We start from the raw sequence: 56,180 nt of genomic DNA, 5'->3' as shown, positions 1-56,180 counted from the left end.
TGCCCTGTGGCCCGCCGCTTTCATCGCCATCAACTCGCGCAAATGCTTGGCACCACGGGCGGTGACCGCATCGGGGAAGTAGCCCATGCCAGCCTCCTCCCGCTCGTCGAGCAGGGTGACCGATTTTACCTCGATGTAACAATTGCCCTTCTCGTCATCTTCCAGCAACAGATCGATGCGACTGTTCTCTTCGCCATACTTCACCTCGGTGCGCAACCGGCTGTAACCCGCCAGCGGAGCAATGGCCTCCTGCTCGATCAGCTCCCGGGCAATCTGGTTGGCGCGCGCCGTGTTGACGCAGATAAAGTGGCCCGCCGGGCTCTCGGCGATCTCCCAGCTGTTGGGCAGCTTGCGCTTGGGGTTATCGGAGGTGGAGTACCAGACCCGGGTGCCCGGATCGGCACAACCGGTCATGGCACCGGTATTGGCGCAGTGGATAGTGATGACCTCGCCGTTATCGAGTTGCACATCGGTCAGAAAGCGCTTGTAGCGGGCCACCAGCTGGCCCGATTGCAGGGGGGGATCAAAGATCACGGGTTAGCCCTCCGCGCATCTTCTTTTACCCGGGCACGCAGCGGCCAGCAGGCAAGCGGCTCATAGCGCACCCCGTCCGGAGTCGAGATGGATTGATAGAGGCAGAACTCATCTGCCTGCAGCAGAAAATTTGGGGCAGGCAGGATGGCAGGCGCCTCACCCGCCTTGCGCGACAGGGTGACATGGGGGCGATAACCCTGCTCGCCATTGCCAAGACGCAACTTCTCACCGTGGCGTCGCAGCGCCTTTGCCAGCACGGTCAGCTCGTTGGGCCACTCCTTCGGGCCAATCCAGGCAGCCTTGGCCCGGCTGAACCAGCCGGTCTCATCCAGCCTGATGGAGAGCGGCGGACAGTGCTGACGCTCCACGGCGGCGATCAGGCGGCGGGTGGTCAACTCGTCCGCCTCCCCCAGAAAGGCGAGGGTCAGGTGGAGGTTGGCTTGCGGCACCGGCTGACCGGGCCAGGGCAGCTGATCGCGCCAGGCGATGAGCTCGGGGGCGAGCTCCTTGACGGGCAGGGCAAAGAAGAGTTTGGCCATGTGGTGATAATGCCTTTTTCACGCTCATTGGATGAGCCCATTCTATGGCAGCCATCCGGCCATGTCTCGCCAGCCTCCCGCCCGAGTGGCCATCTCCTCACATCCACTCACGGTGGCGCGGGTGGCTGTGGCAGAATAGGCGCCGTTTTACCGGTTGCTACAGAAGGTGCTCATCGCTTTGTCCCAGCTCCCCATCGTTTCGGTATTGCCCGAACTCTTTGCCGCCCTCGACAGCCACACCAGCGTGATCCTGCAGGCGCCACCCGGCGCGGGCAAATCGACCCTGCTGCCGCTGGAGCTGGTGCGTCAGAACCGGCTGCCCGGCCGCATCATCATGCTGGAACCAAGGCGCCTGGCTGCGCGCAATATCGCCACGTTTCTGGCCCGTCAGCTGGGGGAGAAGGTGGGCGAGCGCATCGGCCTGCGGGTGCGTGGCGAGAGCCGCACCAGCGCAGCGACCCGGCTCGAGATCGTCACCGAAGGGGTGCTGACCCGGATGTTACAGCAAGACCCGGAGCTGACTGGCGTCTCGCTGGTGATCTTCGATGAGTTCCACGAACGCAGTCTGCACGCCGATACCGCGCTGGCCTTCGCCATCGAGAGCCAGCAGGGATTGCGCGATGACCTCAAGCTCCTGGTGATGTCCGCAACCCTGGATGGCATGGCACTCGAGACCTTGCTGCCGGATGCCCCAGTGGTTCGCTCCGAGGGGCGTGGTTTTCCCATCGACTATCACTACCGCCCCGCCAATCGCCAGCAGTGGCTGGAGCCGCAGGTCGGTGCCGTGGTGCTCGAAGCGCTGGCCGCCCACCGCGGCAGCCTGCTGGTCTTTCTGCCGGGACAGGGTGAGATCGAGCGACTGGCGCAATGGTTGGCAGACAAACTGCCGGACGACATGACCCTCGCCCCCCTCTACGGCCGCCTCGACATGGCGGCGCAGCAGGCAGCCATCGAACCGGCACCTGCGGGCCACCGTAAGCTGGTGCTCACCACCAATGTGGCGGAGACCTCCCTCACCATCGAGGGGATCTCGGTGGTGATCGACAGTGGGCTGGAACGACGGGCCTCCTATGATCTGAAAAGCGGTGTCACCCGACTGGAAACACGCCAGATAGCCAAATCCTCCGCCACCCAGCGGGCAGGCCGTGCTGGCCGTCTCGGCCCCGGCGTCTGCTACCGGCTCTGGAGCAGCGAGGTGCAGGAGCGGCTCGCCGAGCAGAGCCCGCCAGATATTCTCACTCAGGAGCTGACCGGCCTGCTGCTGGATGCCGCCCAGTGGGGGGCAAAAGTGGAAGATCTGCCGCTGCTCGACATGCCGCCGCCGGCGGCCGTCGCCAGCTCCCAGCGGCTGCTGGTGGCCCTCGGCGCCATGAAGCCGGAGGGTGAGCAACAACTTACCCCGGCTGGTCGTGCCATGGCGGCCTTCGGTACCCATCCCCGTCTCGCCCGCATGCTGCTGCGCGCCCGCGAGCTGGAAGCTGAAGGTCTGACAGGGATTGTCGCCGATGCCGCATATCTGGTGGCGTTGCAGGAAGAAGATCTGCGAGGATCGGAGCGCCTCTCTGTGCTGTTCCACCGCCGTCAAAACGCCCTGCGCCAGGGCGCGGCCCGCTGGTTTGAACGGCTTGGCGTACGCCCTGCCACTGCGCAGGGTCAGTGGCTGGGGCTACTCTGCGCCCTCGCCTGGCCGGATCGCATCGGCAAACTGCGCAGCGGCAGTCGCTATCAACTCAGTGGTGGGGTGAGCTGCGATCTGGTAGAAGGTCATCCCTGTCAGGGACAAGGGGCCCTTATCGCCATCGAGATGGGGCAGAACGATCGCGGTAGCCGCATCTTTATCGTCGAACCGGTCGATCTTGACGAGCTGGTACGCCTGCTGCCGGAACTGGTAAGCGAACGACAGTGGTTCGACTGGGATGAACGGGAAGAGCGGGTGCGCGCCGAACGCCAGCAGGTGATCGGCGAGCTGGTGTTGAGCCAGCGACCGCTGACCGAACTCTCTGACGAGCAGAAAGGGCGCTGCCTGCTGCAAGGCATTCGCCGCAAGGGGCTGCATGTGCTGCCGTGGGACGAGAGCAGCGAAGGGCTGCTGGCCCGTCTGCGCTGCGCCCGCGACTGGCTGCCCGATGAGGGGTGGCCAGCCATGGATGACGAGAGCCTGCTGGCCACGCTGGAACAGTGGCTGCTGCCAGCGGTGAGCGGCATGACCCGGCTGGAGCAGTTGAAAAAGCTCAACCTCGGCGACATCCTGCGCCAATCCCTGCCCTGGCCGTTGCCCAAACGGCTGGACGAGGCGCTGCCGAGCCACTTTGCAGCGCCCACCGGCAGCCGAGTGCGGATCCGCTATCAACCGGGGCAGGCACCGGTGATCCCGGTGCGCATTCAGGAGATGTTCGGGCAAGGTTCGACCCCCTGCGTGGCCGATGGCCGGGTACCGCTGGTGGTGGAGCTGCTCTCCCCCGCCCAGCGACCACTGCAGATCACCGCCGATCTGGCCGCCTTCTGGGCTGGATCCTACGAACAGGTGAAGAAAGAGATGAAGGGGCGCTATCCCCGCCACTACTGGCCGGATAATCCGCTGGAGGCGATGCCGACCAAAGTCACCAAAAAGAAGATGGGCATCTAGGTTCGGCGGGTTAATCCCGCTCGAACGTTCGCGAATGCGACATAACAAGTAGAAAGGAAAGCAAAGAGGATTTATGGCAACCCAACGACGCAAGCGTGCCCCCAAGAAGGCAGCGCCCAAACGCACCATCTGGCGCAAGCTGTTCTGGCTTGGCTTCAAGCTCTCCCTGGTGGTGGCGGCCTTTATGGTGGTGTTTGGCATCTACCTCGATACCAAGGTGCGCGAGCGCTTCGATGGCGAGAAGTGGCAGCTGCCGGTGATGGTCTACAGCCGCCCGCTGGAGCTCTATCCCAGCCAGCGCCTGTCGCGGGACCAGATGCTGCGCGAGCTCAATATGCTGAGCTACAAGCAGGTGCGCCAGCCTCACACGCCGGGTGAATACACCATCAACGGCAACCGCATCGAGCTGATTCGCCGTCCGTTCGAGTTCTATGATGGCGCCGACGGTGCCCGTGGCCTGCGCCTCACCTTCAACGGCCCGCGCCTTGAGGGGATCCAGTCGCTGGAGAACCAGCGCCAGCTCGGTTACGCCCAGATGGACCCGGTGCTGCTCGATCGCCTCAATACCGAAGATCGGGAAGATCGCCTGCTGGTACGTATCGCCGAAGTGCCCGACAGCCTGCTGGTGACCCTGCTCACCACCGAAGATCGCGACTTCTACCAGCATGGCGGCGTCTCGCCAGTGGCCATCATGCGCGCCATGTTCGCCAACCTGATCGCGGGTCGCACCGTGCAGGGGGGCAGTACCCTGACCCAGCAGCTGGCCAAAAACTTCTTCCTGACCCGTGAGCGCAGCCTGTGGCGAAAACTGCAGGAAGCCTATATGGCGGTGCTGATCGACTATCGCTACAGCAAGGACGAGATCCTCGAGTCCTACCTCAACGAGGTCTATCTGGGGCAAAACTTCTCGCAAGGGGTCTATGGTTTCGGCCTCGCCTCCTACTTCTACTTCGGCATTCCGGTCAACGAGCTGGATATCGATCAGGTCGCCCTGCTGGTCGGTCTGGTGAAAGGCCCCTCCTATTACGATCCCTGGCGCTTCCCGGAGCGGGCCAAGACCCGCCGTGATCTGGTGTTGAAGCTGCTGATGGATCACGGCAGCCTGACCCAGGCCGAATATGAGCTGGCCAGCCGCCAGCCCCTCGGCATCATCGCTCGCGGCCAGATGAGCTATGGTCGCACCCCGGCCTTCATGGGACTACTCAAGCGAGAGATCCAGAGCCGCTTCGGTGCCGATCTGCTCAAGCAGTCCGGCCTCAAGATCTTCACCAGCCTCGACCCCATCGCCCAGCACGCGGCCGAGCGGGCGGTCGAATCGGGCCTCGCCGATATCGAGAAACTGCGCGGCAAGAAAAAGCTGGAGGCGGCCATGGTGGTCTCCGACTGGCATAAGGGCGAAGTCGTCGCGCTGGTGGGTGGCCGCGATCCCCGCTACGCCGGGTTCAACCGGGCGCTGGATGCCCGCCGCCAGATCGGCTCGCTGGTGAAACCGGCGGTCTACCTGACCGGTCTATCCAACGGCCTGACCCTGGCGACCCCGCTCAAAGATCAGCCGATCCGCATTCGCGGTCAGGATGGTCAGGTCTGGACACCGCAAAACTACGATCGCAAGTTCCGCCAGAGCGTGCCGCTGATGGATGCATTGGCCAGCTCCCTCAACGTACCGACCGTCAATCTGGGTCTGCAAGTCGGGCTGGAAAAAGTGGTCGATACCCTGCACAAGCTGGGAGTCCAGCAGGAGATCCAGCCCTACCCGTCGCTGGTGCTGGGGGCGGTGGCCCTCTCCCCGCTGGAGGTGAACCAGATGTATCTGCCCATCGCCAATCAGGGGCTGACCCAGCCGCTGTCGGCCATTCGCGCCGTGGTGAACGGAGATGGCAGCCTGCTCTATCAGCATGATCAGACCGCCAAGCGGGTCACCGACCAACAGGCGAGCTGGCTGACCCTGTTCGCCATGACCAAGACGGTGAGTCAGGGCACGGCCCGCGCGCTCAGTGCAAAGTTCCCGGGCGCCACCATGGCGGCCAAGACAGGCACCACCAACGAGCTGCGCGACTCCTGGTTTGCCGGGATGGACAACAACGAGCTGGTCAGTATCTGGGTCGGTCGCGACGACAACACCCCGGCGGGCTTGACCGGAGCCAGCGGAGCCCTGCAGCTCTTTAGCGGCTACATGAGCCAGCGCGGCGTCAACAGTCTGGGGCTGAAGATGCCGGAAGGGGTCACCTGGGCCAACTTCTCCCGCGCCAGCGGCACCCGCGTCGCCAGCGACTGCCCGGGCAGCCTGCAGGTGCCGGCCAAGGCATCCACCATGGGCTCCCCGGCCGGCTGCGCCAGCAGTGCGTCGCCGCGCAGTGCGCTGGATGACTGGTTCGGTGGTTTCTTCAACTAGATCAACGACACGGGCAGCGCAGGCTGCCCGTTCACTATGCTGCTGACAAGGAAACACCATGACCTTTCCGCTGTTTGACGCCATCCACCATGTGGCCATCATCGCCAGCGATTACCCACGCTCGCGCCACTTCTACCACGAGGTGCTGGGGCTGCCCATCATCGCCGAAACCCTGCGCGAGGCACGTCAATCGTGGAAACTGGATCTGGCCCTGCCGGACGGCAGCCAGCTGGAGCTGTTCAGCTTCCCCTCGCCTCCCGAGCGCCCCTCCAGGCCCGAGGCGTGCGGCCTGCGCCATCTCGCCTTTCGGGTCAGCGATCTTGACCGGGTCATCGCCCATCTGCAGGCCCATCGGGTCGAGGTAGAGCCGGTACGGGTGGACGAGCTGACCGGCAAGCGCTTTACCTTCTTCGCCGACCCCGACGGCCTGCCGCTGGAGCTCTACGAAGCGCCGCGCTGAGCCTGAGTCGGTCAAACAGTCGGCCAAACAAAAAGCCGCCCGGCGAAACCGGGCGGCTTTTCTTATTGCTTCAGGTTATCAGGCGGTAGTCAGCATAACGACAGCCAGCGCCATCACCATCATGCCAGCCCAGCCGATGGGCTTGAGCCGCTCACCGAAGAAGAGCAAACCGCCCAGCGCCGTACCGACGATGCCGATAGCCCCCCAGGTGGCGTAGGCAACAGCCAGGTCAATCTGGCCGCCACTTACCGCTTCCGAGAGCAGGGTAAAGGCGCCGAGTACCAGCATGATCCCCAGGAATCCCCACCCCTTGTAACGAAAACCCTTGGAGCGGTTGATGGCCATGTTGGCGCCGATATCGATCAGTGCGGCACCCAATACAATCACAAACGGACTCATGCTGTGGCCTCCGCGTCTACTGACTTGTCTGCAGGCTCATCATGGGTCTCCCCCATGGTCACCATAACAATCCCCACTATCGCGAGAGCCAGGCCAATCAGCTCCTGAACGGTCACATCGTAACCAAGGAACATGACCGACACTATGGTGATCAGGGTGATCCCGAGCCCCTCCCAGAGCGCAAACGCAATACCAATGGAGATTGTTTTGGCGGCTTTCGCCAGCAACCAGTACGAGAAGCCGATCAACAGCCACATCGGGATGTAATTCATCCAGCCAGCTCCCTGCTCGGGGATCATGGCCATGCTGGAGGTACCGGCGACCTCGGTCACGATGGCGCCGGTCAAAAACAGCCGGGCCAGAAACATACGACTTAATAACATATAAGATGCCTTTGTTGCTTCGACGGGAGAGATGGTAAACGGGGAGAAGCAACTCGCGACAATCGCTCAGCGTCGATTATTCCGACGCCACAGGTTTGCCTTGCATTGGTTCGGCACGCTAAGGTGATGGTGAAAAACTCCGCAACAGCCTGTAAAACATGAAGCTATATCAGATAGAACTCTTTGTAGAGTCAGCCAATAGCGGCTCTATTGCCAACACCGCCCGTCGCCTCGGCAAAAGCCGCAGCGCCGTCAGCACTGCCATCGCGGCGCTGGAAGTTGAGCTTGGCGTCGAACTTTTTGAACGAGGTGCCAATCAGAGTCGTCTGACCGAGATCGGCGAGCTGGTGCTTGATGATTGCACTCGCCTGCTGCAGGCAGCCAACAGCCTGCAGCAGAAGTGCAAACATTACGCCTCGGGGGCCGAAGTGGCGCTGCGGGTTGCCCGCGATGACGCCATTCCCGAGCCGGTGTGGCGCGAGATGCTGGCCAGCCTGCACAATCAGTTTCCCGGTACCAGTATCTCTCTGGTGCTCGCCTCCCCACCCGAACTGCCGGCGCTGGTGGAAGAGGGGTTCGTCGATGCCGCCTTTGGCCTTATTACCGAAGATCAGGAGCGCAGCGGCCTCAATATCGACGTGCTCAACCCGATCCGCACCCTGATGGTGGTGGCGCCCAGCCATCCGCTGGCCGGACTGAAGCGGGTCAAACAGCAGGATCTGACCGATCACACCCAGGTCACCCTCTCGTATGTAGATGAATTTTCGGTAAAAAGCCTGCTACCTGTGGGAGGCCAGCATATCGGCCTCTCCAGCTTCGAGTTGATGCGCAATGCGGTGCTGGACGGACTGGGCTGGGCGGTGCTCCCCTCGCCACTGATCCAGAGCCAGCTGCGGCAAGGCACCCTGCTGACCTTGAAACACAAGTTCAGCCTGCAGTGGCGGGATTACGGGGTCTATCTGGCGGAAAACGCCTATCACGGCAAGGTGTTGGCCTGGTTGAAGAAGTCGATCCAGGGGTATCTGGAACCTTTCGAGTAGCGATAAAGAGGCGGAGCCAGCTCACGATATCTACTTATCCTGATGATCCGAGAGGATGTGATCGTGCATACTGTTCACATACTCATTGAGCGCCGGAGGCGTAACCGATATGAGCAGTGCCCAAGACAAGGACGATATCTTGCTGGACGACGACATCATCGAACTCGATGATGAGGAGGTCGTGGTCCCCAAGGCACTCAACCCATGGCAAGTGCTGATCGTGGATGATGAGCCGGATATCCATCATGCCACCCGCCTGGCCCTCTCCAACATTCACTACAAATCCCGTCCGCTGGAGCTGCTCAATGCCTACAGCGGCGCCGAAGCTGGCCGCATGCTGGAGGCCAATCCCAGGATTGCGCTGATCCTGCTCGATGTGGTGATGGAGACCGAAGATGCAGGTCTGCGGCTGGTGCACCGGATCCGCAACGAAATGCACAACTCGCTGGTACGGATCGTGCTGCGTACCGGCCAACCCGGCCAAGCCCCCGAGCAGCGGGTGATCCTCGATTACGACATCAATGACTACAAGACCAAGACCGAACTGACGGTACAAAAGCTCTACACCACCGTCATCGCATCCCTGCGCTCATACGAAACCCTCAGTGCCATCGACAAGAGCCGTCAGGGGCTCGGCAAAATTCTGGAAGGGGCGGGCGATCTCTACCATCTTCATTCACTCAAGGAGTTTGCCTCCGGCGTGCTGAAACAGATCAGCGCCATTCTCGATGTGGGCACCGAAGGGGCTATCTGTGCCGAGCGCCGTCCCGGTGAACAGGGGCTGGAGATCCTCGCCGCCACCGGCGACTACGAGACTCTGCTGGATGATGGCAAGATCACCGACTTCCCCACCCTCAATGACTCGGTTCTGAAGGCACTGGCGGCGCGCAGCAACCGCTTTGAACACCCGCAGGACTCCCTCTATATCGCCGCCCAGAATGGTCGCGAGTTCGTGCTGAGTTTTACCCCGACCCAGCCCCTCGATCCCCTCGAGTGCGACCTGCTGGATGTCTTCTGTCAGCGCATCTCGGCGGCCTACGACAACCTCTATCTCTACAACCAGTTGCTACGCGCCCAGGAGGCCACCGTGGTGGCGCTGGCGGCGCTGGCGGAGTTTCGCGACTCCGATACCGGCGAGCATGTCTTGCGGGTGCAGAAGCTCTCGGATGCCATCGTGGCCGAATTGAAGCAGATGGCGGCCTATCCCGAGCAGTTGACCCCGGAGTTTGTCGAGATGATCGGCATGGCCTCCATCCTGCACGATGTGGGCAAGGTGGGCACCCCGGACCATATCCTGCACAAGCCCGGCCGTTTCGACCCGGAAGAGCGGGCCATCATGGAGCAGCACGCCGGTATCGGCGCCAATATCCTGCACAAGGCGGGCGAAATGGTGGAGGGAACCAGCTACCTCTCGCTGGGGGCAGAGATCGCCCGGGGCCACCACGAGCACTTCGATGGCAAGGGCTACCCGCAGCAGCTGACTGGCCAGCAGATCCCGCTGTCGGCGCGGATTGTGGCGGTGGTCGATGTGTTCGATGCCCTGCTCAGCAAGCGCCCCTACAAGGAGCCCTGGACGCTGGCGCAGACCATGGAGTATATCCAGTCCCGCTCCGGCACCCAGTTTGACCCTCATGTAGTGACAGCCCTATCGCGACTGGTCAACGAGTCGAGACTCCCCTACTCGCTCTGACCCCCTTTGCTCGCAATTCCACATGCCCTGCCGGTGACCAAGGTCAGCGGCAGGGCATCAAAACAGCCGTTTTGTTGCATCCCGCACACATCAAAGTGCCGCAAAGCGGAAACATCCCCCTTCTTTGTTAGCGATATCCGCTGAAATATGGTCATTTAACATCACATCGCTATAATATCGGCCTGCAAACCTGATACTAACAACGAAGGAATTATCATGAGCCTGAACCTGGTACCGGCCGGCAAGAGCCTGCCCGACGATATCTATGTCATCATCGAAATCCCGCAGAATGCCGACCCGATCAAATACGAAGTCGACAAGGACAGCGGTGCTATTTTCGTCGATCGCTTCATGTCTACCCCGATGTTCTATCCGTGTAACTACGGCTACGTGAACGCGACCCTCTCTCTGGATGGTGACCCCGTCGACGTACTGGTTCCGACCCCCTACCCGCTGCTGGCCGGTTCCGTCATTCGCTGCCGCCCGGTTGGCGTGCTGAAGATGACCGACGAATCTGGCGAAGATGCCAAGATCGTTGCCGTACCGCACTCCAAGCTGACCAAGCAGTACGACCACATCCAGGATGTGAACGATCTGCCGGAACTGCTGAAAGCCCAGATCCAGCACTTCTTCGAGCGCTACAAAGAGCTGGAAGCGGGCAAATGGGTCAAGGTGGAAGGTTGGGGCGACAAGGCCGCTGCCGAAGCCGAGATCAAAACCTCTGCCGAGCGTTACGCTGCCAAGTAAGCATCACTCGGTTTGTAAAAAAGGCGCCTTATGGCGCCTTTTTTGTCGGTGTTTGCGGCAGCTGACCGGCAGGATTGCCCTGAATGTATATTTCACGACCATCTTTCTGGTAGGGACGATAGTAATCACCGCCACAGCGATAGCCACCGCCCGGCTGGCTCATCAGCTCGCAGTTGACCGGTAACACCTCCAGCCACTTGATGGCCTGCTGGTAGCGCAGCCACTCCTGCCATTCGTGTTCGCGCGCCAGCTGGTCACGCAGAGCAAAGGTATCCGCAATGGACATCCCCTTGTTGACGATCACCTGACCCGCCATGGCTGGCAGGCTGAGCAGCCCAAACAGCACTATGATCCAAGGCTTCATAACCCCTCCAGAGTGACTTAATTTCACAATTAAATTAAAAGTCACATCAATCTGTTATCCAGATCACAAAACGAAACATCACCAAAGTGGTGCCGGCTCACCTAGTTGTTAATTATCGTCCACGGCAGGAAGCACCACCATGAAGCTGACCCCCGCGCTGTTGCTCAGCCTCACTCTCTGCACCACTCTTGGTGCTACAAGCAACGCCAGCGAAATCAACATGAGCTGGCAGTGGCAATCCACCGATGGCCAGCGCAAGCACTTCCAGCTGACCACCGACGATCAGGTGATGGCCGCCAGTCGCCACGAGATGAGCCTGCTGAAGGCCTCTCTCACCAATCCGCTGGAGACCCTCTACGCCTACATCAGCCCGCGGCTCTACAACAGCATCAACCTGATCAACCAGAGCAGCCCCGAGACCGCTACCAAATTTCGCAATCTGGAGCAGGCCTTCACCCTGCGGGACGACAGCATGGAGTCGCTGCTGTTCTGGCAAGCCTACCAGCAGTATCAGGAGGATGCCTTCTACCAGATGAGGGTGATACCCTGCGTCCATCCGGCCAATCGCAAACTGCCTTGCGTGCGACCCGATTACTCCCAGCTCTTCTACCACTTCAAGGGGCATCTCAAGCCGCTGGCGCAGCAGTTTGCCGCCAAGGATCTCGCCACCAGCGTCAGCCTGCTGCAGGAGTGGCTGAACGCCATCCCCACCCAGCCGGAGCAGCTGGATCACTTCGCGCCGCCGCTGCAGGCGTTGCAGGATAACAAGGCCGATAGCGACGAGAAGGCGCTGCTGATGGCCAGTCTGCTGGCGGAGCTGGCCCCGCAATATGTGCTCAGCATCATCTATCCGGATATCAGCATCGGCAGCGTCTCCCCTGCCTGGCTGGCCATTACGGCAGACAGTGGCGTACCCGGTGATGTGGTGGTGATCAACAATCAGCGCCATGTGCTGCTGACCGGCTCGTCCCTGCTGGCCCAGCAGATGACCATGGCCAAGATCCCCCTCATCAGCGAGTCGCTCTACTGACGCAGACAGCTCAGACCAGCAGCCAATTCATTGATTTTTATTGATGTCATGCCATCCTAGCCGCCCTTGCCAGCCAACCACCTGACTGGCGGGGCGCCGACGCTTCTGAATTGCGATCTTATTTAACACTTTTTAAACAGATCCGATCAGTTTAGGATGAAGCTCGCCCATTCCCTCAATCCGAAACTCGTTATAACATAACAAATGGAGTGTCATCAGGATGAAACATCTCGTACTTACTTTGGCGCTGCTGCCATCTCTGGTCTTTGCTCACAACTTCAAGGATGGCAACCCGGTGCCGCTGGTCAATGTCAGTGACAAGGGTGAGCTGGTACTGAACGGCAAGGATATCGGCTACCAGCCGTGGCAGAGCACCTCGCTCACCGGCAAGGTGTTCCTGATCCAGCATATTGCCGGTCGCTCCAGTGCCAAGGAGCTGAACGCCCCGATGATCGAGGCGATCAAGGCCGCCAAACTGCCGCAAGACAAGTACCAGACCGTTACCGTCATCAACAGCAATGACGCCATCTGGGGCACATCCGGCTTCGTGAAGAGCAGTGCCGAGGACAGCAAGAAAGAGTTCCCCTGGTCCGCCATGGTGCTGGATGCCAAGGGCATGGCGCGCAACGCCTGGGATCTGACGCCGGAAAGCTCGGCGATCATCCTGCTGGATAAAGAGGGCAAGGTGCTGTTTGCCAAAGATGGCCAGCTCGATGCCAACAACATTGCTACCGTGATGGGGCTCATCAAGTCCCATCTCTAAGTCAGAGAGAAAGGGCGCTGATGGCGCCCTTTCCATAAGGGTCTATGGGTCGTATCAAGCTGAAAATCTGGATCTTGCTGCTGGGCTGGTTATGGCTGCAGCCTGCCCTTGCCCGGCACCAGTTTGAATCTGCCCTGCCCGGCCACGACGACCATCACTGCCTGGTCTGCGCCCTCCATCTGGATGGCAAACAGGTCATCACCGCCACCCCCTATTGTTTCCCCGGTTCAACCTCTGTTCTGCCCGCAGTTGCAATCATGCAACGCTCGGCAGATACCGCCACGCTTCACAGCTATGCCATCCGTGCGCCGCCCGCCTCTGCTTTTCTCTATCCCTTTGTTTAATTTCGCTATTTGTTTTGAAAAAGGATTAAAGATGAAAGCAGTTACTCTGTTGCTGGCGGTAGCCACCTTTGGCGCACACGCAAATCACGACGAACACGAGAGCCACAGCCACGGCGCCCACGAGCATGGCCACGGCCACCTCAATCTGGTGGTCGATGGCGACCAATTGATGATCGAGCTGCAGGCACCCGCAGCCGATCTGGTGGGCTTCGAGCACGCCGCCAAGAGCGATGAAGAGAAGGCGCAGTATGCCAAGGCGGTCGCCCGCCTCCAGCAGCCTGACGCCCTGTTCCGCTTCGACCCGGCGGCGGGCTGCAAACTGACCCAGCAGGAGCTGCAAGCCGCCAAAGAAGAGCATGATCACGACCATGACCATGACCATGACAAGGCTGCCAGCGACAAACATGAAGATCACCATGATCATGACGAAGCGGGTCACGCCGATATGGGCGCCATGTACACCTACACCTGCGCCACACCGGCCAAACTGACCGGCCTTGAGGCGACCCTGTTCAGCGTCTATCCGAGCCTTGAGAAGCTGAGCGTGCAGGGGATCCTGCCCACCGGCCAGACCGCAGGCGAGCTGACCCCATCCGCCAACAAGCTGAGTTGGTAACGCCATGAAAAAAGCCGTGGTTGAGATCCGCGATCTGGCCTTTGCCTGGCCAGGTGGCGACGCTGTACTCGATCTGCCCGCCCTCACCATCCGCGAGGGTGAGCGGGTCTTTATCAAGGGCCCGTCGGGCTCCGGCAAATCGACCCTGCTCGGGTTGCTGGCCGGGATCCAGACCGCCAACCACGGCACCCTGGAGGTGCTGGGCCAACCATTGGCTCAGCTCTCTGGCCGTGCCCGTGACCACTTCCGGGCGGCCAATCTGGGTTATATCTTCCAGCAGTTCAATCTGCTGCCCTTTCTCTCGGTGCAGGACAACGTGACCGCAGCCCTCACCTTCTCGCCCGCCAAACGGGCCCGCCTGCAAGGGAGTCCGGAGCAGGAGGCGCGCCGTCTGCTGGCGGAGCTGCAACTGCCGGATGACGCAATGCATCGCCCCGTCCATGCCCTCAGCATCGGCCAGCAGCAGCGAGTTGCTGCCGCACGGGCGCTGATCGGCTCACCGCCACTGGTGATCGCCGACGAGCCCACCTCGGCCCTCGACACCGACAACCGGGCCGCCTTTATCAAGCTGTTGTTCGAGGAGTGCGACAAGCAGGGCTCGACCCTGATCTTCGTCAGTCACGACCCTTATCTCGAACCCCTGTTCCCGCGGGTCGAAAACCTGCAACAGCTCAACCGGAGGGCATCATGCTAAAGCTCGCCCTGCAAAGTCTCTGGGCCCGCCGCCTCACCGCCGGGCTCACCCTGCTGGCCGTCGCCATCAGCGTCACCCTGCTGCTCGGGGTGGAGCGGGTGCGCACCCAGGCCCGTGAAAGCTTCTCCAACACCGTCTCGGGAACCGATCTCATCGTCGGCGCCCGCTCCGGTCAGGTGAACCTGCTGCTCTACTCGGTGTTTCGCATCGGCAACCCCACCAACAACGTGGGGTGGGACTCCTATCAGGCCATCAAACAGAAACCGGGCGTCGCCTGGACCATCCCGCTTTCCCTTGGTGACTCCCACAAGGGATTTCGAGTGCTCGGCACCAATGGCGACTACTTCACTCACCTGAAGTACGGTCAGCAACAGTCGCTGCAACTGCGCGAAGGTCGGCCTTTCGACACGCCGTTTGAAGCGGTACTCGGCGCCCAGGTGGCCGAGAAGCTCGGCTATCACCTCGACCAATCCATCGTCATCGCCCACGGCGCTGGCAACACCTCGTTCAGCCAGCACGACAACCTGCCGTTCAAGGTGGTGGGTATTCTGGCGCCGACCGGCACGCCCATCGATCGCACAATCCATGTGCCGCTGGCGGGGATAGAGGCGATCCATCTTGGTTGGGACACCGGCCGTCACAGCAAAAACGTGACGCCGGAGCAGGCGCTGGCGCAGGATCTCACCCCGAAAACCATCACCGCCTTTATGGTGGGCTTGAGCAACCGGATCCTGGCGTTCCAGCTGCAACGCAGCGTCAACACCTATCCCAAAGAGCCGCTGATGGCGATCCTGCCGGGAGCCGCCCTGCAGGAGCTGTGGAGCCTGATGAGCGTGGCGGAAACCGCGCTGTCGGTGATCGCCGGTTTCGTGGTAGTCGCGGGCCTTATCGGTATGCTGACTACCCTGCTGGCAGGGCTTAACGAGCGGCGCCGGGAGCTCGCCATCTTGCGCTCCCTCGGTGCGGGCCCTGCCCACCTGTTCCTGCTGCTGGCGCTGGAGGCCATGGCGCTGACCACGGTCGGCATCGCCCTCGGGGTCGCCGTGCTCTATCTGGGGCAGGGGCTTGCCTCGCCCTGGCTGCTCAGCCACTATGGCCTGCAACTGAGTCTGGGGCTGCCGAGCGCCTACGAGTGGCAGTTGCTGGGGGTAGTGTGGCTGGCAGGCATGGTGATTGGCCTGCTCCCTGCTGCCCGCGCTTACCGCTACAGCCTGAGCGATGGCATGAGCATTCGCGTCTAGCGAGACGCCCAAAAATCGAAACAGAAGGACAGATGATGAAGTGGAAAATTGTGGCGCTGCTCGCCAGCCTGCTGGTGCTGCCCGCCCTGGCCGCCGATTACAAAACTATCGACTGGGATGTGCTCATCCCGGAAGGGGAAAAACTGCTGCCACCACCCCAGGTCAATCACGAAGATCCCATGTCGGTGCCGCAACCGGTGGGCGGAGTGAACAAGAAGCTGGACAACCAGGATGTGCGCATTCCGGGCTTCGTGGTGCCACTGGAGGGGGATGCCAAGAAGATCACCGCCTTCCTGCTGGTGCCCTACTTCGGCGCCTGCATCCATGTGCCGCCGCCCCCCACCAATCAGGTGATCTATGTGAGCTACCCCAAGGGTGCGCCGGTGGATGATCTGTGGGATGCCATCTGGGTGAAGGGCAAGATGCGCACGGTCAGCTCCAGTCACGAGATGGCCACCGCCTCCTATTCGATGGAAGCGGTCGAGGTGAGTGTCTACGAGGAGTAATCCTCCCGTTGCAAAAAAAGCGGCCTCCACGGAGGCCGCTTTGTTATCTTGGCATCCCGGTTGGAGTAACATTCAGCTCCAGAACCTGTGCGAATGGAGTCAGCATGGCAGACCTCCCCCCCCCGAAAAAAGAGAGTTCGATCCTGAGCAGCCAGGAGCAGACCCTGCGTCTGGCACGCAGTCGCGGTATCGACGGCATGCTCACCCGCAACAGCGACAGCACCTTTGAACAGCGCGCCACCTTTCGCCATCTGGCGGATCAGGCCGCTCGCCAGCGCAATCTGGAAGCCATCATGGTGATGGCCTCCCGCCACTGCGAAGAGACCGCGGCTGGCGGCGAGATGGACAGCGACTGGCTGACCCGCTTCCTGCAACTGGCGGAAGATATCAGCATGGTGCCGATGCAGCAGCTGTGGGGGCGGATCTTCGCGCTGGAAGTCGCCACGCCGGGCCGCTTCTCCATACGCGCGCTCGCCACCCTCAAAGAGATGACCCAGCGCGAGGCCCAGCTGTTTCAGCGCATCTGTTCACTGACTTGCCACTACACCGGCAGCGACGAGCAGCGACTGCTGCTGGGGCTGCACAAGGGGGCCACCCTGCTGAGTCGCGCCAAAGCAACGCGCCTTGGCCTTGGCAAATACCGACTGCCCTACAACGCCCTGCTGCAACTGTTTGAGCTGGGGCTGCTGCATCGCGCGGAGCTGGAGTCAGGCCCGTTGCCCGCCGATGGGGTCGAGCTGGAGTTCGGCAACCAGCGCTGGCGGCTGCAGTGCAAGCAGAACAACATCACCCTGCTCTACTACCGGCTCACCCCGGTGGGCAACGAGCTCGCCCAGCTGCTGCAAGAGTCGCCGCTGGAGGAGTACCTGCAGGATCTGAAAACCGTGCTGGTGCAGGGTATCCAGATTGAAGTGATGCAGCTCGTCAGCCCCCCCTCCTCACCCGCTCCCGACCCTCTCCCCTGATCTCTGGCGGGGCAGCGGATGCCCCGTCGGTTCATGGCTCCTTCGCATCAAGCTGCTGGCTCCAAGCTTATGGGCTTGTCCAGAATAGGTTGCAAATTGCAGATGCCACAGAGGCACACCCCGTCTGTTCCGTTGCATATTGCAAACAGCAACGGTCTTTTCCTGCCAAAACGACACTAATAACACATCAATCATTAGCTTTTGCCAGCTGGCCCGCCCTTTGCACATGTCTTGATGCAGATCAAAATTCAACCACCACAGCTCGGGAACAAGGCCATGAGAATCAATCAACCGGTTACCCAAAGAGAACGTCTCTATCCAGACCACCAGAGCCTCATCTCCACCACGGATCTGGAGAGCCGCATAACCTACGCCAACGAGGAGTTCTGCGATATTGCAGGCTTCTCGCTCGACGAGCTGAAGGGGGAACACCACAATCTGGTGCGCCATCCTGACATGCCGAAACAGGCCTTTGCCGATCTGTGGGGTCACATCAGGGATGGCAAGAGCTGGATGGGGCCGGTGAAAAATCGCTGCAAGAATGGCGATCACTACTGGGTCAGCGCCTTTGTCACCCCCATCAAGGATGCCAGCGGCCGGGTGGTGGAGTATCAGTCGGTGCGCACCGCCCCGAGCGAGGAGATCAAACAGCGGGCCGAGAAGGTCTATGCCGACCTTCGCAACAACAAGCTGCCGCTGGCGCTCAAGTTGCCCACCTTCTCCCATACCCTGGCCATCAACCTCTGTCTGCTGCTGAGCCTGCTCGCCATGTTTGCCCTGGGCTACAGCCACGATATGAACTGGCAACTGGCGCTGGCCGCCCTGCCGCTGGCAATAGCGGCCATCACCCTGAATGCCCTCTCCCGTCGCCTCGGCAAGCTCAACAAGATGGCCCGCAGCCGCTTTGACAACCCGCTGATGCAGCTGCTCTACACCAACAAGGTGGACAACATCGCCGCCATCGAACTCTCGATGGTGATGAATCAGGCCGAGTTCAACGCCGTGCTGGCCCGTACCCAGCAGACTTGCAGCAAGATCCTGCAGGCCGCCGAGGGGGATCTGCGCAACGCCGAATCCATCACCGACAACCTGCAACAGCAGCAGGCCGAAACCAATCAGGTAGCCACTGCCGTGACCGAGATGTCGGAATCCATTCGCGAGGTGTCACAAAGCTCGACTGACTCCTCCAGCCTGCTGGATGAAACGGCCGTGCTGTTCAAGAGCGGCAACAGTAGCGTGGCCGAAACCGTAGCGGCCGTGGCGGGTATGAACAGCGAACTTATCACCTCCAAGAGCGTGATCAGTGCGCTGGTCGGCCACTGCCGCGATATCGACGGCATCCTCGATGTGATCAACAACATCGCCAACCAGACCAACCTGCTGGCCCTCAACGCCGCCATCGAAGCGGCCCGGGCTGGCGAAGCGGGTCGCGGCTTCTCGGTAGTGGCCGACGAGATCCGCACCCTCGCCATCAAGACCCAATCCTCGACCAGCGAGATCCAGAAGATGATCACCGAGCTGCAAACCAGCTCGGGCGAGGCTGAACAGGCGATGGAGAAGGGCTGCCAACTTGCCGACAGTTGCCAGCAGAAGGCCACCGCGACCGGCAATATACTCCAGCAGATCAACAACATGTTGCAGCAGGTGGCTTCCGGCAGTAGCCAGATTGCCCAGGCGGTGCAGGAGCAGTCCCACGTTACCGCCGAGATCAACCGCAACGTGCTCAGCATCAAGACCCTGGCCGATGACTCCAGCGTCGGCAGCCAGCATGCCGTGCACGGCATCACCCAGCTGGTAAACCAGTTAAGCGATCTCGACCGGCTGGTACGCCAGTTCCAGAAAGGGGCTCCGGCAAGCCAGAGCCGCTACGAAGTGGCCACCACCCGCGCCGTACCGGTACGCCAAGCCAGATAAAGACAAGCAATCACCGCAGAAAAACCACATGGGCCCTTGGGCCCATGTGGTTTTTTAATGTCTGCCGACAAGAGGGCGGCACTCTCGCTTTCACCTTCCAATCTCACTCTGCGCGGATAGGCTGCTGCAGTGGTGCGGTGGTGCGGTGGTGTAGTTATATCACCGTCCGTTATTTATTAATTTATTGATCTTGCTCAGAAAAATTCCCGCTTGCGCTTTTCACCCCAGCCCCGTTCGGTAACATAGCCGCTTGGCAACCTCTCGCAGGAGTCAGCCATGAACCAAGTCAGTGCCAAATCGCAGGTAAAAGCAGCAAGCTGGAGGCTGAAATTCAGGGGCGGTAGCGTTGCTTGATGAAACGGATAAGCTCGTGATGGAGTCATATATCTCCTCGATATTTCAACATTCATGTTCTGATTGTTAATTAATAAGGAAGGATACAATAATGGCTATTAATAATGAAAAAGATTTAGGAAAAGCTCTTAACGAAGATCAAGATACCATTGAGATAGAAGGCAGCTTAAGAGATAAAGTAATAAAAATTAAAGCAACTGGTAAGGTTGCATGGGTTATTGCAATCGGAGCCATAGGAGTTGCTGTGGTTGCGATTCTTTACCCCGTACCAGAACCGGCAACTCAAGCAAGCGCAAAAGGTATCGCCGCATTAACAGGAGGAGCTGCCGTCGGGATCTTAGGTGCTGGAACAGCTATGAGCGCGATAGCTATCTCTGTTGCATCTGGAGGTGTCGCAGCGCTTAACAAACTCAGGAGTTATAAAATAATTAGCAATTCAGGTGACAAGCTCGTTCTAAAGAAAAGCTAAAAATAGTATCACTAGGCAGTAAATCACCATAGCTTTGCTTTGGAGTTATGCAACTAGTTTAATTACTCATCATCAGCAAGAATCATTTAATGCCAAAAAATAAAATTTCCAGCGATCCTGGATTTCACTATGACATATGGAAAGGGCCATCATTAGAATATGAAAAAAGCCATAAATCAATCTTTTATGTTGAAAACCATAATACTTCATGTGGGTATTCTGAACTTGCTATCGACTTTGGTATGGCCGCTGATGAATTAATTGAACAATACCGTATTTCAGGGATTGTAAATTGGATCGCACCAGTTGCTCACATATCGAGACAAGTAATTGAGCTACATTTAAAAGCATTAATGCATTCAATAAATACTTTTGACAAAAACTTTGATGCTGCACCTCTTAATAGCCATGATCTTGAAAAAATATGGTTAGCTTGCAGAGATTGGCTCATCAGTTATGGTTACAAAATTAATAATGATGCTCGCCTTGAAATGACAAACAATATTATTACTGCATATCATGAAATTGACCCTTCCGGAGACCTATTTCGTTTTGGCATATCTAGAAAAATCGCGTTCAATAAGCAGAAGAGCTATGACCGTGTAGGTATATTTTTAGAAAATTTTGAAAAGGAGTTCAAATCGGCACAATGCCTTCTTCGTCACTGGGAGGCAGTAGTATTTAGAGAGTGTGTCAAAATTGAAATGGGCTGGGAGAATGACCCATATTTTGATCCAGACAACTTCCCAAGAAACTCGTAATTCCCACATTGTTGCATCTAAAATTTTAATACTAAGGGGCGGTCACGTGGTTGTGGTAGGTTGGCTCAGAGCGTAGCGAAGCCCAACAGACGAGCATGAGCACCGCAACCAGAGTGGAATAAACACGGGTTGGAGCATTCGGTAAACAGATGTGCAGATACGTTTTGCGGTAAATGTTGGGCTTTACTTCGTTCAGCACCAACCTACGATTTTTAGCAAAATATACGAGATAATGGTTAAATTAAAATATGAGTCTGGATAGAAAGCTTATTGAGTTTCGGAAAAAGATAAAATCCCATCAAAGTATGGTGATAAACTCTATTACTGAAGAGCATTCAGTAAATATCTGTATATTTTGTGGCGAAATGCATAACTTGACTAAAGAGCATGTCATTCCACAATGGGTTTATGAACGCTGTACAAAAAGAACTTTTATCACAACAACCAATAGAAATGCGCAGACATATAATAAAACTACCGTTCCCGCATGCCCAGATTGCAACAATAGTATTCTTGGCGAATTAGAAAGATACCTTACTCATAAATTTAGTGAAATTGATCTGCGCTATGAATACTTCACGAATGATGAGTTAGATAAAATAATTCTATGGCTAGAAATTATTGAATACAAATTTCACATACTTGATCTTCGTAGAAATTTAAATAAAGTTCAAGGTGCGGACTATATTCCTTATATTGGTAAAATGCCTATCGCCATGTTTCAAGGCCCAATAAATCAGAGTCCATCAAAAGTATTTTCTAACCTCCGAAATGCTCTAAAAACACTTACAATTAAATCGAAATTACAAAAACATAACTCACTGTGTGTTTTGCGTACAAAAAATCCAGATTTTTATTTCTTCCATTCAACTAACAATTACATTTTTATAGAGTTAGCTCAGTACAACATCGCCTTTTTTTATTTCTATAAACAAAAGTTCGCAACTGCTGCAGAGGCGACTGCGCTAGCACAAGAGATCGTAAAAAAAGAGTATTCAGCAACAAACATAATAAATAATTAGTTTGGTAGCGCACACCGCTCCACAATTAAAAGTTAAAGCAATAAAAAGGAGAGAGCATGGGTTTATTTGGCTTAAGTGGTCCCGAAGAAAGTTCGGCCCTTATAGAAGGGTGCTATACGCTTCAAGAAATACCAGGTAGGAAAATTACAAAGTCACTTGGTTTGATTGAATATACAAAAAAAGGAATCGCCGGAGATATCCCAAAAATAAGTGATGAAATATTTCGCAGCTTATTCTCTGCCGCTAAAGAGAAGGGAGCCAATGCTGTAGTAAATGTACGTCTTGTTTCCGGCTCTTATCACGCGCAAGGCTCGCAGTGGGAAGTCACATATGTGGTAGCTTATGGTGATGCTGTGATTGCAGAATGAAAAATGCTCTAACAATGCGCTTTTGTATGACGATTCACCACGATGCGGCTTGCGCCACACTGCTTAAACGTTAGCCCGTAGGTTCGAATAGCGCAGCGTATTCGGACAATCGCGAATAACCCCGCCGAAATATAAGCAGGGATCGGAAGATCCCTTTGTGGGGTTGCTATCGACCGCCTTGGGGTGGCTCAAGACTCGCCGGTGCCACTATAAGCTGGATTAATGGGTTTTCCGACAATCCCCCAACTTTTGCTTATAGTGGCTGCTGCCAGCCCAGCAGCGCCTGTGGTAGCCAAGTGGCAGACCACTGGGCGCTTGTTATAGGTTCTTCCGATCCAATTACAGATAGTTCCCCTGCCGCAGGGCGGTCAGCAACTCATCCACTAACACTTCCACCGGTTTACCGGCATTAAGCAGATGAATTTCCGGCTGCTCCGGCGCCTCGTAAGCGGAGTCGATTCCGGTAAAGTTACGAATCTCCCCTGCCCTAGCCTTCTTGTAGAGCCCCTTGGGATCGCGCTCTTCACAGATGGCGAGCGGCGCATCGACAAAGACTTCGACAAACTCCCCTTTGCCCAAGAGGCTGCGCACCAGCGCCCGCTCGGCACGAAACGGCGAGATAAAGGCGGTAAGCACGATCAGACCCGCATCCACCATCAGTTTCGCCACTTCGCCGACCCGACGGATATTCTCCTGCCGCGCAGCATCATCGAAACCGAGATCGCCGCACAGGCCGTGCCGCACATTGTCCCCATCCAGCAGATAGGTGTGCTTGCCTTGTGCCGCCAGCGCCTGCTCCAGCGCCCCCGCCAGGGTCGATTTGCCCGCCCCGGAGAGCCCGGTAAACCAGATCACCAGTGGCTTTTGCCCTTTAAGCTCGGCCCGGCTCTGTTTGTCCACGGCATGCTTGTGCCACACGATATTGCTCATCCAACACTCCTTGATTGGCGCTCACGCCTCAAAACTTAAACTGTCCGGCACCACGGGGAGCCGCTTCGGACTATCAGCCGCCAACGTGCTGATGCCATGGTATTGCTCACCCAACACGCCTTGATTGGCGCTCACGCCTTAAAACGGAAACAGCAGGGGCACCATCACAATCACCCCGAGGCTATAGGCCAGCGAGACCGGCAGGGCCAGCTTGAGGTAGTCCGGCATCTTGTAGTTGCCCGCGGCATAGACCATCAGGTTGGTCTGGTAGCCGTAGGGCAGGATAAAGCTGGAGCTCGCCCCGAACAGCACCGCCAGAATAAACGGCATGGTCGAGACATCCATGCTGAGCGCCAGCTGGTAACCCATGGGGAAGGCCAGCGCGGCGGCGGCGTTATTGCTCATCAGCTCGGTCAGCACCAACGTAAACACATAGATACCGATAAAGGCGATGATGGGGCTGGCACCGTTGAACTCCCCCATCAGCCAGTCGGCGATAAGCTTGGCCAGCCCGCTTTTTTCCAGCTGATCGGCAATGGCGAGCGCCCCACCCACCACCAGCCAGATATCCAGCGGAAAGCGGCGGCGGATCTCGTCCAGGGTCAGAATGCGGGTGAGCAGCAGCGCCACCAGCATCAGCAGCAAACCCTTGAACAGCGGCACCAGATCGAATACCGAGAGCGCCAACACCCCGAGAAACCCCAGCACCACGGCGGCGCTGCGCTTGCCATCGAGGCGGGTGGAGGCTTCCAGCCCGCTCACCACCACAAACTCCCGCCCCAGCGACTTGTTGCGGGCAAACTGGGGACCGGGGGCCAGCAGCAGGGTATCACCGGCGTGCAGCTCAATCTGGCCGAGGCCACCGGTGAGCTGGGTTTCGCCGCGGCGCACCGCCAGTACCACCGCATCGAAGTGGGTACGAAATTCGGCATCCTTGATGGTCTGACCCACCAGCCGCGAGCTGTGGCTGACGATCACCTCCACCAGATGCTGGCCATTGAGGCGGTGCTGGCCGTAGAGATCCAGCCCCTTCATCTCCTGCAATACGCCGACGCTCTCCACATCGCCGCAAAAGAGCAGCACGTCCCCTTCGTGCAGCTCGTGTTCCGGCTGCACCGGGCAGATCACCTGATCGCCGCGAATGATTTCCGCCAGATAGAGGCTTTTCAGGCTGCGCAGGCCGTTCTCCTTGACGCTGCGCCCCGCCAGCGGCGAACCGGCGCCCACCTTGGCTTCGAGAAAGTAGCCGGATTCGCGGCTCATCTCGGTATCCTGCTCCGGCAGGTGACGGGCAAACAGCAGCACGGCCACCAGACCGGTCAGCAGGGTGCCCGCCCCCACCATAAAGAAGTCGAACATGCCGAGCGGCGGTGCCCCCATCTTGATGAGGAAGCTGTTGACGATCAGGTTGGTGGAGGTGCCGATCAGGGTCAGCACCCCGCCAAAGGTGGCCGCGAAGCACATGGGCAGCAGCAGCCGCGACGGCGCGTGGTTGGGGTTGCGTTTGACCGCTCCCAGCATGGAGGCCACCACGGCGGTGTTATTGACGAAGGCCGACAGGAAGGCGGTGGAGAACCACACCTTCACCAGCACCTTGTTGAATGAACCCGTGCCCACCAGATTGGCGAACCAGCTCATGATGCGGGTCTTCTCCACCGCCAGCGACACCAGCAGCAACAGCACCAGCGTCAACAGAGCACTGTTGGTGTAGCCCGCCACCACGGCATTGATATCCGCCAGCCCGCTCAGGTAGGTGATGAGCACGGCGCCCGAGAAGAGCAGCGCCGGGCGGAGTTTGCCCTGGATCAGCAGGGCCACGAGAGCAGCCAGCAGACCCAGCACCAGGAATTGTTGCCAGGTCATGGGCTTACTCCTTGCTTGTGTCGTTACCGATGGCAAGGGCTTGCCAGTGCGGGAAGTGCTTGCGCACCAAGGCGTTGAGCTCGATTTCGAACTCGCTGTAGTGCCCTTTTACCGCTTTGGCGGCCAAGCCTTCCACTATCATGCCGGCGCCGACGGTGACATTGGTCAGCCGGTCGATCAGGATAAAGCTGCCGGTATCGCGGATCTCCTGATACGGGTCGAACGCCACCGGATCGGTGAGGCTCAGCTCGCACAGGCCGATCTCGTTGAGCTTGAGCTCGCTCGCAGGCAACTCGTCCAGCTTGTTGATCTCGATGCGATGGCGGATGGCCTCCACCTGACCGCGACTCTTCTTGGTGGCCAGTTTGACGTCGTAGACCCGACCCGGTTGCAGGGACTCCTCCCCCATCCAGACGATATGGGCCAGCACATTCTGGGTCACTTGCGGCTGCTTGGCAGCATCCACCAGCAGGTCGCCGCGGCTGATGTCGATCTCGTCGGCGAAGGTGACTGTGATGGCCTGACCCGGCAGGGCGTACTCCAGATCTCCGTCGAAGGTGACGATGCGGGTGACTGTGCTCTCCTTGCCCGACGGCAGCACCGCAAGCCGGTCGCCCACCCGCAGGATGCCGGAGGCGAGCGTACCCGCGAAGCCGCGAAAATCGAGGTTGGGGCGGTTCACATACTGCACCGGCAGGCGCACCGGATGACGCTCCAGCTCGCGCTCAACCTCGGCAGACTCCAGCAGAGCAAGCAGAGTTTCGCCCTGATACCAAGCCAGCTTGTCGCTCTGGTTGACCACGTTGTCACCGTCCAGCGCCGAAACCGGCACGATATGGATGGTGTCGACGCTGAGCTTTTTGGCGAACTCGCGGTAATCGGCGCTGATGCGCTCGAACACCTCTTGGCTGAACTCCACCAGATCCATCTTGTTGACCGCCACCACGAACTGCTTTATGCCGAGCAGGCTCGCGATAAAGCTGTGGCGGCGGGTCTGATCCAGCACCCCTTTGCGGGCGTCGATCAGAATGATGGCCAGATCGCAGGTGGAAGCGCCGGTGGCCATGTTGCGGGTGTACTGCTCGTGGCCTGGGGTATCCGAGATGATAAATTTGCGCTTGGCAGTGGAGAAGTAGCGGTAGGCCACGTCGATGGTGATGCCCTGCTCGCGCTCCGCCTGCAGGCCATCCACCAGCAGTGCCAGGTCCAGCTTCTCGCCGGTGGTGCCGAGCTTCTGGCTGTCGGACTCCAGCGCTTTGAGCTGATCTTCATAAATCTGCTGGGAGTCGTGCAGCAGGCGACCGATAAGGGTGCTCTTGCCGTCATCCACGCTGCCGCAGGTGAGAAAACGCAGCAGACTCTTGTGCTGCTGGGCGTGCAGATAGGCTTCAATGCCCTGTTCGGTGATGGCGGTCTGAATATGGCTGTTCATGCTGACGACTCCTTAGAAATATCCCTGACGCTTCTTCTGCTCCATGGAGCCGGCCTGATCGTGGTCAATCAGCCGCCCTTGCCGCTCGCTCGAGGTGGTGAGCAGCATCTCTTCAATAATTTCCGGCAAGGTGGTGGCATCGGATTCGATGGCCCCGGTGAGCGGGTAGCAGCCGAGGGTACGGAAACGCACCAGCTCCTGCTTCACCTCATCCTCGGCGGTCAGCGGCATGCGCTCGTCATCCACCATGATCTTGATGCCGTTGCGCTCCACCACCGGACGGTAAGCGGCGAAGTAGAGCGGCACTATGTCGATGTTCTCGAGATAGATGTATTGCCAGATATCCAGCTCGGTCCAGTTGGAGAGCGGGAACACCCGGATGCTCTCTCCCTTGTTGACCTGGCTGTTGTAGACCCGCCACAGCTCCGGACGCTGGTTCTTCGGATCCCAGCGGTGGGACTTGTCACGGAAGGAGTAGACCCGCTCCTTGGCGCGGGACTTCTCCTCGTCGCGGCGGGCGCCACCGAAGGCGGCGTCGAAGCCATATTTGTTGAGCGCCTGCTTGAGCCCCTCGGTCTTCATGATGTCGGTGTGCTTGCCACTGCCGTGCACGAAGGGGTTGATGCCCATGGCGAGCCCTTCCGGGTTCTTGTGGACGATGAGATCCAGCCCGTATTTTTTGGCGGTCTCGTCGCGGAAGGTGATCATCTCCTTGAACTTCCAGTCGGTGTCGACGTGGAGCAAGGGGAACGGGATCTTGCCCGGATAGAAGGCCTTGCGGGCCAGGTGCAGCATGACGGAGGAGTCCTTGCCGATGGAGTACATCATCACCGGGTTTTCAAATTCGGCAGCCACCTCGCGGATGATATGGATGCTCTCGGCTTCCAGCTGCTGCAGATGTGTCAATCTTTCACGAGAGACACCTGCATGACTGCTCTCCGCGTTCGGCTGCTGCAAGTGGGTCAATCTTTCACGGTCCATGTTGGTCCTCGGGTCATTGCTTATGCGCCTGCTCGGGGCGCTGGGTGGTTCAGTGCGCGGCAGCACCGGCAGCCGCATCAAATATCTCTTTCCGGGTCAGGCCAGCTGCACCAGCTTGAGGTCGCAGCCATCGAGATCCGGGTTAGCGCGCTGCTGCTCGCCGCCCAGCTCTCCAAACCAGGCGAGCCGCTCACGCAGGGCAACCACTTCGCCGATGACGATAAGCGACGGGCTCACCGCCTGTTTGGCCAGCTCAGCCAAGTCGGCCAGCGTGCCGGTCAGCACCCGCTGGCGGGATGTGGTGCCGCGCTCGATGATGGCGATGGGGGTGGCTTGGCTTCGGCCGTGATCCACCAACTGCTGCTGGATATGCTCGGAGCGCATCAGCCCCATGTAGATGACAAGGGTCTGACTGGTGGCGGCGAGCTGCTGCCAGTCGGGCTCCTTGCCCTCTTTCTGGCAATGGCCAGTGATAAAGACGGCGCTCTGGGCATAATCACGGTGAGTGAGCGGAATACCTGCATAGGCAGTAGCACCGGCAGCAGCCGTGATGCCGGGCACCACCGAGAAGGGGATGCCTTCATCGGCCAGCACTTCCAGCTCCTCACCACCCCGGCCAAACATAAAGGGATCGCCCCCTTTCAGCCGCACTACCCGATTGCCCGCCTTGGCGTATTCCACCAGCAGGCGATTGGTCTCCTCCTGCGGCACGCTGTGGGCGCCCGCCTTCTTGCCGACCGACACCAGAGTGGCGTCGCGGCGCACCAGATCGAGGATTTCGGCGGAGACCAGCTGGTCGTAGAGCACCACTTCGGCCTGTTGAATCTGTTGCAGCGCCTTGAGGGTCAAGAGGCCCGGATCGCCGGGGCCCGCACCGACCAGCACCACCTCGCCCACTTCGCTTTTCGCCTGATCGAGGCCATCGCTCAGCCACTGCTCGGCACCGTGCCAATCCTCTTTTTCAATCAGGCTGGCGAGGGTGTTGGAGGCAAAGGCGCGCTCCCAGAAGCGGCGGCGATCGGAAATGGAAGAGAGCACCCGCTTGGCCTTGTCACGGACCCGGCCGGAGAGCTCGGTCAGCCCGCCGAGATGGCGCGGCAGCAGGCTCTCCAGCCGCTCGCGCAGCAGGCGCACCAGCACCGGCGCCTTGCCACCGCTGGAGACCGCCACAATCAGCGGCGAGCGATCGATGATCGAGGGGAAGATAAAACTGGAGCGCTTGGGGTCATCCACCACGTTGACGAATAGACCCAGCTGGTTGGCACTCTGATAGACGAGGGCGTTGACTTCGAGGTTGTCGGTAGCTGCCACGACCAGGATCTGGCCTGCCAGATGGGCCGGGGTGAAGCGCTCGGCCAGATGGGTGAAACGACCGGCAAATTCCAAAAATTCCGGTTCAATCTCCGGGGAGACCAGGGTCAGCCGGGCACCGGCTGCCAGCAGCAGGCGCGCCTTGCGCAGGGCAACCTCGCCCCCACCCACCAGCAGTACCGGGCGGCCTTCCAACTTGGCAAACATAGGTAAATAATCCATTTCGGCCCATCCCTCGGAACACGACTAATATGGGGCGACTATAGGCAGGGCAGCTTATCCCTCAAAATAATAAAAAATGCTTTTTAATGCGTTTTGGTAATTAGCAAAACCGATTCATGACAAAGGCGTACGAAGTCACTTGTGGTACCTGACGCCAGACCATAGGCTAGGGACTGTGTTTCATAAGGAGCTAAATGATGAATGAATCATTGATTGTGCTAGGGATTTTCGTGTTCCTGGTGCTCGCCACCCTGAGCGCGGGCATCAAGATCGTGCCCCAGGGCTACAATTGGACGGTGGAGCGCTTCGGCCGCTACACCCGCACCCTGACCCCGGGCCTCAACCTGCTGATCCCCTACGTGGATCGGGTCGGCCACAAGATCATCATGATGGAGCAGGTGCTGGATATCCCGGCACAAGAGGTGATCTCCCGCGACAACGCCAACGTCACCATCGACGCCATCAGCTTTGTGCAGGTGGTGGATGCCCGCAAAGCGGGTTACGAGGTCAACGATCTCACCAGCGCCATCCGCAATCTCACCATGACCAACATGCGCACCGTGCTCGGCGCCATGGAGCTGGACGAGATGCTCTCCCAGCGCGATACCATCAACGAGAAGCTGCTGCGCACCATGGATGCCGCCACCGCCCCCTGGGGTATCAAGGTAACCCGCATCGAGATTAAAGATGTGCGCCCGCCGCTGGCACTGGTCGAGGCGATGAACGCCCAGATGAAGGCCGAGCGCCAGAAACGGGCCGAGGTACTGGAAGCCGAAGGGGTGCGCCAGTCCAAAATCCTGAAAGCGGAAGGCGAAAAGCAGTCCCAGATCCTCAAAGCCGAAGGTGAGCGTCAGGCCGCCTTCCTCGCCGCCGAAGCGCGGGAGCGGGCTGCTGAGGCGGAAGCCAAGGCGACCCACATGGTTTCCCAGGCGATTGCGGATGGAGACCTGCAAGCCATCAACTACTTCGTGGCTCAGAAATATACCGAGGCACTGGCCCGCATCGGTGAAGGCCCCAACAGCAAGATCATCATGATGCCGCTGGAAGCGGGCAGCCTGATTGGCTCGGTGGCTGGCATGGCCGAGCTGTTCAACAAAGATGGCAAGGGCAGCAAGTCATGACTGCCCTGTTAGAGGGGCTGACCCACTGGCACTGGCTGGGGCTCGGCTTTATTCTGCTGGCCATCGAGGTGCTCGGCTCGGTGGGCTTTTTGCTCTGGACCGGCATCGCCGCGCTGGAAGTGGGGCTACTGCTGCTGATCTGGCCCTTTGGCTGGCAGGCGCAGTTGCTGCTGTTTGCGGTGCAATCCCTGCTCACCACCTGGGCCTGGTGGCGCTGGCAGCACCAGCGTGACAACTCGGGTCAGGATGCCGCCAGCACCATCAACGAGCGGATGCAGAGCTATATGGGCCGCGAGCTGACCCTGCTGGATGATGTCGCCCAAGGCACCAGTCGGGTACATCTGGACGACACGGTCTGGACGGTGCGCTGTGACGAGTCGCTGCCAGCGGGCAGCAAAGTCAGGGTGGTCGGGGCCGACTCCCACATCCTGCTGGTTGAACCCCGCAACTGACGCAACTCTGCCGTCGAGTCATAAAAAAGCCCGCGATCGCTAGCGGGCTTTTGTCTCTCTGGCAACGACTCAGGTACGCAGCCGATCGAGCTGACTGGCCAGCGCCGTGGCCGCTTGCTCCAGCGCCTCGCTCAGTTGATGGCTGGAGCTGGCCTCCTGCCCAATCACGTTGGCGGTATCACCAATCCGCATCAAATTCTTGTTGATATCGTCACTGACGGCGCTCTGCTGCTCGGCGGCGGTGGCGACCTGACTGATGTGGTCGTGGATCTGCTGGATCTGGGCCACCACCCGATTGAGCGCCTCGAACGCCTGCTCGGTGCCCTGCACCGTGGTGGTGGAGCGCTCGATGCCGGTATTCATCAGACGCTGACTGCTGCTCACCTCGGTCTGCAGGCTACCAATCAGCTGGCCGATCTCGTCGGTCGATTCACGAGTCTTGTTGGCCAGCGCCCGCACCTCGTCTGCCACCACTGCAAAGCCGCGGCCCATATCACCTGCCCGTGCTGCCTCGATGGCGGCGTTGAGGGCCAGCAGATTGGTCTGCTCGGCAATGGCGCGGATCACATCGAGGATCCGGCTGATATTGGTGCTGCGCTGGGCCACCAGCGCCACCGCCTTGTCCGCCTCATGCATATCGCCGACCAGTGTATGGATCTCGTTGCGGGCATTGCTGAGGGTCTGCTGGGCGGTATTGATGTGGTGGGTCGCCGCTTCCGACTCCTGCGCCGCCTGCTCGGCATAACCCGCCACGCTGACAGCCGTGGTGCTCATCTGATGCATGGCGCTTACCACGCTCTCCAGCTCCAGATTCTGCTCATCCAGACTACTGCGCATGGTGTCGGCGGTATGTTTCATCTCCCGCGCCTGCTGGTAGACCTGCTGACCAATCCCCTTGCTCATTTGCACCATGCCCCGCAACTTGCCGAGGAAGGCATTGAGCTGGGAACCCAGATCGATCAGCTCCTGATGGGTGTCGATCTCCATCTGCTGGGTCAGGTCACCCTCGTTGCTGGAGAGATGGCCCACATGGCGGCTGATAAGAGAAAGTGGCGCAGTGATGGTCTGGATAAACCAGACCAGCAGCCCCAGCACCAGCAGGGTGATACCGCCCATGGCGATGATCTGCTGCCGCTGGGCATCCACCAGCAGGGTGCCCAGTTCATTGCTGATGGCGTGCGCCTTGCTCAGCGCCAGCGCCTTGGGCACCTTGATCATCAACCACCACTGGGTATTGGCTGCCTCAACCCGGATGGGCTGATGAAGAATAAAGTCACTGTCGCTGCTGACCGGCTGACCGTCAGGCAGGGTCAGGCCCACCTCCTTGAGTGGACGGCCCAGCTTGTCGGCATAGCGGTTGCTGCCCACAATCAGCCCCATCTTGCTGACCAGAGTCACATCCGCCTTGTTGTCATAGAGGCTCTTGCCAAGGTTTTCAGCCAGTTGCTGGAAGATGGGCAGGTTCATATCCACCCCGGCCAGCCCGACAAACTTGCCGTCACGCAGCACGGGTACCGTCAAACTGGTCATCAGCATCTTGTTGCCCGGGCTGATTTCGTAGAGGTAGGGCTCCATCAGGCAGGGCTGGCGGGTATCGCGACCACAGAGATACCACTCGCTGTTGCGAATGCCGAACTCGTTGAGGGAGGTATCAAACTTGGCCTCGCTGGCAGCGGCGTCCACCGCTTGCTGAGCGACGGCCCCTCCCTGATCCTTGGTGAAATAGACCTCCAGACTCCCCTTGCCTGCCACCGAGTGGCTGGCCCCGCCCAGCCAGTTGCCATCCTCGCCATCATAGCCATCCGGTTCAAACTGGGCGTAGATGGAGCTGATCCCGCTCGCCTGCTGCAGGCTGCTGCCGAGCAGAGACTCCACTTGGGGTCGCGACAAGCGCAGTTCCGGTTTGGCCATACCGGCTTCAATCTGGGCGGTCACGGTCAGGGGGATCTGATAGGAGTTCTGCATCAGCGAGGCAATCTGGATGGCATAGCGTTCTGCCTGATACTGCAGGCTGCGGGAGACCTCCTCTTCCAATGCATCGCTGGTCTGGGTCATCACCATGTTGCGAAGGGAGCTGAAAGAGGCCGATTGCAACAGGGTCATGGCTAGCCCGGTCAGCAGAAATAGCCCCATGGTAAGGCACAACAACTTGAACTTGAGGGAACGTTGCTTCATGCGACAACTCCTTATGGCAGAATAACAACGAATTACTTGAGTATATTCGCCCACTTGCGCTTCACCCGATTTGTTGATGGGTTTGTGGCAGGCTTCTGGTTATAATTTTTGCCTTCCCGAGCGTTGATGGAACAGTCGCAATGAGCAATGCACTGAGCAGTGTCCCGCCGGTAGTCGCGATGGACTACCCCTTTCCGGCCAAACCTCTTCCCCTGAGTGCCGAGCAGAGAACGACCTTGACCACAGAAATCAAGGCGCTGCTCAAGGAGCGCAAGGCGGTACTGGTCGCCCATTACTACACGGATCCCGAGATCCAGGCGCTGGCTGAAGCCACCGGCGGTTTCGTCGGTGACTCGCTGGAGATGGCCCGCTTTGGCCGCGATCATGAGGCACAAACCCTGATCGTCGCCGGGGTGCGCTTTATGGGGGAAACCTCCAAGATCCTGAGCCCCCACAAGCGGGTGCTGATGCCGACGCTGGAGGCCGAATGCTCGCTTGATCTGGGCTGCCCCATCGAGCAGTTCTCCGCGTTCTGCGATGCCAACCCGGATCATACCGTGGTGGTCTACGCCAATACCTCGGCTGCGGTCAAAGCACGGGCTGACTGGGTCGTTACCTCCAGCATCGCGCTCGAGATCGTCGAACACCTCGATAGCCTGGGTCACAAGATCATTTGGGGCCCGGATCGCCATCTGGGTGCCTATATCGAGAAGAAGACCGGCGCCCAGATGCTGCGCTGGCAGGGCCACTGCATCGTCCACGACGAGTTCAAAGCCCGCGCCCTGCGCGAGCTTAAAGAGCAGAATCCGGACGCCGCCGTGCTGGTTCATCCGGAATCCCCCGCCTCGGTGATCGAGCTAGCCGATGCGGTGGGATCCACCAGTCAGCTGATCAAAGCAGCCAAGGAGCTGCCCCAGCAGAAGCTGATCGTGGCGACCGATCGGGGCATCTTCTACAAGATGCAGCAGGCTTGTCCGGAGAAAGAGATGGTGGAAGCCCCGACCGGTGGCGATGGCGCTACCTGCCGCAGCTGCGCCCATTGCCCCTGGATGGCGATGAACGGTCTGGTGGCGATCAAGGAGGCCCTCACCGATGGTGCCGAACGCCACGAGATCCATGTCGATGAAGCGCTGCGGGTAAAGGCCCTCATTCCGCTCGACCGGATGCTCAATTTCGCCGCCGAACTCAAGCTCAAGACTCAGGGCAACGCCTGATTGCCGCCGTCACCAGATGCAAAGAGGGCTCCCGCGGGAGCCCTCTTTATTTATCTGAACCTAATCCAACTCAGATGATTACGGTGGAGAGGCTGTGCTCTTCATCCGGCGCAACGGTCACACCCGCCTCGCCAGCGATGGCTGCTTCGACGCAGAGCATGGTGCGATAGCCATCGTCGCTCATGTCGGCCATGGCGGTGGCCCCTTCCAGCCAGGGGGTCCAGACCACCACGCTGTCGTGGTTGCCACTGACAACCCGGATCTCGCGCTCACCATCCTGCACGCTCACCAGCGCCTCTGGCTGCCAGTAGACCCGATCCAGCGGCCCGCTCAGGGTCAATGCACCCTGCTGCTTGGCATCCTGTCCGGTCAGCTTGTCGGCATAGGGCTCGCCCAGGCCGGTGACGCTTACCGCCTCTGGTGAGCTGATCTGCAAATAGGTGTGCAGCGCACCGCTATAGGTCAATGGGTGAGCACCTGTGTTGCGAGTGGTCAGCACCAGCGAAAGCTCTTTGCCCACCAGCACGTCCAGTTCCAACTCGAAGGAGTGATCCCACAGGGCACGGGTCGCATCGCTGTCGCGCAGGGAGAGATGAACAAGCGTGCCATCAGCGTGATCTGAGACCCCGTCCAGCATCCAGAGGGTGGTACGGGCAAAACCGTGGGAGGGCTTGCCGCTACCGACGCGGGCGGGCGCCGGGCCAAACCAGGGCCAGCAGATCGGGATACCACCGCGAACAGGCTTGCTGCCATCCAGCACCGCCTTGTCACTCAGCCAGATGGAGGCCGGCTCGCCATGACGCTGATAGCTCAGCACATGGGCGCCAAACAGGCTGATCTCGGCCTTGGCATAGTCGTTATTAATGGTGAGAACCGGCAGACCGGCCGCATTGTTGGCAAGCTTGCAATTGGCTGTCAGGGGACGAATGGATTGCATGTGGACTCCTGTCATCAGGGGAAACCGAAAAACAAAAAGGCGGCCAATGGCCGCCTTTTTCAAGCTACGCGATTGCGCATCCCAAATTACTTGGAGATGTGAGCGATCAGGTCCAGAACTTTGCTGGAGTAGCCCATTTCGTTGTCGTACCAGGATACAACTTTAACGAATTTGTCGTTCAGCTGGATACCAGCCTTGGCGTCGAATACGGAGGTCTGACGCTCACCCAGGAAGTCGGTAGATACAACTTCGTCTTCGGTGTAGCCCAGAACGCCTTTCATAGCGCCTTCGGAAGCAGCTTTCATCGCTTCGCAGATTTCTGCGTAGGTGGCAGCTTTCTTCAGGTTAACGGTCAGGTCAACAACAGACACGTCCGGAGTCGGAACACGGAAAGCCATACCGGTCAGCAGGCCTTTCAGTTCCGGGATAACTACGCCAACAGCTTTGGCTGCACCGGTAGAGGACGGGATGATGTTCTGAGCCGCACCGCGGCCACCGCGCCAGTCTTTGGCAGACGGACCATCTACGGTCTTCTGGGTAGCAGTGGTAGCGTGAACGGTGGTCATCAGGCCAGACTCGATACCGAAGGTATCGTTCAGAACCTTGGCGATCGGGGCCAGGCAGTTGGTGGTGCAGGAAGCGTTGGAAACGATGTCCTGGCCAGCGTAGGTAGAGTCGTTAACACCCATTACGAACATCGGGGTAGCGTCTTTGGACGGGCCAGTCAGAACAACTTTCTTGGCACCAGCAGCGATGTGCTTACGAGCAGTCTCGTCGGTCAGGAACAGACCGGTAGCTTCAGCAACAACGTCAACACCGATTTCGCCCCACTTCAGGTTGGCCGGGTCACGCTCAGCGGTAACACGTACGGTTTTGCCGTTTACAACCAGGTTGCCGTCTTTAACTTCAACGGTACCGTTGAAACGACCGTGAGTTGAATCGTACTTCAGCATGTAAGCCATGTAGTCAACATCGATCAGGTCGTTGATACCAACAACTTCGATGTCTGCACGCTCGCAAGCCAGACGGAATACGAAACGACCGATACGGCCAAAACCGTTAATACCTACTTTGATAGTCATATTTAGTTACCTAACTGTTCAGTAGTCAAAGAAAATTCCGCTTGTAAATTTACTAGAACTCTCCGGTGAGTCAACCAACATTCTGTCTGAAATTGCGCTATATCATGAAAAACTGTGAAATTAATTTTCTGTTTATGTAACTGATTACCACGTTTTGACGAAAAAAGTGCCAGTTCGTGGCATCGCGCAGATATCAACAATAGTGCCTACTCGGTCACACAACCATTCACAGAGATATGTAAAAATGTGCGCGGTTTAGCATGGCCAAAGAGCCACTGTTCAAGTACCACCCCATAAAAATCAAACAAAATAGTATAGATAGAATCCACAGCGGGAATTCTCAAACTATGACCACCCTGATTGAACAGCTGGCTGCCGCAAAAGGTATCGCCAGCGAGTATGTCGATGCCTGGGGCCACCCGGCCCAGGTATCAGAAGATAGCAAGGCCGCCATGCTGGGCGCCATGGGCTACCGCGTCGATGACGAGGCCGCACTGGTGCAGCAGCTGGAAGAGGAGCATCGCCAGCACTGGCTGCGGGCGCTGGATCCTGTGATGGTGGTTCGCACCGGCGACGCCGTTACCCTTGAGGTTCGCCTCCCCATCGAATTCGTCAACGACGCCCTCACCTGGCAGCTCCAGCAGGAGCAGGGTGCAGTGCTGTCCGGTCAATTCACCCCCATCGAGGGTGAGCTGGTCGGCGTGGCCGAATTTGAAGAGATGGAGTGCCAGGCCTATCGCGTCACTCTGGATATGGCCCCGGAGCTGGGTTATCACCAGCTGGTGTTGCTGGAAGAGGGCAATGACGAGCCGCTGGCTACCATGCGCCTCATCGTTGCCCCCAAGGCCTGCTACAAGCAGGCGCCAATTGCCGATGGCCGCAAGGTATGGGGTCCGAGCGTGCAGCTCTACTGCCTGCGCAGCCGCCACAACTGGGGCATCGGTGATTTCAGCGATCTGGGCCAGCTGGTCGAGAAAGCCGCAGCCTGGGGTGCCCACTTCGTCGGCCTCAACCCTATCCACGCCCTCTATCCGGCCAATCCGGAGAGCGCCAGTCCCTACAGCCCCTCTTCCCGTCGCTGGCTCAACGTGGCCTATATCAATGTGGAAGCGGTGCCCGAATTCCAGCAGAGCGATCGCCTGAAGGCGGAAGTGGCAAGTCCTGCCTTCCAGCAACATCTGGCCGATCTGCGCGCCAAAGAGAACGTCGATTACACCGGCGTGATCCAGACCAAACTCGGCATGCTGCGTCAGGTGTTCGATGAAGCCACCCTGAGCGCAGAGCGTCAGGCCGCCTTTGATGCCTTCGTGGCCGCCGGTGGCGACAGCCTGCAACAGCAGGCAGCATTTGATGCCCTGCAGGCCCACTTCTATGCCAAAGGCGAAAATGCTTGGGGCTGGCCGGTATGGCCGCAGGAGCTGCGCGATTACCACAACCCTGCCGTTGCCGCCTGGATGGCCGCGCACCCGCAAGATGTCAACTTCTACCTCTATCTGCAGTTCCTGGCTGATGAGCAATTGGCGCAAGCCGATGCCCGTGCCAAGGCTGCCGGCATGGTGATGGGTATCTACCGGGATCTGGCGGTGGGCGTCTCCGAAGGTTCCACCGAGATCTGGGCCAACCAGGATCTCTACTGCCCGAAAGCCTCGGTCGGTGCGCCGCCCGATATCCTCGGCCCGCTTGGTCAGAACTGGGGCCTGCCCCCGATGAACCCGAACAAGCTGTTTGAAGCGGCCTACCAGCCGATGGTGGACTTGTTCCGTGCCAACATGCGCTCCTGTGGCGCTCTGCGCATCGACCACGTGATGGCCTTGCTGCGCCTGTGGTGGGTACCGCCCGGAGCGTCCGCCGCCAAGGGCGCCTACATCTATTATCCGGTCAACGATCTGCTGGGCATTCTGGCCCTCGAATCCCACCGCAATCAGTGCCTGCTGATCGGCGAGGATCTGGGCACCGTGCCGGAGGGGATCGACGTGACCCTGAAAGAGAACGGCGTTCACTCCTACAAGGTGTTCTTCTTCGAGCGCTCCAAGGAAGATGGCGGCTTTATCTCCCCGGCGCACTACACCGAGCAGGCGATGTCGGCCCTGACCACTCACGACATGCCAACCCTCAAGGGCTTCTGGCACTGCGATGATCTGGCGCTCGGCCGTCAACTGGGTTTGTATCCGGATGAAGATGTTTTGAAGACTCTGTATGCTGATCGTCACCAGGCCAAACAGCGGATCCTCGACAGCTTGCATGCCCACAAGGTCATCTCTGACAACATCAGTCATGACGTGAATTGGGTCGGCATGAACACCGAACTCAACCACGGTCTGCAGATCCACATGTCCCGCGGCAGCTGCGCCCTGTTCAGTACCCAGCTGGAAGACTGGCTGGAGATGGACAAGCCGGTCAACGTACCGGGCACCAGTTACGAATACCCCAACTGGCGCCGCAAGCTTTCCGCTGATCTGGAAGATATTTTTGCCAATGAGGCACTCAAGGCACTGGCTGGCAAGATGAGCCAAGCCCGTGATGAGGCCAGTCGTTGAGACGCTGTCTCCCACAGCGCTCTCACCTAAATCCACTCCGGCTTCGGCCGGAGTGGATGCTCTGTCATGAAAGGAAATCTCGATGCTCGTTGAACGTTTGGTTGCTGCCCGCTGTTCCGATCCCTTCTCTCACTTAGGCCTGCAGGCCAATCCGGATGGGCCCGGCCTCAAACTGACCGCCTGGTTGCCTGATGCCCTCGAAGTTCGCGTCAAGGATCTCAAGTCGGGCAAAGTCGTTGCCACCCTGGCGCCCACCGATGAATCGGGTCTTTTTGAAACTGTTTTCACCCGCCGCAAAAACGCCTTCCCCTATCAGCTGATCGCCAGCTACCAAGATGCCACCACCGAGGTCATCGACCCCTATCAGTTTCAGGATGCCGCCTGGGCAGGCCTGGCCGAACTGACCGCCCAGCCGGAAAACCTCTATCACACCCTTGGCGCCCAGCTGCGCACCGTGGAGCATCTTGGCCAGCAGGTGGAGGGGGTGCGTTTTGCGGTCTATGCGCCGAGCGCCACCGCCGTGAGCCTCATCGGCGATTTCAACTTCTGGGATGGCCGCCGCCACCCGATGCAGCGCAGCCTGTGCGGTCACTGGGTGCTGTTTGTGCCGGGCCTCAAGGCCGGGGATCGCTACAAGTTCGAGCTCAAGGACCCCATGGGCAACCGGCTGCCCCACAAGAGCGATCCGGTCGGCTTTTACTGCGAGCAGTATCCGTCGTTCGCCTCCGTGGTCTATGACCACGCCCAGTACCAGTGGCATGATGCCGAGTGGATTGCCAGCCAGCACAACGACAAACGCGAGCAGCCGCTCTCCATCTATGAGCTGCATGTCGGCTCCTGGAAGCGCCACCCCAACGGCGACAGCCTGAGCTGGCGCGAGCTGGCAGTGGAGCTGGTCGCCTACGTCAAGGAGATGGAGTACACCCACATCGAGCTGCTGCCGGTCTCCGAGCACCCCTTCAGCGGCTCCTGGGGCTACCAGCCGGTGGGCATGTTCTCCCCCACCAGCCGCTACGGCACCGCCGATGATTTCAAATACTTCGTCGACCAGTGCCACCAGGCAGGCATCGGCATCATTCTGGACTGGGTACCCGCCCACTTCCCGTCCGATGCCCACGGGCTGGCCCGCTTCGATGGCACACCGCTCTACGAGTACGAAGATCCGCGCCGTGGCTGGCACCCGGACTGGAACTCCTACATCTACGACTTCGGCCGCGACACAGTGCGCCAGTTCCTGGTAGCGAGCGCCCTGTTCTGGCTCGACAAGTTCCACATCGACGGCCTGCGGGTGGATGCGGTCGCCTCCATGCTCTATCTGGACTATTCGCGCAACGCCGGTGAGTGGGTGCCGAACGTCGATGGCGGCAACCACAACTACGAGGCGATCAGCCTGCTCAAGTGGACCAACGAGGAGGTCTACGGCAAGTATCCCCACGCCATGACCATAGCCGAAGAGTCCACCGCCTTTGCCGGTGTCTCCCGCCCCACCTTCCTCGGCGGCCTCGGCTTTGGCTTCAAGTGGAATATGGGCTGGATGCACGACACCCTCACCTATATGCAAAAAGAGCCGATCCACCGTCGCTACCACCACAACGACATGACCTTCTCCATGGTTTATCACTATGACGAGAACTTCATCCTGTCGCTCTCCCACGACGAGGTGGTGCACGGCAAGCACTCCATGCTCTACAAGATGCCGGGCGACGAGTGGCAGCAAGCCGCCAACCTACGGGCGTACATGGGCTTCATGTACGCCCACCCGGGCAAGAAGCTCAACTTCATGGGCACCGAAATCGCCCAGAGCAACGAGTGGAACCACGATGCCCAGCTGCCATGGCATCTGCTGCAATATCCCAAGCATGCCGGTCAGCAGCGGCTGATCCACGATCTCAACCACCTCTACCGTCATGAGCCTGCCTTGTATCAGGCCGATTATGAGCAGACCGGCTTCCGCTGGCTGGATCACAACGATGCCGACAACAGCATCTTTGCCTGGCTGCGGGCGGACAAAGAGGGCAAGCAGGCTATTGTGGTGGCTTGCAACTTCACCCCGGTGCCCCGTCTCGAATATCGGATCGGCGTCCCAGCTGCGGGCCACTATCGGGTGGTGCTCAACACCGACAGCGAGTATTACTGGGGCAGTAACTATGATGTAGGTCTGGTGTTCGCTGCCGAGCCGACCCCCTGGCAGGGGATGGCGCACAGCATAGTGCTGGATCTGCCGCCGCTGGCGACCTTGTTTATCAAACAGGAGTCTTGATGCTTGTAATGGAAAAAGGGGTGGGCCACCCGCTGGGGGCCCGCCTTGACGAGAACGGTTGCCACTTCTGCGTCTGGGCCCCCCAGTCGGACAAGGTGGAGCTCTGCCTGTACGACGAGCAGGAGCAGGAGCTGATGCGGCTGGAGTTGCCCGGCCGCCGTGGCCAGTATCGCTTTGGCTACGTGCGCGGTGTAAAGGCCGGTCAGCGCTACGGCTATCGGGTCTATGGCACCCCGCAGGAGGGGATGCTGTTCGATCCGCAAAAACTGCTCATCGACCCCTACGCCAAGGCGCTCAGTCGTCCCACCTACTGGGATGAAGCCCTCTATCAGGGGGACAGTGCCGGGATGATTGCCAAGTCGGTGGTAGTGGATGACAGTTTTGACTGGCAAGGGGTTGGCAAACCCGGGATCAGTCCGGCCCGCACCATTATCTACGAAACCCACGTCAAAGGCTTTACCAAGCAGCACCCGGGGATCCCCAAAGCGCTGCAGGGCACCTACCTTGGCATCAGTCACCCGCTGGTTATCGAACACATGAAGAGTCTCGGCATCACCTCGGTGCAGCTGATGCCGGTGGCCGCCTTCATGTCGGAACCGCGACTGGAGCAGCTGGGACTGACCAACTACTGGGGCTACAACCCCATCGCCTTCTTCGCCCCGGAGCCGCGTTACAGCACCCGAGCCGACGAGGCGGTGACCGAGTTCAAGACCATGGTGCGCGAGCTGCACCGGGCCGGGCTCGAGGTGATCCTGGATGTGGTCTACAACCACACTGCCGCCTCTGGCTTCGACGGCCCTACTCTCTCGTTCAAGGGCTTTGACAACGCCGGTTACTACGCCTTCGAAGCGGGCCCCCACGGCCCGGACTACACCCGTCACGCTAACGTGACCGGCTGTGGCAACAGCGTCAATCTGGATCACCCCAACACCCTGCGGCTGGTGCTCGATGCCCTGCGCTACTGGGTCACCGAGATGCAGGTGGATGGCTTCCGTTTCGATCTGGCGGTGACGCTGGCGCGGGAAGCGGGGGAGTTCGAGCCCATGGGCGCCTTCTTCAAAGCCGTGATGGCCGACCCTGTGCTGTCACAGGTCAAGCTCATCGCCGAACCCTGGGATATCGGCCCCTTCGGCTACCGGCTGGGTCAATTCCCGAGCCAGTGGCAAGAGATCAACGACCGCTACCGCGACACAGTGCGCGCCTTCTGGCGCGGTGATGCGGGCAAGATGGGGGACTTTGCCACCCGCTTGGTGGGGTCGCGGGATATCTTCCCGAAGAACTGGCGATCGCCCCACACCAGCGTCAACTACCTCTGCTATCACGACGGTTTCACTCTGGAGGATCTGGTCTCCTACAACCAGCGCCACAATCAGGCCAATGGTGAGGACAATCGCGATGGCCACGGCAACAACCTCTCCTATAACCACGGGGTAGAGGGACCAACCCTGGATCCGCGGGTCAACAGCCTGCGCCAGCAGCAGAAACGCAATCTGATTGCCACCCTGCTGCTCTCCCAAGGCACTCCCCACTTCCTCGCCGGGGACGAGATGGGCCGCAGCCAGCTTGGCAACAACAACGCCTACTGTCAGGACAACCAGATCAGCTGGGTCAACTGGCAGTGGCGACCGGAGGATGAACGGCTGTTCGCCTTCACCCAGCAGATGATGGCGCTGCGGGCGGAGTCGTGTGTCTTCTCCAACCTGCAACTGAGCGACGACAGCTGGAATGGCACCCCGTCCAGCTGCCATCAGGTCAACTGGTATCACCCGGACGGCCACCAGCTCACCGATCAGGATTGGCACGCCCCCATGGGGCAGGCGTTCGCCATGGATATCGGCATGATCAACTGTGTCGGCGAACGCTGGTACGTGCTGTTCAACGCCAGCGACTATGATATCCAGTTCCGCCTGCCACCGCCGGGGGAAGGGCTGGAGTGGATCCAGACCATCGACACCGCCACCAACGATGGGCTGCCCTTCCTGCCGGATGACATCAAACGGCAGGTGGCAGTCGGCCGGGCCCACTCCCTCAAACTGCTGGAACGGGTAGCGCTGGCCAGCACGGCGGAGGATGCCCAGCCACCGCAGCAGGAAATTCTCCCTGCATCCGGTGAGGAGATGGTTGCCACCTCGATCACAGATACAGGCAAAGCATAAGAGGCATGCTGGAGTCAGCTTTACGGAGCCGCTATGCTGGGCTCCGGTATGGATGGCAAGGAGTCGGTATGAGCAGTAACAATCCGGAAAAGTGGCGCAGCAAACTGACCGCCGAGCAGTTTCACGTCTGCTGGGAGAAGGGCACAGAGCACCCCTACAGCGGCGCCCTGCTCCACAATCGCAAGAGCGGCGACTACCTCTGTGTCTGCTGCAAGAGCGTGCTGTTTCACTCAGGAGCCAAGTTTGATTCCGGCTGCGGCTGGCCCTCGTTCGACAAGGCCATCGAGGGGACGGTGGAGTACACCGAGGACAACAGCCACGGCATGAAGCGGGTGGAGATCACCTGCCGCCAGTGCGGCTCTCACCTCGGTCACGTCTTCCCCGATGGACCGACCGAGACAGGCCAGCGCTACTGCGTCAACAGCCTGAGTCTGGATTTCGATCCCGACGCTTAAGCGGCTGACCCATTGCAATAAAAACGGCGCCTCCATCACGGAGGCGCCGTTTTTTATCGGGATTTCACCGCGTTCACGCCAGCAGGATAGCAGCCATCACCAACAGGGCCGCGATGGCCGGCACCGGCAACTTCAACACCCGCAGCAGATAAAAGCCGATGGCCACCAGCGCCAGATCGGTCGGCGCCAGCACCGCACTCTGCCACACCGGCTGATAGAGGGCCGCCAGCAGCAATCCCACTACGGCAGCATTGATGCCGGTGACGGCCCCCGCCAGACGGGGATGGGCCAGCCACTGTTGCCAGCAGGGGCCCACCGCCCAGAGCAGCAGAAAGCCGGGTGCAAAGAGCGCCAGGGTCGCCAACAGGGCCCCGATCATCGGCATCTCGGGCTGCAGCTGGGCGCCAAGATAGGTGGCAAGGGTAAACATGGGGCCCGGCACCAACTGGGCCAGGCTGTAACCGGTCAGAAACTGCTGCTCGTTGAGAGTGTGGCCCACGCTCTCTTGCAGCAGCGGCAGCACCACATGGCCACCGCCAAACACCAGACTACCGGCGCGATAGAAGTCAGCAACCAGTTGCCCAAGCGGACTACCGAGCAGCGGCAGACTGATAAAAAGGATGCCAAACAGCAGCAGGGTCGGCCAATGAGGCTGACTGCTGGCAGCAGAAGGCAGCTCGGCGGAGGCTGGCACACTACCCGTCCCGCACTGGCTGCGGGCGCAGATCAACGCCGCTCCCGCCAGCATCAACAGTTGAGTCAGCAGACCGGGCTGCCACCAGAGTGCAGCAGCGGTCACCACCATAATCCCCTGGGTCATTCCCGTGGCACAGAACTGACGACTCATGGTGAGCACCGCATCGGCCACCACGATGAGCGCCAACAGCTTGAGGCCATGCAGCGCCGCATCAAGCCACAAATTGCTGCCCAGCTGGCCGATGCCGATCGCGGCCACCAGTAGCAGAAGAAATGAGGGCAGCGTGAAGCCAAGAAAAGCTGAGAGCGCCCCGCCCAGACCGGCGCGATGACGACCGATGGCGAAACCAAGCTGGCTGGAGGCGGGCCCCGGCAGCAGTTGGCACAGCGCCAGCAAGCGAGCAAATTCGGCCTGTGTCAGCCAGCCGAGCCGCTGGACGAAGGTGCGCTGGAAATAGCCGATATGAGCGGCCGGACCACCAAAGCTGATGCATCCCAGCCATAAAAACTGAATAAATACCTGTCCCACGCTCTTCTCCCTCATCCCTCTTCTCCCGATGGATAGGGGATATTATGACAGCGCGATGATCGTTTTATGACAATCAGACTGATTCGGCCGACACCATTGGCACATCACCCGGCAGATAGCAGCGTCCCGCCAGCCAGCAGGCGATGGACTGACGGCTGGCGTCGAAATGGGGCTCGGGCAACTCGCGCGGATCGCACCAGACCCAGCCTTCGCACTTCTCCGGCTCCAGCAGCTGCGGCTCACCATCGGCCTTAGCGTGCAGCGTCACCGAGATATAGTGCAGCCCGCTCTCGCGCAAGGTCTCCAGGTTGTTGGTCACCGCTACCACCTCGGGCCCATGGATCTCAAGTCCCGTCTCCTCGGCCACCTCGCGGATCGCCGCCGACTCGAAGCTCTCCCCCAACTCCAGATGACCACCCGGGATCGACCAGTAGGGGGCATGGCTCCCTTTGCGTTTGCCAAGCAGCACCTGGCCTTGGGCGTTGGTCAGGATGACGCCGACCCCGACGCGGGGATAGAGAGTGGACATGAAAACGCTCCTTCAATCAGGCAGTAAAACGGCCCCACCTTAGGCCCAAGGAGGGCACAGGGCAAGCCCCGGCTGCACGGCACCTGCGCCTGTCGGTGGCTCCTCCCCTTGCCCCTTAACCGGTTATCACTGATGCTGGGGAGTAGAGAGGTCATCCCAATCCTCTCAGTCCCCCATCACCCCGAGGAGTCCGCCATGAAAAAATTGCTCCCCCTGTGCGCCCTGCTGCTCACGGCTTGCCAAACCACGCCGCCCCCCAACTCGCTCGCCATCGATGATGCTGACGCCTGGCAGGCCATTTGCAAAGATGGCACCCGGGTTCGCGCCGTGGTAGCAGAGGGGATCTGTGGGGATCATCGCGGGGTAGCCATGTGGACGAATAAGCCAAGAGCTGAACGGATGGCAGAAGAAGCCGCCAAATAGTGTGATCCAGGCACCATAAAATGACACTGCCGGCCAATTGGCCGGATTTTTTCGCGATCTCGCCAGCACTTTGCCACCTTGTTCATGGTGCGCTCAGTTTTCTGTTCCCATACTGGCCCTACAGTTCCAAAAGAGGAGAGACAAGATGCAAACATCCATCGTCGGGCTCTCCATTCTGTGGGGGCTAGCCAGTTTTGGTGTTCAGGGGGATTTCATCGAGAGCCGTGATTCCGTTGCGCCATCCTGGCAAGCCGAGTCCAGAGTGGAGATGGAAGGTTATCTGATTGAATCGCTTGGCGAAGATCGCTGGCTGTTCGACAACGGCAGCGAGAGCCTGCTGGTATCCCTGCCCGAGGGGCAGTGGGTGCCGACCGGCGAGCGGCTGCGGGTCAGCGGCGAACCGCAGCAGGAGCAGAGCGGCTGGCTGCTGCAGGTGGAAGACATCAGCCAGGTCAGCGTCTGACCACAGCAGTCGCCATTCCCCGTCACCGCGACAGCTAATCCAGACCCGATAACCACTACCGAATAACCAAGAGCGAATAGCAAAAGAGGAGGCCACTGGCCTCCTCTTTCTGTTTCTATAAGCAGTTTGCGCAGCCTTAACCCAGATGGTTGAGCGGCAGCGCCGTCTTGTGCTTGATGCGGCGCAGCACGAAGCTGGAGCGCACACCGGTCACCCCCGGAATATGGGTCAGCTTGTCTAGCAGGAAGTGCTGGTAGTGCTCCATGTCGCGCACCACCACCTTGAGCTGGTAGTCGGCATCGTTACCGGTGATGAGATCACACTCCAGCACTTCGGGCAGTTCGCTGATGGCGCGATCGAAGTTTTCAAACCGCTCCGGCGTATGTCTGTCCATGGAAATGTGAATGTAGGCGGTGAGGGTGAGGCCAAGCTGGCGGGCGTTGAGCAGAGTAACGTGGGTGTCGATGAGACCGGCATCCTCCAGCGCCTTGACCCGGCGGGAGCAGGGGGACGGGGAGAGCCCGACCAGCTCGGCCAGTTCCAGATTGCTGATGCGGCCATTCTCCTGCATCAGCTCGAGAATATGTCTGTCTATGCGATCAAGTTTCAGCATTTACCCTTCCTCGTTGCAATGACTAATCCACTTTTCCTAGATTAAGGGTGAACTATTGCAAAAACAACCGAAATAAGTGGTTACTTTGCAACCACTCACCGGCACGGGAGGGATACTATGGTTACATCTTCCGGTGGCAAAGCAGATACCTGACCGGGTCTCTGCGGTGAAGGACCTTACCGGGTCAAGAGCCCCATCAGCCGTCTTACCTTATCGGGAAACGACGGGCTGGAACGAGAGAACCCCCTCCCCGAAGGCAACAAAGCAGGCATCCCGGCGCCTGCTTTGTTGTTTTTGGGCGTTTGACGAAATCAGAGCGCGGGCGGCGTGATGCGATAGAGGCAGCGATGCGCCCCCTCCAGCAGATATTGCTCCCGCTCCACCGTCGCCGGCGCCAGCAGCTGGCGAAACAGCGCCAGTTCGCTGCGACAGAAACCGCGGCAGGTACGCGCTGCCGCACAGATGGGACAGTGGCTCTCCCACAGCAGCCAGCTGCCATCCTCTTCGCGGCGGATCTCCGCCATGTAGCCCTCGCGAGTACGCAGCTCCTTGAGCGCCGCCAGCCGGCCAGATAAGCCATGGGACCCCAGCGCCTCCTGATAGCGCGCCAACATCTGCTGCTCTCGCTGCAGGATCAGCCGCTCCATCCCCTCCTCGCCAAACAGCTCGCGCACGTTGTCGATCAACTGCACGGTCAGATCGCTATGGCTATCGGGGAAGCGCTGCCAGGCCTGCTCGGTGAGCTGCCACAGACGCACGGGACGACCGCGCCCGCGGGCCTCGTCGCTGAATGTGACCCACCCCTCCTGCTCCAGCGTGAGCAGGTGCTGGCGGGCGCCCATGGAGGTCATCTGCAACTGCTCCCCCAGCGCGGCGGCGCTCTGCGGGCCATGGCTCTTGAGCAGAAACAGGATCTTGTCGGTGCTTGCGTTCATGATCTCATTATGGGGAGCGCCCTTTATTAAATCAACAATTCACTTTACTTAATCCCGTCTATGAATCAGCATAAATAAACAAATAACTTTATTTAATGGGTGCGACATGGAGAAACACGGGCACAAAAATCCCCTCTGGGTGCTGGTCATGACGGTCACGCTGGCAGTTGCAGGCTTCAGTCTCCCCTCCCCGGTGTTGGCACCCTTGCTGCTGGATCCGGCCCACGGCATGCTGACGCCGGAAGCCTCCGACTGGAGCCGCAAGGTGTGGCTGGGGTTCATCATGGGGCTCTATCCCCTGTTCCAGCTGGTGGGCAGTCCCTGGCTTGGTCGCCTCTCCGACCGCTATGGCCGCAAGCCACTGCTGTTGCTCTCGCTGGTGGGGGTACTGGCAGGCTATGCCCTGATGGCACTCGGTATCGCCTGGCGCTCCCTCCCCCTGTTGCTGCTCAGCCGGATTGTGGAGGGGCTGTGCAACGGCAACATCGCCATCGTGCAGGCGATGGCGGCGGATCTCGCCGGCAAGGAGCACAAGGCGCGCAGCTTCGCCTGGATCAACATCGGCATGAATCTGGGCTGGGTCGTGGGGCCGATGATCGGGGGCTACGCCGCGGTGATCTCGGGGGATTACAGTCTGGCCGCCTGGCTGGCGGTAGGAATGACCCTGCTCAACCTGCTGCTGGTGTACTGGTTGATCCCCTATCGTCCGCCGGTGGCGGCCACCCGTCAGACAGCGACCCTCTCCAGCCGCCAGCTGTTGTTGCAACCGGCCCTGCTGCCCTACTTCGCGCTCACCCTGATCAGCTATGGCGCCGTGCAGCTCTATTTCACCTACTTCAATATCTGGCTGGTGGAGCGGCTGGCCTGGGATCCGGCCCAGCTGGCGCAGGCGGCGGTGCTGGTGAGTTTGCCCATGATGGCGGGCTCCTGGCTCGGCTCCCGCATCGCCCGTCACTGGCGCGGCAGCTCCCTCGGGATTGTCGGCCATCTGGTGATGGCGAGCGGCATGCTGCTCTTTATCCTGCCCGTGCACTGGTGGGGACTGGCGCTTACCTTCGTTCCCGCTGGCATCGGCATGAGTCTGGGGGAGCTGGCCACCTCGGTGGCAATCTCCAACCGCAGTCACCCGGAGCAGCAGGGGCAGGCAATGGGGCTCTACCGCGCCCTCGCCGTGGGCAGCGAGATCCTGGCGGTGCTGCTCGGCAGTCTGGTGCTGCTGGCCGGTACCGAGTGGCCCTTCTATCTCGCCACCCTCTGCTCCCTTGCCAGTGCCGCCGGTTTCTATCTGCTGCGTCGCCGTGCCGACCGTCGTCAACAGCTGGCAAGCTGCACCTGAGCCACGAAGGGATCACAGTTCGACGCTTCGGCCGCGGGCAAGACTTGCATCGGGGCGCCGGGTCTGGGACGGTAAGGCTCTTTACGGATTTGTTCGATGCTGGAGGAGCTATGAGTGAGTACAAGGCCATCGCGCTCGATATGGATGGCACCCTGCTGACCCGGGATCACAAGATCTCGTCGGCCACCCGGGCAGCCCTGGCGCAGGCCCGCGCCCACGGCATCAAGGTGCTGCTGGTCACGGGGCGCCACTACATGACGGCGCGTCCCTTCCACCACGAGCTGGCCCTCGATACCCCCCTCATCTGCAGCAACGGCGCCTATCTCTATGAACCGGTGCAGAACCGGATCCTCAGCGGCGACCCGCTGGCGGCCGCCCCGCTTACCGAGCTGCTGGCCGCGGTCGAGGCGCAGCAGATGGGGGCCCTGTTCCACCTGAGCGAGGGCATTGGCTACATCGGCTGTGAAGATCATGTCACCCGCATCCGCCACTGGTCGGCCAATCAGCCGGACCACCTCAAGATCGCCCTCCACCCGGTCGAGGAGCTGGCAGGCTGGCTCGATAAACCGGTCTGGAAGCTGGAGCTGTTCAATCAGGATCCGGCACGCCTGCACACCTTTATGGGCGAGGTGGTAGAGCAGATGCCCTTTACCCGCGACTGGGCGGCCCCCTATGCGGTGGAGCTGGTGCAGCCCGGTTGCAGCAAGGGCAACCGGCTTGCCCAGTGGGCAGCCAGCGAAGGGATTGCGATGGAGCAGGTGGTGGCGTTTGGGGACAACAACAACGACATCAGCATGTTCGAGCAGGTAGGGCTGGCGGTGGCCATGGGCAATGCGGCCCCGCAGATCCAGAGCCATGCCCACCGGATCACGGCTGACCACAACGAAGATGGTATCGCACTGGCACTGCAGCGCTGGGTGCTGCCCTGATCTGACAAGGTGCAACATGGCCAGCACGCGGGCTGGCCATGAAGAGAGGGATTAACCGCCGAAGGAGAACTGGATCACCCGATCCGGATAACGCAGACGATTGTACTCCCGGCGCAGGGATTCGTAGTGGCGAATGGCCCGATCGCGCTTGGCTCGGTAATAGTCACGCTGTTCCGTGTTGGTTTCGTTGCGGATGCTGCGCTCCAGCGTATCGATATCCCGCTCGGTACGCTCCAGCTCGTCGCTGATCTCCCGCATGCGGGCAGCCAGCTTGTACTCTTCGTAGCCACGCTGATACTGCTTGAGGAAGCTGGCGTCATTGGGGCATACCCCCAGATAAGCCTGCCCCTCCTTGCCCTTGCTGTAAGCCAGCTCGGGAATGCAGTAGAGCTCCAGCCCCTTGTCGTAGCCCCGTTTCCACTCGGCCTCATCCACTTTGAGGCCATATTCGCTGCAAGACGAAACGTAATCGCGGGTCGCCTGACGGGTTTTGCCTTCCGATCCATCCTGATAACCCAGGTTGTACCAACTCATGGTACGGCATTCATCTTCTGACAGGGCACTGCATCCCGCCAGCAATACCGGCAGGGTCAGCAACAGGATTTTGGGGGACATGAACAGACTCCGGAAAAGATAGTGACCGGCATTCTAGAGAGGATAAAAGGCCATAACAAGGGATGCGCTCCCGTGCGGTCTGGCGCGGTTTATTTGATGTTTTTGTCACTATTCAACGCCGTGCCAGACGGGGCGGCCAACCCGCTTTCCTTGTTATCAGGTGCAAGGTAAACTGCGCCATCTTTTAACTGGCTCGCAACAAAAACAATGAAAGTCCTGACCGTCGATTACCGCTCACCCGATGCGGCCCAACGCTTCACCGAATCCCTGCGAACCACCGGCTTTGGCGTGCTGACCAACCACCCCATCCCGAAAGAGCTGGTGCAGTCCATCTACGACAACTGGTATCGCTTCTTCATGAGCGAGCAGAAGCAGGATTTCCTGTTCAACCGCGAAACCCAGGATGGCTACTTCCCGCCGTCGGTCTCCGAGGTGGCCAAGGGCCATAGCCAGAAAGACATCAAGGAGTACTTCCACATCTACCCCTGGGGCCAGATGCCGGAAGAACTGAAGGAGCAGGCGATGGAGTACTACCGCCTCGCCAACGGTCTGGCCGCCGAGCTGCTGGGCTGGGTCGAGCAGTACACCCCGGCCGATATCGCCGCTCACTACAGCTGCCCCCTCTCCTCGATGATCGAAGAGAGCCAGAAGACTCTGCTACGGGTGCTGCACTATCCGCCGTTCGATGGCACCGAGGAGCCGGGCGCCATCCGCGCCGCCGCCCACGAGGATATCAACCTGCTTACCATTCTGCCCGCCGCCAACGAGCCGGGGCTGCAGGTGAAGGGTTCCGACGGAGAATGGATGGATGTGCCGTGTGACTTTGGCACCCTCATCATCAATATCGGCGACATGCTGCAGGAGGCCTCTCGCGGCTACTATCCCTCCACCACCCACCGCGTCATCAACCCGACCGGTGGCAGCGCCGCCAAGTCGCGCATCTCCCTACCGCTGTTCCTCCACCCGCGCCCGGATGTGGTGCTCTCCGAGCGCCATACTGCCCACAGCTACCTGATGGAGCGGCTGCGGGAGCTGGGGGTGATCTAGTCCGCCGACGAGCCGTTGTCAGAGACCAAACCGGAGCAATCTCGCTCCGGTTTTTATTTGGTGGCAGGATTGGGCAAAAAGCAGAATTAAATTAGCCAATCATGCCAATAAATCGCATTTACACCTGATAACCGTCGTAGTGATTGCGCCGTGACCTCCGTAACATGAGCGCCATTCTGCCCTGCCAAGGGGCGCTCGATTGGAGTTCTTATGAAGCAGTCCCAATGGTCATCCCGACTCGGCTACATCCTCGCCGCAGCGGGTTCCGCGGTCGGTATCGGCGCAATCTGGAAATTCCCCTATGTCACCGCCGTCAACGGCGGCGGCGCCTTCCTGCTGGTCTTTCTGCTGTTCAGCTTCACCCTGGGGGTTGCGGTACTGATGGGGGAAACCCTGCTCGGCAGCATGAGTCGCCGCGGGGTAGTCGGAGCCTTCTCCGATCTGCTCGGCAAACAGTGGCGCTGGGTTGGGGTAATGGGGGTGATCTCTACCCTGCTCATCTACTGCTTCTACAGCGTGGTGGGCGGCTGGACCCTGGGTTATACCGGCATGGCCATCTCAGGCCAGCTCAACCATGGGGATGCGGCGGCCCTCACCGCCCGCTTCAATGACTATGTCAGCGGCGACGTCTGGCCCATTCTCACCCATCTGCTGTTTGCCGCCCTCACCTGGATGGTGGTGCAAGGCGGCATTCAGAAAGGGGTGGAGCGCACCTTGCGCTGGATGATGCCTGCCCTGTTCCTGATGATCCTGATGCTGGTCGCCTTTGGCCTCACCCTGCCCAATGCGATGGCGGGGGTTCGTCACTTCCTGATGCCCGACTTCAGCAAGCTGGGGATGTCTGGCGTGCTCGATGCCATGGGGCTGGCCTTCTTCTCCCTCTCCATAGGTCTTGGCATTCACACCACCTACGGCGCCTATCTGCCGACCAGCGAAGGGGTTGGCCGCTCCAGCCTCTGGGTGGTACTGCTGGCCAGCATGGTGGCAGTACTGGCGGGGCTGATGATCTTCCCGGTGCTGGCATCGACCGGTATCGACCCGGCATCCGGTCCCGGTCTCACCTTTATGACCATGCCGGCGGTGTTTCAGCTGCTGCCCTTCGGTCAGGTGCTTGAGGTGATCTTCTTCGCCCTGCTGGTCTTTGCGGCGCTCTCCTCGGCCATCTCCCTGCTGGAGCATTTGCAGTGCTTCCTGTGCGAGACCTGGGGTTGGTCACGCCGCACGGCCTGCAGCGCCATCACTGGATTCGTCATGGTTAGCGGTGTTCCGGTCAGCCTGTCGTTTGGCCCGCTGCAACACGCAACCCTGTTTGGCAAAACCATCTTCGAGCTGCTGGACTTTGTCACCTCCAACCTGATGATGCCGCTGTTCGGCTTGATGCTGACGCTGCTGCTGGGCTGGAAGCTGGGGCGCAAGGCGTTGCCACAAGGGATTGCCAGCCACTGGCATCACCTGCTGATGAACTGCTGGCGCTGGATTGCCCCCTTGCTGATCGGCGGGATCTTGATTCGCGGTCTGGTGTGACGGTTACTCTTCGCGGGTGGGCTCATCGGCCCGCCCCTGGGCGGCTCTGACAGCCTCCAGGGCATGCTGCCAGCGAGTGATCTCGGCATCATCCGTTCCCTTGGAGAAGACGATATAGAGACCGGCCTGATGGAGCAGCACGCCACTGCTGACGATGCTGCGCCGGGATAACCCCATCTTGTCGAGGGCGGCCTCCATCACCAGCTCCGCCATCGGCAAGGCATCGATCTTGCCCAGCATCAGCCGCTCTATCGCCTCCCCGACTGTCTTGTAGCGCACAAGATTGGTGTAGCCCTCATGGGTCAGCCGCACGTCATCGGCATTGCCCAGCACGACCCCCACTCTGGGCAGATCTCGCAGCTGCGCCAGCGAGGTCAGCGGGTGGCGACTATCCGGCACCTGATAGATAAAGACCCGATTGATAAAGAGCGGGCCAACCCATTTGAAATGGGACTCCCGCTCCGGGAGCCGCTGCACCACGAACAGTCCATAGCCGGGCTCGACCCGTGCCAGCGCCAGCGCCCGTTTGAGCGGGTAAATCCGCACCGGATAGCGGGTGCCAAGCTCCTCCTGCACCTCATCAATCAAACGAATGGCGAATCCGTCGAGCTTGCCGTCGCGGTATTCGGTAAAGGGGGGTAAGTCGTGACTCAGCAGGGTTAATCCGGGCTGCGCCGACACACTCAGGCTGATCAGTAACCAGGGCAACACCATCCATCTCATACGACATCCTGTCTCATCGTTGTTCCCGTCAGCGCCATGTAGCAGTCACTAGTTCCAGAAGAAGCTACGTCGATTATCGCCCAGTAAATAGCCGCAAGGTAGAAAAGATACGGCCCGGCGAGGTTTTCCCCCACTGAGTTGTACGTATAGCCAGAGTGGTGACAGCGGCACACATAAAAAATTTTTTATTTTATGTGTCAATTATTCTTTCCATGGTTTAGGCTGTTTCCTCATTCATAAGTCAGGTTGTCACCTCATGTCTGCCATCCTCGTGCTGTTTGGTCGATTTTTTAGCTCGCAAGAGAGGTGACCTTGCACGCACAGTTTTTCTGAATGTTCATTGCAAAGGTCGCCTCAGGCGGCCTTTTTTATGGTCTGTCGTTTATTGCTACAGAGGAGTATTGCTTCGATGTCGTGTTACCCGGAGGTTGTATGAGCCAGGTTCAGTGGTCTTCCCGTCTCGGTCATGTGCTGGCCGCAGCAGGCACAGCGATTGGCCTTGGTGCCATCTGGAAGTTTCCCTATGTGACCGCCACCAATGGCGGTGGCGCCTTCCTGCTGGTTTTTCTGCTGTTCAGCTTCACCCTGGGGGTAGCGGTACAGGTCGGCGAAACCCTGCTCGGCAGCCATAGCCAGCGCGGGGTGCTCGGCGCCTTTCGCAAACTGGTGGGGCCGAACTGGCGCTGGATGGGGTATATGGGGATCGCCTGCGGCTTCTTTATCTACAGCTTCTACAGCGTGGTCGGTGGCTGGACCGTGGGTTACGCCGCGCTGGCGATGGCTGGCAAGCTCAACCTGAGCGAGGGAAGCGCCCTAACCGCCCTGTTCAACGGCTATGTCAGCAACCCCTGGTGGCCGGTGCTGACCCATCTGCTCTTCGCGGGCCTGACCTGGTGGTTCGTGCAGGGGGGGATTCAGAAAGGGGTTGAGCGGGCACTGCGCTGGATGATGCCCGCACTCTTCATCATGATGTTGCTGCTGGTGGGGGTCGGTCTCTCCATGCCGGGCTCCATGGCGGGTGTGCGCCAGCTGCTGCTGCCGGACTTCTCCATGCTGACCGGCCAGAGCGTGTTGGACGCGCTGGGACTGGCCTTCTTCTCCCTCTCCATCGGGCTCGGGGTACACACTACTTATGGCGCCTACCTGCCCAATAGCGAAGGGGTGCTGCGCTCCGGGGTCTGGGTGGTCACACTGGCAAGCCTTATCTCGGTGCTGGCGGGCTTGATGATCTTTCCGGCGCTGGCCTCTACCGGCATAGACCCCACTGCCGGGCCGGGTCTCACCTTTATGACCATGCCTGCCGTGTTCAGCCATCTGCCGTTCGGTCAGGGGCTGGGGGTGATCTTCTTCCTGTTGCTGCTGGTCGCCGCTCTCTCCTCCTCCATCTCCATGCTGGAGCATCTGGTGCGCTTCACCACCGAGGAGTGGGGCTGGTCGCGTCGTGGCGCCTGCCGGGTACTGACCCTGCTTATCATGGCATCCGGCATTCCAGTGAGCCTGTCGTTCGGCCCATGGAGCGATCTGACCCTGTTTGGCAAAACCATCTTCGAGCTGCTCGACTATCTCACCTCCAACCTGATGATGCCGCTGTTTGGTCTGGTACTGACCCTGCTGCTGGGCTGGCGCCTGGGTGATGCCATTCTCCCTGTAGGCCTGTCACCCGCCCTGCGTCTGGCGCTGCTCTGGTGCTGGCGCGTGGTGGCGCCGCTGCTGATCAGCGGGATCCTGATCCGCGGGATCATGTAGCACCTTGCGCATCTTTGCGGGCAGGCCTTGGCCTGCCCTTTTTATTGCTGGCGTTTACTTTATTACAGGCGTTCATATAAGCAGCATCACGATGGACAGGAGTGCAGTCGGGCAATCTCGGCAGAGCAGAGTAGAGGATGTGCGAAATAACAGAGTGGCAGAGTGGCAGAGTGGCAGAGTGGCAGAGTGGCAGAGTGGCACACTATAAGAGGTGGTGCTCGGCTCGCCACCACGGCAACAGAAGAAGCTGGAGTACTGAATTTCAGGCAAAAAAAATCCCCATCTGAATGGGGACTTTCTCTGCAACCGCAGCTGATATCTCAGCTTCGCTTGCGAATATGGTGGTCGTTACTGGGATCGAACCAGTGACCCCCTCCTTGTAAGGGAGGTGCTCTCCCAGCTGAGCTAAACGACCTGGGATTCTTGAAATGATGGTGGGTCGTGCTGGATTCGAACCAGCGACCAATTGATTAAAAGTCAACTGCTCTACCGACTGAGCTAACGACCCATCTAAATCATTTTTTTAAACTTTTTACTGCAAATATGGTGGTCGTTACTGGGATCGAACCAGTGACCCCCTCCTTGTAAGGGAGGTGCTCTCCCAGCTGAGCTAAACGACCTGGGATTCTGAAATGATGGTGGGTCGTGCTGGATTCGAACCAGCGACCAATTGATTAAAAGTCAACTGCTCTACCGACTGAGCTAACGACCCATCTAAATCAT

52 protein-coding genes and 4 tRNA genes (1 of these 56 running past the window's edge) are annotated in these 56,180 nt (G+C 59.5%); 33 read left to right on the top strand and 23 right to left on the bottom strand.

Annotation, left to right across the window (positions count from 1 at the left end; genetic code table 11):
- Both sfsA and thpR read right to left on the bottom strand, forming a co-directional pair.
- Positions 1 to 534 carry the 5' portion of a DNA/RNA nuclease SfsA gene (sfsA, locus tag AB5Y86_RS02190; protein WP_019444756.1) on the bottom strand. The gene continues 210 nt to the left of window position 1, outside the view, so only the first 534 of its 744 coding nucleotides appear in the window; it begins with the start codon at positions 532 to 534; its stop codon lies beyond the left edge, outside the window.
- A complete protein-coding gene (gene thpR, locus AB5Y86_RS02185; RefSeq protein WP_064335479.1) occupies positions 531 to 1,073 on the bottom strand; it encodes an RNA 2',3'-cyclic phosphodiesterase in 543 nt (180 codons plus the stop codon). Before thpR ends, sfsA begins: the two co-directional genes overlap by 4 nt.
- A gap of 178 nt (positions 1,074 to 1,251) precedes the next feature.
- Between thpR and hrpB the strand changes: the two genes are divergently transcribed.
- From hrpB to AB5Y86_RS02170, 3 genes are all read left to right on the top strand, one after another.
- The gene (gene hrpB, locus AB5Y86_RS02180) at positions 1,252 to 3,699 is read left to right on the top strand and encodes an ATP-dependent helicase HrpB (protein WP_368191948.1); all 2,448 of its coding nucleotides are present in this window, start codon (positions 1,252 to 1,254) and stop codon (positions 3,697 to 3,699) included.
- Between the two features lie 73 nt (positions 3,700 to 3,772).
- Entirely contained in the window at positions 3,773 to 6,091 is a 2,319-nt protein-coding gene (mrcB, locus tag AB5Y86_RS02175; RefSeq protein ID WP_021229558.1) for a penicillin-binding protein 1B, read from the top strand.
- A 58-nt stretch (positions 6,092 to 6,149) separates the two neighbouring features.
- Positions 6,150 to 6,551 (top strand): VOC family protein, encoded by a 402-nt coding sequence (locus AB5Y86_RS02170; protein WP_139495604.1) that lies wholly within the window; start codon positions 6,150 to 6,152, stop codon positions 6,549 to 6,551.
- 78 nt (positions 6,552 to 6,629) lie between these two features.
- Here AB5Y86_RS02170 and AB5Y86_RS02165 read toward each other — a convergent pair whose 3' ends face one another.
- Positions 6,630 to 6,950 (bottom strand): SMR family transporter, encoded by a 321-nt coding sequence (locus tag AB5Y86_RS02165; RefSeq protein WP_005335659.1) that lies wholly within the window; start codon positions 6,948 to 6,950, stop codon positions 6,630 to 6,632.
- Complete coding sequence (locus AB5Y86_RS02160; protein WP_021229559.1) at positions 6,947 to 7,333, bottom strand: multidrug efflux SMR transporter; 387 nt, start codon at positions 7,331 to 7,333, stop codon at positions 6,947 to 6,949. Before AB5Y86_RS02160 ends, AB5Y86_RS02165 begins: the two co-directional genes overlap by 4 nt.
- A 158-nt stretch (positions 7,334 to 7,491) precedes the next feature.
- Here AB5Y86_RS02160 and AB5Y86_RS02155 point away from each other — a divergent pair, with 158 nt between their 5' ends.
- The 3 genes from AB5Y86_RS02155 (at position 7,492) to ppa (ending at position 10,810) form a co-directional block, all read left to right on the top strand.
- Complete coding sequence (locus AB5Y86_RS02155) at positions 7,492 to 8,373, top strand: LysR family transcriptional regulator (RefSeq protein ID WP_106844389.1); 882 nt, start codon at positions 7,492 to 7,494, stop codon at positions 8,371 to 8,373.
- A 109-nt stretch (positions 8,374 to 8,482) separates the two neighbouring features.
- Positions 8,483 to 10,063 (top strand): DUF3369 domain-containing protein, encoded by a 1,581-nt coding sequence (locus AB5Y86_RS02150; protein ID WP_076492511.1) that lies wholly within the window; start codon positions 8,483 to 8,485, stop codon positions 10,061 to 10,063.
- Positions 10,064 to 10,279: 216 nt separating this feature from the next.
- Entirely contained in the window at positions 10,280 to 10,810 is a 531-nt protein-coding gene (gene ppa, locus AB5Y86_RS02145; protein WP_005335667.1) for an inorganic diphosphatase, read from the top strand.
- A 28-nt stretch (positions 10,811 to 10,838) separates the two neighbouring features.
- On the opposite strand, the gene AB5Y86_RS02140 is transcribed toward ppa, so the two are convergent.
- On the bottom strand, positions 10,839 to 11,174 hold the full coding sequence (locus AB5Y86_RS02140) for a hypothetical protein (protein ID WP_159157627.1): 336 nt from the start codon (positions 11,172 to 11,174) through the stop codon (positions 10,839 to 10,841).
- Between the two features lie 139 nt (positions 11,175 to 11,313).
- Between AB5Y86_RS02140 and AB5Y86_RS02135 the strand changes: the two genes are divergently transcribed.
- The 13 genes from AB5Y86_RS02135 to AB5Y86_RS02075 all read left to right on the top strand — a co-directional run bounded on the left by AB5Y86_RS02135 (position 11,314) and on the right by AB5Y86_RS02075 (position 22,221).
- Positions 11,314 to 12,204, top strand: coding sequence for a hypothetical protein (locus AB5Y86_RS02135; protein WP_005335678.1), 891 nt, complete (start codon positions 11,314 to 11,316; stop codon positions 12,202 to 12,204).
- Between the two features lie 220 nt (positions 12,205 to 12,424).
- Complete coding sequence (locus AB5Y86_RS02130) at positions 12,425 to 12,967, top strand: YtfJ family protein (RefSeq protein ID WP_005343253.1); 543 nt, start codon at positions 12,425 to 12,427, stop codon at positions 12,965 to 12,967.
- A gap of 44 nt (positions 12,968 to 13,011) precedes the next feature.
- Positions 13,012 to 13,311, top strand: a complete 300-nt coding sequence (locus AB5Y86_RS02125) for a hypothetical protein (protein WP_323970188.1) — start codon at positions 13,012 to 13,014, stop codon at positions 13,309 to 13,311.
- 31 nt (positions 13,312 to 13,342) lie between these two features.
- Entirely contained in the window at positions 13,343 to 13,927 is a 585-nt protein-coding gene (locus AB5Y86_RS02120; RefSeq protein ID WP_368191944.1) for a DUF2796 domain-containing protein, read from the top strand.
- Positions 13,928 to 13,931: 4 nt separating this feature from the next.
- The gene (locus tag AB5Y86_RS02115) at positions 13,932 to 14,621 is read left to right on the top strand and encodes an ABC transporter ATP-binding protein (protein ID WP_368191942.1); all 690 of its coding nucleotides are present in this window, start codon (positions 13,932 to 13,934) and stop codon (positions 14,619 to 14,621) included.
- Complete coding sequence (locus AB5Y86_RS02110) at positions 14,615 to 15,862, top strand: ABC transporter permease (RefSeq protein WP_042052401.1); 1,248 nt, start codon at positions 14,615 to 14,617, stop codon at positions 15,860 to 15,862. The genes AB5Y86_RS02115 and AB5Y86_RS02110 overlap by 7 nt, the downstream gene beginning before the upstream one ends.
- A 32-nt stretch (positions 15,863 to 15,894) precedes the next feature.
- A complete protein-coding gene (locus AB5Y86_RS02105) occupies positions 15,895 to 16,368 on the top strand; it encodes a DUF3299 domain-containing protein (protein ID WP_026034852.1) in 474 nt (157 codons plus the stop codon).
- A 104-nt stretch (positions 16,369 to 16,472) separates the two neighbouring features.
- The gene (locus AB5Y86_RS02100; protein ID WP_323927489.1) at positions 16,473 to 17,333 is read left to right on the top strand and encodes a TIGR03899 family protein; all 861 of its coding nucleotides are present in this window, start codon (positions 16,473 to 16,475) and stop codon (positions 17,331 to 17,333) included.
- Positions 17,334 to 17,609: 276 nt separating this feature from the next.
- Positions 17,610 to 19,247, top strand: coding sequence for a PAS domain-containing methyl-accepting chemotaxis protein (locus tag AB5Y86_RS02095; RefSeq protein WP_368191941.1), 1,638 nt, complete (start codon positions 17,610 to 17,612; stop codon positions 19,245 to 19,247).
- 445 nt (positions 19,248 to 19,692) lie between these two features.
- Positions 19,693 to 20,070 carry a hypothetical protein gene (locus AB5Y86_RS02090; RefSeq protein ID WP_159144340.1) on the top strand — a complete coding sequence of 126 codons (378 nt, stop codon included), beginning with the start codon at positions 19,693 to 19,695 and terminating at the stop codon, positions 20,068 to 20,070.
- Between the two features lie 89 nt (positions 20,071 to 20,159).
- On the top strand, positions 20,160 to 20,831 hold the full coding sequence (locus AB5Y86_RS02085; protein WP_368191939.1) for a hypothetical protein: 672 nt from the start codon (positions 20,160 to 20,162) through the stop codon (positions 20,829 to 20,831).
- Between the two features lie 248 nt (positions 20,832 to 21,079).
- On the top strand, positions 21,080 to 21,853 hold the full coding sequence (locus tag AB5Y86_RS02080; RefSeq protein WP_368191937.1) for a hypothetical protein: 774 nt from the start codon (positions 21,080 to 21,082) through the stop codon (positions 21,851 to 21,853).
- A 56-nt stretch (positions 21,854 to 21,909) separates the two neighbouring features.
- A complete protein-coding gene (locus AB5Y86_RS02075) occupies positions 21,910 to 22,221 on the top strand; it encodes a heavy metal-binding domain-containing protein (RefSeq protein WP_159144343.1) in 312 nt (103 codons plus the stop codon).
- A gap of 339 nt (positions 22,222 to 22,560) precedes the next feature.
- On the opposite strand, the gene cysC is transcribed toward AB5Y86_RS02075, so the two are convergent.
- The 5 genes from cysC to cysG form a co-directional block, all read right to left on the bottom strand.
- Complete coding sequence (gene cysC / locus AB5Y86_RS02070) at positions 22,561 to 23,151, bottom strand: adenylyl-sulfate kinase (RefSeq protein WP_279461605.1); 591 nt, start codon at positions 23,149 to 23,151, stop codon at positions 22,561 to 22,563.
- 138 nt (positions 23,152 to 23,289) lie between these two features.
- A complete protein-coding gene (locus tag AB5Y86_RS02065; RefSeq protein WP_005362933.1) occupies positions 23,290 to 25,014 on the bottom strand; it encodes an SLC13 family permease in 1,725 nt (574 codons plus the stop codon).
- Between the two features lie 4 nt (positions 25,015 to 25,018).
- Complete coding sequence (cysN, locus tag AB5Y86_RS02060; RefSeq protein WP_058059675.1) at positions 25,019 to 26,446, bottom strand: sulfate adenylyltransferase subunit CysN; 1,428 nt, start codon at positions 26,444 to 26,446, stop codon at positions 25,019 to 25,021.
- Positions 26,447 to 26,458: 12 nt separating this feature from the next.
- Entirely contained in the window at positions 26,459 to 27,427 is a 969-nt protein-coding gene (gene cysD / locus AB5Y86_RS02055; RefSeq protein ID WP_368191935.1) for a sulfate adenylyltransferase subunit CysD, read from the bottom strand.
- Between the two features lie 96 nt (positions 27,428 to 27,523).
- A complete protein-coding gene (cysG, locus tag AB5Y86_RS02050; RefSeq protein ID WP_368191934.1) occupies positions 27,524 to 28,960 on the bottom strand; it encodes a siroheme synthase CysG in 1,437 nt (478 codons plus the stop codon).
- A 197-nt stretch (positions 28,961 to 29,157) separates the two neighbouring features.
- On the opposite strand from cysG, the gene AB5Y86_RS02045 reads away from it, so the two are divergent.
- Together AB5Y86_RS02045 and AB5Y86_RS02040 are read left to right on the top strand one after the other, a co-directional pair.
- Positions 29,158 to 30,081, top strand: coding sequence for an SPFH domain-containing protein (locus tag AB5Y86_RS02045; RefSeq protein WP_368191957.1), 924 nt, complete (start codon positions 29,158 to 29,160; stop codon positions 30,079 to 30,081).
- The gene (locus AB5Y86_RS02040) at positions 30,078 to 30,533 is read left to right on the top strand and encodes an NfeD family protein (RefSeq protein ID WP_005354718.1); all 456 of its coding nucleotides are present in this window, start codon (positions 30,078 to 30,080) and stop codon (positions 30,531 to 30,533) included. The genes AB5Y86_RS02045 and AB5Y86_RS02040 overlap by 4 nt, the downstream gene beginning before the upstream one ends.
- Before the next feature lie 69 nt (positions 30,534 to 30,602).
- Here the strand turns inward: AB5Y86_RS02040 and AB5Y86_RS02035 are convergent, their stop codons facing one another.
- Positions 30,603 to 32,708 (bottom strand): methyl-accepting chemotaxis protein, encoded by a 2,106-nt coding sequence (locus AB5Y86_RS02035; RefSeq protein ID WP_110303547.1) that lies wholly within the window; start codon positions 32,706 to 32,708, stop codon positions 30,603 to 30,605.
- Positions 32,709 to 32,848: 140 nt separating this feature from the next.
- Here AB5Y86_RS02035 and nadA point away from each other — a divergent pair, with 140 nt between their 5' ends.
- Positions 32,849 to 33,922: a quinolinate synthase NadA gene (gene nadA / locus AB5Y86_RS02030; protein WP_005343233.1), complete on the top strand. Its 1,074-nt coding sequence runs from the start codon at positions 32,849 to 32,851 to the stop codon at positions 33,920 to 33,922.
- 70 nt (positions 33,923 to 33,992) lie between these two features.
- On the opposite strand, the gene AB5Y86_RS02025 is transcribed toward nadA, so the two are convergent.
- Both AB5Y86_RS02025 and gap read right to left on the bottom strand, forming a co-directional pair.
- Positions 33,993 to 34,859: a D-hexose-6-phosphate mutarotase gene (locus AB5Y86_RS02025; RefSeq protein WP_368191931.1), complete on the bottom strand. Its 867-nt coding sequence runs from the start codon at positions 34,857 to 34,859 to the stop codon at positions 33,993 to 33,995.
- 86 nt (positions 34,860 to 34,945) lie between these two features.
- A complete protein-coding gene (gap, locus tag AB5Y86_RS02020) occupies positions 34,946 to 35,941 on the bottom strand; it encodes a type I glyceraldehyde-3-phosphate dehydrogenase (RefSeq protein ID WP_005335708.1) in 996 nt (331 codons plus the stop codon).
- A gap of 347 nt (positions 35,942 to 36,288) precedes the next feature.
- Between gap and malQ the strand changes: the two genes are divergently transcribed.
- The 4 genes from malQ (at position 36,289) to msrB (ending at position 43,349) form a co-directional block, all read left to right on the top strand.
- The gene (gene malQ / locus AB5Y86_RS02015; RefSeq protein WP_368191930.1) at positions 36,289 to 38,478 is read left to right on the top strand and encodes a 4-alpha-glucanotransferase; all 2,190 of its coding nucleotides are present in this window, start codon (positions 36,289 to 36,291) and stop codon (positions 38,476 to 38,478) included.
- An 82-nt stretch (positions 38,479 to 38,560) separates the two neighbouring features.
- Positions 38,561 to 40,738 (top strand): 1,4-alpha-glucan branching protein GlgB, encoded by a 2,178-nt coding sequence (glgB, locus tag AB5Y86_RS02010; protein WP_368191928.1) that lies wholly within the window; start codon positions 38,561 to 38,563, stop codon positions 40,736 to 40,738.
- Complete coding sequence (glgX, locus tag AB5Y86_RS02005) at positions 40,738 to 42,894, top strand: glycogen debranching protein GlgX (protein WP_335831148.1); 2,157 nt, start codon at positions 40,738 to 40,740, stop codon at positions 42,892 to 42,894. The genes glgB and glgX overlap by 1 nt, the downstream gene beginning before the upstream one ends.
- A gap of 68 nt (positions 42,895 to 42,962) precedes the next feature.
- Positions 42,963 to 43,349, top strand: coding sequence for a peptide-methionine (R)-S-oxide reductase MsrB (gene msrB / locus AB5Y86_RS02000; RefSeq protein ID WP_368191926.1), 387 nt, complete (start codon positions 42,963 to 42,965; stop codon positions 43,347 to 43,349).
- Between the two features lie 73 nt (positions 43,350 to 43,422).
- Here the strand turns inward: msrB and chrA are convergent, their stop codons facing one another.
- Both chrA and AB5Y86_RS01990 read right to left on the bottom strand, forming a co-directional pair.
- Positions 43,423 to 44,589, bottom strand: coding sequence for a chromate efflux transporter (gene chrA / locus AB5Y86_RS01995; RefSeq protein WP_368191924.1), 1,167 nt, complete (start codon positions 44,587 to 44,589; stop codon positions 43,423 to 43,425).
- A 58-nt stretch (positions 44,590 to 44,647) separates the two neighbouring features.
- Complete coding sequence (locus tag AB5Y86_RS01990; protein ID WP_368191922.1) at positions 44,648 to 45,103, bottom strand: NUDIX hydrolase; 456 nt, start codon at positions 45,101 to 45,103, stop codon at positions 44,648 to 44,650.
- 195 nt (positions 45,104 to 45,298) lie between these two features.
- Here AB5Y86_RS01990 and AB5Y86_RS01985 point away from each other — a divergent pair, with 195 nt between their 5' ends.
- Positions 45,299 to 45,526 carry a hypothetical protein gene (locus AB5Y86_RS01985; protein ID WP_005335715.1) on the top strand — a complete coding sequence of 76 codons (228 nt, stop codon included), beginning with the start codon at positions 45,299 to 45,301 and terminating at the stop codon, positions 45,524 to 45,526.
- A gap of 145 nt (positions 45,527 to 45,671) precedes the next feature.
- Entirely contained in the window at positions 45,672 to 45,989 is a 318-nt protein-coding gene (locus AB5Y86_RS01980) for a hypothetical protein (RefSeq protein ID WP_005343224.1), read from the top strand.
- A gap of 136 nt (positions 45,990 to 46,125) precedes the next feature.
- Here AB5Y86_RS01980 and AB5Y86_RS01975 read toward each other — a convergent pair whose 3' ends face one another.
- Together AB5Y86_RS01975 and AB5Y86_RS01970 are read right to left on the bottom strand one after the other, a co-directional pair.
- Positions 46,126 to 46,602 (bottom strand): Lrp/AsnC family transcriptional regulator, encoded by a 477-nt coding sequence (locus tag AB5Y86_RS01975; protein ID WP_005304871.1) that lies wholly within the window; start codon positions 46,600 to 46,602, stop codon positions 46,126 to 46,128.
- Positions 46,603 to 46,913: 311 nt separating this feature from the next.
- A complete protein-coding gene (locus AB5Y86_RS01970) occupies positions 46,914 to 47,537 on the bottom strand; it encodes a metalloregulator ArsR/SmtB family transcription factor (protein ID WP_110303554.1) in 624 nt (207 codons plus the stop codon).
- A 106-nt stretch (positions 47,538 to 47,643) separates the two neighbouring features.
- Between AB5Y86_RS01970 and AB5Y86_RS01965 the strand changes: the two genes are divergently transcribed.
- On the top strand, positions 47,644 to 48,873 hold the full coding sequence (locus AB5Y86_RS01965; RefSeq protein ID WP_368191920.1) for an MFS transporter: 1,230 nt from the start codon (positions 47,644 to 47,646) through the stop codon (positions 48,871 to 48,873).
- A gap of 110 nt (positions 48,874 to 48,983) precedes the next feature.
- Positions 48,984 to 49,802: a Cof-type HAD-IIB family hydrolase gene (locus AB5Y86_RS01960; RefSeq protein ID WP_368191918.1), complete on the top strand. Its 819-nt coding sequence runs from the start codon at positions 48,984 to 48,986 to the stop codon at positions 49,800 to 49,802.
- Between the two features lie 51 nt (positions 49,803 to 49,853).
- On the opposite strand, the gene AB5Y86_RS01955 is transcribed toward AB5Y86_RS01960, so the two are convergent.
- Positions 49,854 to 50,417: a DUF2799 domain-containing protein gene (locus AB5Y86_RS01955; protein ID WP_069554893.1), complete on the bottom strand. Its 564-nt coding sequence runs from the start codon at positions 50,415 to 50,417 to the stop codon at positions 49,854 to 49,856.
- 207 nt (positions 50,418 to 50,624) lie between these two features.
- Here AB5Y86_RS01955 and AB5Y86_RS01950 point away from each other — a divergent pair, with 207 nt between their 5' ends.
- A complete protein-coding gene (locus AB5Y86_RS01950) occupies positions 50,625 to 51,464 on the top strand; it encodes an isopenicillin N synthase family oxygenase (RefSeq protein WP_076492465.1) in 840 nt (279 codons plus the stop codon).
- A gap of 210 nt (positions 51,465 to 51,674) precedes the next feature.
- Positions 51,675 to 52,988: a sodium-dependent transporter gene (locus AB5Y86_RS01945; protein WP_005335722.1), complete on the top strand. Its 1,314-nt coding sequence runs from the start codon at positions 51,675 to 51,677 to the stop codon at positions 52,986 to 52,988.
- A gap of 3 nt (positions 52,989 to 52,991) precedes the next feature.
- Here AB5Y86_RS01945 and AB5Y86_RS01940 read toward each other — a convergent pair whose 3' ends face one another.
- Positions 52,992 to 53,711 carry a substrate-binding periplasmic protein gene (locus tag AB5Y86_RS01940; protein ID WP_368191916.1) on the bottom strand — a complete coding sequence of 240 codons (720 nt, stop codon included), beginning with the start codon at positions 53,709 to 53,711 and terminating at the stop codon, positions 52,992 to 52,994.
- A gap of 432 nt (positions 53,712 to 54,143) precedes the next feature.
- On the opposite strand from AB5Y86_RS01940, the gene AB5Y86_RS01935 reads away from it, so the two are divergent.
- Positions 54,144 to 55,457 carry a sodium-dependent transporter gene (locus tag AB5Y86_RS01935; protein ID WP_368191914.1) on the top strand — a complete coding sequence of 438 codons (1,314 nt, stop codon included), beginning with the start codon at positions 54,144 to 54,146 and terminating at the stop codon, positions 55,455 to 55,457.
- A 339-nt stretch (positions 55,458 to 55,796) separates the two neighbouring features.
- Here the strand turns inward: AB5Y86_RS01935 and AB5Y86_RS01930 are convergent.
- The 4 genes from AB5Y86_RS01930 to AB5Y86_RS01915 form a co-directional block, all read right to left on the bottom strand.
- Positions 55,797 to 55,872 (bottom strand) — tRNA-Val (locus AB5Y86_RS01930).
- A gap of 17 nt (positions 55,873 to 55,889) precedes the next feature.
- Positions 55,890 to 55,965 (bottom strand) — tRNA-Lys (locus AB5Y86_RS01925).
- Positions 55,966 to 56,001: 36 nt separating this feature from the next.
- A tRNA-Val gene (locus tag AB5Y86_RS01920) sits at positions 56,002 to 56,077 on the bottom strand.
- A 16-nt stretch (positions 56,078 to 56,093) separates the two neighbouring features.
- Positions 56,094 to 56,169, bottom strand: a tRNA-Lys gene (locus AB5Y86_RS01915).
- Positions 56,170 to 56,180 lie beyond the last annotated feature (11 nt).

Source organism: Aeromonas sp. s8 (assembly GCF_040907785.1).
Classification (GTDB): Bacteria; Pseudomonadota; Gammaproteobacteria; order Enterobacterales; family Aeromonadaceae; genus Aeromonas; species Aeromonas veronii.
Note: the sequence above shows the minus strand (reverse complement) of the source record. Positions and strands in the feature narration are given on the sequence as shown.

Bases quoted from the DNA above. Each gene is read 5' to 3' on its own strand.
- thpR (WP_064335479.1), bottom strand. From the start codon at position 1,073: ATGGCCAAACTCTTCTTTGCCCTGCCCGTCAAGGAGCTCGCCCCCGAG.
- mrcB (WP_021229558.1), top strand. From the start codon at position 3,773: ATGGCAACCCAACGACGCAAGCGTGCCCCCAAGAAGGCAGCGCCCAAA.
- AB5Y86_RS02170 (WP_139495604.1), top strand. From the start codon at position 6,150: ATGACCTTTCCGCTGTTTGACGCCATCCACCATGTGGCCATCATCGCC.
- AB5Y86_RS02165 (WP_005335659.1), bottom strand. From the start codon at position 6,950: ATGAGTCCGTTTGTGATTGTATTGGGTGCCGCACTGATCGATATCGGC.
- AB5Y86_RS02160 (WP_021229559.1), bottom strand. From the start codon at position 7,333: ATGTTATTAAGTCGTATGTTTCTGGCCCGGCTGTTTTTGACCGGCGCC.
- AB5Y86_RS02155 (WP_106844389.1), top strand. From the start codon at position 7,492: ATGAAGCTATATCAGATAGAACTCTTTGTAGAGTCAGCCAATAGCGGC.
- AB5Y86_RS02150 (WP_076492511.1), top strand. From the start codon at position 8,483: ATGAGCAGTGCCCAAGACAAGGACGATATCTTGCTGGACGACGACATC.
- ppa (WP_005335667.1), top strand. From the start codon at position 10,280: ATGAGCCTGAACCTGGTACCGGCCGGCAAGAGCCTGCCCGACGATATC.
- AB5Y86_RS02140 (WP_159157627.1), bottom strand. From the start codon at position 11,174: ATGAAGCCTTGGATCATAGTGCTGTTTGGGCTGCTCAGCCTGCCAGCC.
- AB5Y86_RS02135 (WP_005335678.1), top strand. From the start codon at position 11,314: ATGAAGCTGACCCCCGCGCTGTTGCTCAGCCTCACTCTCTGCACCACT.
- AB5Y86_RS02130 (WP_005343253.1), top strand. From the start codon at position 12,425: ATGAAACATCTCGTACTTACTTTGGCGCTGCTGCCATCTCTGGTCTTT.
- AB5Y86_RS02125 (WP_323970188.1), top strand. From the start codon at position 13,012: ATGGGTCGTATCAAGCTGAAAATCTGGATCTTGCTGCTGGGCTGGTTA.
- AB5Y86_RS02120 (WP_368191944.1), top strand. From the start codon at position 13,343: ATGAAAGCAGTTACTCTGTTGCTGGCGGTAGCCACCTTTGGCGCACAC.
- AB5Y86_RS02115 (WP_368191942.1), top strand. From the start codon at position 13,932: ATGAAAAAAGCCGTGGTTGAGATCCGCGATCTGGCCTTTGCCTGGCCA.
- AB5Y86_RS02110 (WP_042052401.1), top strand. From the start codon at position 14,615: ATGCTAAAGCTCGCCCTGCAAAGTCTCTGGGCCCGCCGCCTCACCGCC.
- AB5Y86_RS02105 (WP_026034852.1), top strand. From the start codon at position 15,895: ATGATGAAGTGGAAAATTGTGGCGCTGCTCGCCAGCCTGCTGGTGCTG.
- AB5Y86_RS02100 (WP_323927489.1), top strand. From the start codon at position 16,473: ATGGCAGACCTCCCCCCCCCGAAAAAAGAGAGTTCGATCCTGAGCAGC.
- AB5Y86_RS02095 (WP_368191941.1), top strand. From the start codon at position 17,610: ATGAGAATCAATCAACCGGTTACCCAAAGAGAACGTCTCTATCCAGAC.
- AB5Y86_RS02090 (WP_159144340.1), top strand. From the start codon at position 19,693: ATGGCTATTAATAATGAAAAAGATTTAGGAAAAGCTCTTAACGAAGAT.
- AB5Y86_RS02085 (WP_368191939.1), top strand. From the start codon at position 20,160: ATGCCAAAAAATAAAATTTCCAGCGATCCTGGATTTCACTATGACATA.
- AB5Y86_RS02080 (WP_368191937.1), top strand. From the start codon at position 21,080: ATGAGTCTGGATAGAAAGCTTATTGAGTTTCGGAAAAAGATAAAATCC.
- AB5Y86_RS02075 (WP_159144343.1), top strand. From the start codon at position 21,910: ATGGGTTTATTTGGCTTAAGTGGTCCCGAAGAAAGTTCGGCCCTTATA.
- cysC (WP_279461605.1), bottom strand. From the start codon at position 23,151: ATGAGCAATATCGTGTGGCACAAGCATGCCGTGGACAAACAGAGCCGG.
- AB5Y86_RS02065 (WP_005362933.1), bottom strand. From the start codon at position 25,014: ATGACCTGGCAACAATTCCTGGTGCTGGGTCTGCTGGCTGCTCTCGTG.
- cysN (WP_058059675.1), bottom strand. From the start codon at position 26,446: ATGAACAGCCATATTCAGACCGCCATCACCGAACAGGGCATTGAAGCC.
- cysD (WP_368191935.1), bottom strand. From the start codon at position 27,427: ATGGACCGTGAAAGATTGACCCACTTGCAGCAGCCGAACGCGGAGAGC.
- cysG (WP_368191934.1), bottom strand. From the start codon at position 28,960: ATGGATTATTTACCTATGTTTGCCAAGTTGGAAGGCCGCCCGGTACTG.
- AB5Y86_RS02045 (WP_368191957.1), top strand. From the start codon at position 29,158: ATGAATGAATCATTGATTGTGCTAGGGATTTTCGTGTTCCTGGTGCTC.
- AB5Y86_RS02040 (WP_005354718.1), top strand. From the start codon at position 30,078: ATGACTGCCCTGTTAGAGGGGCTGACCCACTGGCACTGGCTGGGGCTC.
- AB5Y86_RS02035 (WP_110303547.1), bottom strand. From the start codon at position 32,708: ATGAAGCAACGTTCCCTCAAGTTCAAGTTGTTGTGCCTTACCATGGGG.
- nadA (WP_005343233.1), top strand. From the start codon at position 32,849: ATGAGCAATGCACTGAGCAGTGTCCCGCCGGTAGTCGCGATGGACTAC.
- AB5Y86_RS02025 (WP_368191931.1), bottom strand. From the start codon at position 34,859: ATGCAATCCATTCGTCCCCTGACAGCCAATTGCAAGCTTGCCAACAAT.
- gap (WP_005335708.1), bottom strand. From the start codon at position 35,941: ATGACTATCAAAGTAGGTATTAACGGTTTTGGCCGTATCGGTCGTTTC.
- malQ (WP_368191930.1), top strand. From the start codon at position 36,289: ATGACCACCCTGATTGAACAGCTGGCTGCCGCAAAAGGTATCGCCAGC.
- glgB (WP_368191928.1), top strand. From the start codon at position 38,561: ATGCTCGTTGAACGTTTGGTTGCTGCCCGCTGTTCCGATCCCTTCTCT.
- glgX (WP_335831148.1), top strand. From the start codon at position 40,738: ATGCTTGTAATGGAAAAAGGGGTGGGCCACCCGCTGGGGGCCCGCCTT.
- msrB (WP_368191926.1), top strand. From the start codon at position 42,963: ATGAGCAGTAACAATCCGGAAAAGTGGCGCAGCAAACTGACCGCCGAG.
- chrA (WP_368191924.1), bottom strand. From the start codon at position 44,589: ATGAGGGAGAAGAGCGTGGGACAGGTATTTATTCAGTTTTTATGGCTG.
- AB5Y86_RS01990 (WP_368191922.1), bottom strand. From the start codon at position 45,103: ATGTCCACTCTCTATCCCCGCGTCGGGGTCGGCGTCATCCTGACCAAC.
- AB5Y86_RS01985 (WP_005335715.1), top strand. From the start codon at position 45,299: ATGAAAAAATTGCTCCCCCTGTGCGCCCTGCTGCTCACGGCTTGCCAA.
- AB5Y86_RS01980 (WP_005343224.1), top strand. From the start codon at position 45,672: ATGCAAACATCCATCGTCGGGCTCTCCATTCTGTGGGGGCTAGCCAGT.
- AB5Y86_RS01975 (WP_005304871.1), bottom strand. From the start codon at position 46,602: ATGCTGAAACTTGATCGCATAGACAGACATATTCTCGAGCTGATGCAG.
- AB5Y86_RS01970 (WP_110303554.1), bottom strand. From the start codon at position 47,537: ATGAACGCAAGCACCGACAAGATCCTGTTTCTGCTCAAGAGCCATGGC.
- AB5Y86_RS01965 (WP_368191920.1), top strand. From the start codon at position 47,644: ATGGAGAAACACGGGCACAAAAATCCCCTCTGGGTGCTGGTCATGACG.
- AB5Y86_RS01960 (WP_368191918.1), top strand. From the start codon at position 48,984: ATGAGTGAGTACAAGGCCATCGCGCTCGATATGGATGGCACCCTGCTG.
- AB5Y86_RS01955 (WP_069554893.1), bottom strand. From the start codon at position 50,417: ATGTCCCCCAAAATCCTGTTGCTGACCCTGCCGGTATTGCTGGCGGGA.
- AB5Y86_RS01950 (WP_076492465.1), top strand. From the start codon at position 50,625: ATGAAAGTCCTGACCGTCGATTACCGCTCACCCGATGCGGCCCAACGC.
- AB5Y86_RS01945 (WP_005335722.1), top strand. From the start codon at position 51,675: ATGAAGCAGTCCCAATGGTCATCCCGACTCGGCTACATCCTCGCCGCA.
- AB5Y86_RS01940 (WP_368191916.1), bottom strand. From the start codon at position 53,711: ATGAGATGGATGGTGTTGCCCTGGTTACTGATCAGCCTGAGTGTGTCG.
- AB5Y86_RS01935 (WP_368191914.1), top strand. From the start codon at position 54,144: ATGAGCCAGGTTCAGTGGTCTTCCCGTCTCGGTCATGTGCTGGCCGCA.